The following is a 57,671-nucleotide window of genomic DNA, read 5'->3' on the forward strand; positions in this document are numbered from 1 at the left end:
CGCACCCGTACCGGCGAACTGACGATCTCGGCCGACCGCCTCGACCTGCTGGCGAAGGCGACCCGGCCGCTGCCCGAGAAGTGGCACGGCCTGGCCGACCGGGAAGAGCGTTACCGGCGCCGCTACCTCGACCTCCTGAACTCCTCCGAGTCGACGCGGCGCTTCGTCGTCCGCTCGCAGGCGATCGCCGCGCTCCGCGCCTGCCTGCTGGACGAGGGCTTTCTCGAGGTCGAAACACCGATGATGCAGGCGGTTCCCGGGGGCGCGACGGCCCGGCCATTCGTGACCCACCACAACGCCCTCGACCTCGACCTCTACCTGCGCATCGCGCCCGAGCTGTACCTCAAGCGCCTGCTGGTCGGCGGCCTGCACCGTGTGTTCGAAATCAACCGCAACTTCCGTAACGAGGGCATCTCCACCCAGCACAACCCCGAGTTCACGATGCTCGAGTTCTACTGGGCCTACTCCGACTACGAGCAGTTGATGACCTTCACCGAGAGGATGCTCGCCGCGGTCCTGGATGCCGTGCATGCCGAGGGCTCGACAACCTGCACCTGGCGCGGCCACGAGATCGACCTCCAGGCCCCCTGGCCGCGACTCAGCGTGCGCCAGTCCCTGCTGGAGATCGGCGGCCTGGACCCAACCGCGGTCGACGACGAAGCAGCCCTCACCGCCGAACTCACGCGCCTGGGCGAGGACCCGCCGAAGAGCGCCGGCTACGGCAACCTGCTGATGGCGCTCTTCGACCGCCTGGTCGAACCGAAACTGATTCAGCCCACCTTCATCCACGACTACCCGGTCGAGGTCTCACCCTTCGCCAAGCACAACGCCTGCGACCCCCGGTTCACCGAGCGATTCGAGCTATTCATCGGCGGCATGGAAATCGCGAACGCGTTCACCGAGCTGAACGACCCCGACGACCAGGCCGAGCGATTCCGCCAGCAGCTCCGCGCCCGCGAAGGCGGCGACGACGAAGCCCACCGCTTCGACCGGGACTACGTCGAAGCCCTCCAGTACGGCATGCCCCCCGCCGGCGGCCTGGGCCTCGGCATCGACCGGCTGGTCATGCTGTTGACCGACGCCCGGTCGATCCGGGACGTGATCCTGTTTCCCCTGCTCCGGCCACGGTAGGAACTGACAGGGCCAACGCCCGGTTGATGGACTCTTCGTCCAGGAAGTCGTCGAACCAGGTGCTGTGCTCAACGTCCGGGCCGATGCCGACGAAGTGCCAGCCCAACCGGCGGCTTGCTTCGCGGTCCCACGACCGGTTGCCGAAGTAGGTCTTCCGGTCGACGGCTCTACCAGAGAGTGCGCGTGTCTCCGCGACCTGCATGATCTCGACGCGGCTTTCGGCGTCCGAACCCGAGGCGAGGCTCAGGGAGTCCGGGTCGAGGCCGATGGCCCGCAGCTTCATCGCGGCGGTCTCCTTCCAGCCGCCGGTGGCGATGCCGATGGCGATGTCGGGTCGGGCGGCGAGCCGGCTCACGAAGGCGCGGGCGCCGGGGACTTCCGGCAGCCGGTCGCCGCGGACAGCCAGGTAACCCGAGACGAGGGTGATGAACTCGCTCCTGACGGAAACGTGAGCCAGGGAGCGGTCCCCTTCGCTTCCGTTGCGATCCAGAACCTCGTTCAGGATGCCGCCGTCCGTCTGGTGCCGATAGCCGGACCACTCCTCGTCGACATCGATCTTCAGCGTGTTCCTGATCGCCCTGGCGTAGAGGATGCCGTCGAAGTCCTCGGACTCGACCAGGGTTGCGTCCACGTCGAAGACGACCAGGTGCATCGGGCGTCAGTCTCCGGACCGCGCGGTCAGCCACCGCTCCACCGCCTGCTTCACGGGCTCCTCGAGCCACGGCAGAACGCCGAGGTTGCCTTCGCGGCCGGCCGCGTCGATGTCGACTTCATCGCGGTCGAGGAAGCGGGCGGCGCGGTAGTAGGCATCGCCCCCGGCGTCGGCGGCGTCGCCGCGTTCGATCAGGTGGCCCGCAAGTTCACGTGCGAGGCGTAGCCGGGGCGGCAGCGGCGGGGCCGGCAGCGGGCGCGGCAGGCGGGATTCCAGACCCGCGGCTTCGGCAACTCTCCGGAACGCCGACGCGTCCGGCGGCGACTCGTCGCCGTGGAAGATGGCGTCGAACGCCTCGGGCCATGTGGACTGGAGACATTCGGCGAGCACGCGCCGGTCAGCGGCACTGAGCTCCAGCGCGCGCGGCACGACACGCCGTACCCGCGCGGCCGCGAAACGGTCCATCGCCGCCTCCAGGACCCCGGGGCGATCGGTCCAGCCGGTCACGAGCGGCCAGACGAGGGTCGCGTCCTGAAGCGGCGCCGGCTCGAAGGGGAGGCCCGGCTGGCGGCCCTCCCTGAACCGCTCTCGCAGCGTGGCGGGCCGGCGGACCAGGCTGTCGAGCAAATCGATCACGACCGTGGCATTGGGCGGCGGGTCGGCCAGGCCTTTCCCAAACGCCTCGGCCTCGGTAAACCCACGAGCTGGCGGATTCCCCACGGTCTGGATCAACAGAGGCACGCCGGAAGTGGCCGCTGCTTCGACGATTCGTGTGCGGAGCGAGGCCTGATTCGCCGGGAGGGGCGGAACGTAGACCACATCCGTCGCGGAACGCACGAGTTCCGCCGCCACCAGGGCGTCGGACGCCGGCACCGCGGTCGGCGTCGCGAGGACGCCGGTGGCCAGGTCACACCAGAGCTTGTCGTCGTCAGCGGCCGGCCAGCGCGAGAAGCTGTGCCGAATCCAGAAGTTCGCGGGCTCGCCGACGTGCTCGCGAAGCGTGAGGGGCGTCACTTGACTAATCCGACTCAAGCGCGGCCGCAACGGCGGCCCTCACCGCCTTCTGGACGTACCGGGCCAGGACGTCCCCCTCGACGTTCACCCGGTCGCCCGGCTTCAGGCCGCCGAGGGTCGTCACTTCGAGCGTGTGCGGGATCAGCGCCACGTCGAACGTCCGGTCGTCAAGCGCCGCGACGGTCAGGCTGACGCCATCGATCGTGATACTGCCCTTGAGCACGACTCCCGTCTCCAACCCAGCCGGGACCTTGAACGTGACGACACGGTGGTCCCCCTGTTCCTCCACCCGCACTACCCCGGTCGTCGTGTCGACGTGCCCCTGTACCCAATGGCCGCCCAACGGGTCCCCGGCCGAGAGCGGCGGCTCGAGGTTCACCTCGTCGCCCTCGCTCAGCCCGCCGAGCGTCGTTCGGTTCAGCGTCTCCGGAGACAGATCGAACACGGATCGCGCGGCTCCATCCTCGTCGTTCTGCTCCACCACGGTCAGGCAAACGCCCGCTACGGCGATGCTGGCGCCCAGATCGAGCTTCGCCGCCAGCACCGCCGAGTGTCCGACGACCAGGCGCGCACCTCCCCGATCGGAGGCTCCTGGCGCCTCGACTACTCGCCCACGCTCCGTGATAATTCCGGTAAACATCCTTGCCTGTAGCCTACGAGAATCACGTCCGGCTCGCGCCTGCTGACCCGTAGCTCGTCGAGGCGCCAGGCGTCGGCGAGCTTCTCCGGGCCATCGCCGCCGAGAGGACCGGGCGCCGCCGCACCGCCGATCAGGACGGGCGCGCAGCAGACCGCGGCCCGGTCCCACAGTCCGGACGCCGAGAAGGCAGCGAGCACCTCCGCTCCACCCTCGACCAGCACGTTGGAGACGCCACGGTCGAAGAGATCCTCCAGGACGGCGGCTGGCCCCACAGCTGGAAGACCAACCACCTCGGCACCGGCGCGGCGAAGCCGATCACTGCGCGCTAACCAATCCCGCGCGGACGCGGACACCGAGGAGCCGATGTCCGGCGGCTCCTCCGTGTAGACAACGACGGGTCCCTCGATCTCGAACATCCGCGCACCAGGGGACAGCCGCAGCCGGCGATCGAGCACGACCCGCAGAATCGGCCCCTCGGCCCGACCCAACCGCCGGTTCAGCCGCGGGTCGTCGGCCAGCGCGGTGCCGCTGCCGACGACGATCGCCTGGTGCTCCTCCCGCAGATCGAGCGCCCACTTCCTGCCCTCTTCCGACGAGATCCACTGGCTGTCGCCGGTCGCTGTCGCGATCCGTCCGTCCAGACTCATCGCCCACTTGAGGGTCACCGCGGGCCGCCGGTGCACGACCCGGGTCAGGAACGGGACGTTCAGCTCCACCGCCTGGTCGGCAAGCAAGCCGCCCTCGACCCGAACGCCCATGGCGCGCAGCCTGTCCCCGCCGCCGCCCGTCACCTCCGGATTCGGATCGCGGTGGGCGAAGACCACGCGCTTGACGCCGGATTCGATAACCCGGTCGGCGCAGGGCGGCGTGCGCCCGTGATGGTTGCAGGGCTCGAGGGTCACGTAGAGCGTGCCGTCCAGCGCCGCGTTTCCAGCGACTCGCAGCGCCGCCGCCTCCGCGTGCTCTCCGCCCGCCCGGCGGTGCCAACCCTCGCCGACGATCTCGCCGCCGCTCGCGACGACCGCCCCAACCATCGGATTCGGCGCCGCGGTGTAGCGGCCTCGACGCGCCAGAGTCAGCGCGCGGGCCATCGCACGGCGATCGGCCGGACTGAACGCCGACTCGCCCCTCATCGGAGCTGAACTCATCCGAAGAGGGCGGCCGCGAACGACCGCGGATCGAAGTCGACCATGTCCTCGACGGCCTCGCCAACGCCCAGCCAGGCGACAGGCAGACGCAGATCGCGCGCGATCGCCACGGCCATGCCGCCCTTCGCCGTGCCGTCGATCTTGGCCAGGAAGACGGCGTCGAGCGGGGCGGCGGCGCCGAACTCCCGCGCCTGCACCAGGGCGTTGTGCCCGGTTCCCGCATCGACGACGAGCAGGTTCCTCACCCGCCAGGTGCGGCCCCCGGCTTCCGCCGCCGCCCGCCGCGCCACCCGGTGCACCTTCGCCAGCTCGTCCATCAGTTGGCCGCGGGTGTGGAGCCGGCCCGCGGTGTCGACGATCACGTGGTTCGCGCCGCGGGCTCCGGCCGCCTCCACGGCATCGAACACGAGCGCTGCCGGATCGCCTCCCGACGGACGGCGCACGACGTCAACACCGAGCCGCTCGCCCCAGACCTGGAGCTGTTCGGCCGCCGCAGCCCGGAAGGTGTCCGCCGCCGCGAACAGCACGTGCTCGCCGCGCGCCAGGGAAGCGTGGGCCAGCTTGGCGGCGGAAGTGGTCTTGCCCGAACCGTTGACGCCGACCATCAGGGTGATGCGCGGCGGCGGCGGCCACTCCGCCCGCGGCGCGTCGAGGAGCAGTACGGCCACCTCGTCGACCAGCAACTGACGGAGCCCGACCTCGTCGCCTCGCGCGACGGATCCGGAACGCACCGCCCCTCGGAGGCGCTCGACCAGCTCGAGCGACGTCTCCACACCAAGGTCCGCCTCAATCAGCGTCTCCTCGAGTTGCTCCAGAACGTCCTCGTCGAGCCGCTGCGCGTTTCCGAGCACGGTGCCGATCCGGCCGGAAAGCCCCTTCCGGGTACGACCGAGACCCCGGCGCAGCCGATTCCACAGCCCGCCCGATCGGAGTTCGTCCCCGGACCGTTGCAGGGCTACTCCGCCGCCGAGGTCAGCACTCACGGCGAACCCCCGCCCGCCGGAGCGCGCGACAGGTCGAGGAAGGCCTCGAGTTCGCTCCGCACCAGCGCCGGATCGAGTCCGGGGACGATCTCGCCCCGTCCCGGCGCCGCCGGCAGAATCCACACCAGACCGCTCTCGCGGGCCTTCTTGTCCCGGCCCATCGCCTCGATCAACCGGTCCACGTCGAGCCTCACCCCGAGATCCCGCTCGAAGTCCTCGAGCGCGGGCGGACCCAGCCGATCGATCAACCGCTCCAGCCGCGCCGCGAAGTCCGGATCGAGTCCGCGCCGCCGCGCCAGGCGGAGGGCGAACCTCATCCCGTGGCCGACGGCGTCGCCGTGGCGCAATCCGCGGTAGCCGAACTCCGACTCGATCGCGTGTCCCAGCGTGTGTCCGAAGTTGAGCAGACGGCGGCGGTCTCCTTCCTCCAGATCCGCCTCGACCACGTCCAGCTTGGCCTGGACAGAGGCCGCGACGACCGGAGTCAACACCTCGGCGTCCACGGCGAGCAGGCGATCCAGCGACTCCTCAACCACGGCCAGCAGATCGAGATCGAGCAGCGCCGCCATCTTGACCACTTCGAACAGGCCGGCTCGAAGCTCCGCCGCGGGCAGGCTCCGCAGGCAGTCGATGTCCGCGAGCACGAACCTCGGGTGGTGGAAAGCTCCGACCGTGTTCTTGCCGCCGGCCAGGTCGATCCCCGTCTTGCCGCCGACCGAGGCATCGACCTGTGCCAGCAGCGTCGTCGGGATCTGCATGTAGTCGATGCCGCGCAGGAAGCACGCCGCGGCGAAACCTCCGAGATCGCCGACGGCGCCGCCGCCGAGCGTGACGAGACGGCTGTCCCGCTTGCCCCCGCGATCGAGCATCCGCTGCCAGACCGACGCGGCGCAGTCAACCGTCTTCGCCGCCTCGCCGTCCGGAACATCAATCGTCTCGACCCTCGCCGCGGGCTCCAGCAGCTTCCTCGCCGCAGCGCCGCAGTGGCGGTCCGGCACCTCGCTCGTGACCAGGAAGACGACCCGGCCGCCGCACCAGGCCGCGACCTCGGCCAGCGCGCCGCCGCCCGCCGAAGCCAGGAGACCGGGCCCGACCAGGATGTCGCTCACGCCGCGCGGGTGCGCGAGGGTCAGGCGATACGGCGCGTCCGGAGCGTGGTGCTGCGTGCCCTCCACCGTGCCGACCTCCCCGGACCTAGCCGCCGCGCGGGCGGACGCGCAGCCCGAGTTCCAGCAACTGCTCCTGGTCCACCGTCGACGGCGCCTCCGTCATCAGACACACCGCCGAGGCCGTCTTCGGAAAGGCGATCACGTCGCGCAGCGAGGCGGCGCCGGCCATCAGCATGACGATCCGGTCGACGCCCAGCGCGATCCCGCCATGCGGTGGCGCACCGTAGCTCAGGGCCTCGAACAGGAAGCCGAATCGACGCTCGGCCTCGGCGGCGTCGATCCCGAGCACCGCCAGCACGCGCTTCTGCACGTCCCGGTCGTGGATCCGGATGGAACCGCCGCCGATCTCGTTGCCGTTCAGCACCACGTCGTAGGCGCGCGAGAGAACCGATCCCGGGTCGTTCTCCAGGCGGTCCAGGTCCTCCATCCGCGGCGAGGTGAATGGATGGTGGGTCGCGTTCCACCGCCCCTCGTCGCCGTTCCAGGCAACCAGCGGGAAGTCGTGTACCCAGAGGAACTCGTGCGCGTCCTCCCGCATGTGCCCGAAGCGCCGCCCGACCTCGACCCGCAGGGCGCCCAGCGCCGCCGCCGCGGTCGGCGCCGGCCCGGCAACCAGCAGGCCCAGGCCGCCTTCCTCGACGCCTAGCCGATCGGCCAGGGTCTCGACCTGCCCGTCCGTCAGCGCACCCTTGACCAGGAACGAGGGAACGCCGCCGTCCCGCTTGACCCAGAGGACGCCGGCGGCGCCGTGGCGGCGGGCGATGTCGGCGTACTCGTCCACCTGGCGACGGCTGGATGAAGCGGCTCCCGGAATGTGGACTCCGCGGATGACGCCGCCCGAGGCGACCGCCGCCTGGAAGGCGCGAAAGCCCGTCTCGCGCAGGCAGTCCGTCACGTCCTCGATCTCGAGGTCGACCCGCAGATCGGGACGGTCGTTGCCGTAACGGAGCATCGCCTCGCCGTAGGAGAGGCGCGGGTACGACGCGGGCGGCTCGATCCCGGCCAGCGGGAACACCCGCGCGAACAGCCCCTCGACCAGGCGGTAGACGTCCTCCTCGTCGACGAAGGACATCTCGACATCGATCTGGGTGAACTCCGGCTGGCGGTCGGCTCGCAGGTCCTCGTCGCGGAAGCAGCGGGCGAACTGCACGTAGCGCTCGAGCCCGCTGACCATCAGGATCTGCTTGAACAACTGGGGCGACTGCGGCAACGCGTAGAAGTTGCCGTGGTTCAGGCGGCTCGGGACGAGATAGTCGCGGGCGCCTTCCGGCGTGGACCGGGTGAGCATCGGCGTCTCGACGTTCACGAACCCCTGCTCGCGGAAGTAGGCGAGAGACTCGATCGTGAAGTCGGAGCGCAGCCGCAGGTTGCTCTGCAGCGCGTTCCGACGCAGGTCGAGGAAGCGGTACTTGAGCCTGGTCTCCTCACTGGCGTCCTGAGCGCCCTCCACGCCGAACGGCATCGGTTCCGAGCGGCCGAGCACGCGGCCGCTCGCGACCTGGATCTCGATCTCGCCGGTGGCCATCTTCGGGTTCACCTTGTCGGGGTCCCGGCGCACCACCTCGCCCTCGACCTCGACGACCCATTCGAGGCGCGCCGGCTGAAGAGCCTCGGCCGCTTCAGGCGTGGTTTCGGGGTGTACCACCGCCTGCACGACGCCGCTTCGATCGCGCACGTCGAGGAAGATGACGCCGCCGTGATCGCGCCGGTGATGGACCCATCCCTGGACCTTTGTCTGCCGGCCGACCTGTTCGGCGGTCAGGGTTCCTGCCTGCGTTCTCTTCACGTGCGTGTTCCTTGCCGAGCCGCTCCCGGCTCGAACCGCCGATCCTCGCACAAGTCAGGCGGAAATTCTCGCCTTGACCGTGGCGACGAACTCCTCACGCTGGATGGTCTCCTGGGTGCTGTTCTCGAAGTCCCGGAGGACGACGGTGCCGGCTGCCACTTCGTCCTCGCCGATGAGGACGACCCACCGGCAGCCCCGGCGGCTCGCCTGTCTCAATCCAACCTTGAGGGGTCTCAGGGCATCGAACTCGCAGATGGCCGTGATACCGGCCGCACGCAGTGCCTGGGACAACTCCAGACCCTGACGCCGGTAGGAGCCTCCCACTGGTACGACAAGAACCGGAGCCTGCGGGTTCGCGCCGGAAACGCGCCTATCCGGATACAGGTGGCGGAACAGCGAAACCAAACGATCTTCACCGATCGCGAAGCCGATACCCGGCACGCTCGGACCGCCTAAGTCGGCGATCAGGCCGTCATAGCGACCGCCACCCAGGATGGCGTCCTGCGCCCCAAGAGAGGCCGATGTGATCTCGAAAACGGTCCGGGTGTAGTAGTCGAGACCGCGCACCAGGCGATCGTCGATCTCGGGGTCGATGCCGAAGCGTTCAAGTTGATCGCAGACCGTCTGGAAGTGCGCCAGCGCCGCATCGCCCAGTACGTCACGCATTCGCGGCGCGCCCTCAACCAACTCCCGCTCCCTCGACACCTTCGTGTCCAGAATACGAAGCGGATTCGTCTCCAGGCGCCGCCGGCTATCTGCACCGAGTTCATCCCGGTAAGGCTCGAGGTATTCGCGAAGGCGCTGGGAGTAACGCCGCCTGCATTCCGGATCGCCAACCGAGTTCAGGCCCACTCTCAGATCCTGGAAGCCGACTTCTTCCAGGAACCGCAACAGCATGACCAGCAGCTCCACGTCACTGTAAGGCCCCGGATCGCCGATCAACTCGGCGCCGATCTGGTTGAACTGCCGGTAGCGACCTGCCTGCGGACGCTCGTAGCGAAAGTAGGGTCCCATGTAGAAGACCTTGACCGGCTGCGGCCAGGACGCCATGTCGTGTTGCAGGTAAGCCCGTGCTACCGGCGCCGTGCCTTCCGGGCGAAGCGACAGTTTGCGGCCCTTCTTGTCGTCGAAGCTGTACATCTGCTTGCCGACGAGCTCGCTGGCCTCGCCGACCCCCCGCACGAACAGCTCCGTGTCCTCCACCACTGGTGTACGCACCTCGTGGTAGCCGTAAAGCGAAAACACGCGCCTTGCCGCTTCCTCCACCTCTGCGAAGGCGGGAGCTTCGTCGACCAGGTCACGCATGCCCTTGACGGTCCGGAATCGCCGCTTCGCACTCATGGCGCGATGGTATCCACCCCGGAGACGATTCCCGGTGGTAGCGTCCCGGCAGGGACGAACCGCCCGTGCAGATCGAACTCTCCGAACGTCAACGCGCCACCGTAGCCGCCGCCGCGACGATCGCTGCGGCCGCTGTCATCCTGGCCGCGGTCGTCGCGCTGTTCTGGGCCATCGGCAGTTTCTTCGCCGCCTTCTCGAACATCTTCCTACCGCTCGCGGTGGCGGCCGTTCTGGCGTTCGTGCTCCGGCCCTACTACGAGCTGCTGAACGAGCGCCTGCGGTTTCCCAGGATCCTGGCGGTGGCCGCCGTGCTGCTGTCCCTGCTGCTGCCTGTGGCCGGCTTCGCCTGGTTCTTCGGCGCCCTGGCCGCCTCACAGATGACGGGATTGATCGACGCATTGCCCGACGCATCCGATCGCGTGGTGGATTGGCTAGCCGAGACCTTGCCGGCGGTCAACGAGTTCATGGAGACCAATCCGCTCGGGAGCCGGGTCCGCGACGCGGTAGAGGACATGGACCTGACCAGTCTTCTACCCGGCTTCGGCGTCGTCGGCGACACCACCCTGGATGTCCTCCAGGGCATCGGCGCCGGCCTCGCCTCCCTGTTTGCCTGGGCCGTCCTGCCGGTCTACCTCTGCTTCTTCCTGATCATCGACCCGGACCGCTTCCGCAAGCTGGACCACCTCTTCCCCTTCCTCAAGCCGAGGACCCGCGAGGACGTCGTCTACCTGATTCAGGAGTTCATCGACATCCTGGTGGCGTTCTTCCGCGGCCAGCTCGTCGTCGCCTTCCTCCAGGGAGCGCTCTTCGCCATCGGCTTCTCCATCGCCGGGCTGCGCTATGGACTGGTCCTCGGTCTGGCGCTGGGCTTCCTGAACATCATCCCCTACCTCGGGAGCATCGTCGGCCTCGCTGTGGCGCTGCCGATCGGCTACTGGCAGGAGGGCGGCGGGCTCAACCTCGTCATCTGGGTGCTCGTCGTTTTCGCGCTCGTCCAGTTGATCGAGGCCTACGTGCTGACGCCGCGGATCATGGGCGACCGCACCGGGCTCCACCCGATGGCGATCATCGTCGCCGTCTTCTTCTGGGGCTCGGCGCTCAACGGCATCGCCGGCATGATCCTCGCGATTCCGCTGACCGCCTTCCTCGTCGTCTTCTGGAGGCTGGCGCGTGAGCGCTACATCGGCGAGGTCGTGTGATCAGTCAAGCGCATGAAGCCGTTTGAAGACGAGGACGTCGCCGAGAAGTTCGAGGCGTACCCGCCCGCCATCCGCGGCAGGCTCCTGGTTCTGCGCTCTCTCATCCTCGAGACGGCCAAGAACACGGACGGCGTAGGGCCGATCGAAGAAACCCTCAAGTGGGGCGAGCCGGCCTACGTCACTTCGCAGAGCAAGAGCGGAACCACCGTGCGGGTCGGTTGGAAGAAAGCGCAACCGTCCCGGTACGCGATGTACTTCCACTGCCGGACCAGCCTGATCGAGACCTTCCGCGGTCTCTTTCCGGACGATCTGCGATTCGAGGGCAATCGGGCCATCGTGTTCGACGAGAAGGACGACCTGCCGGAAGACCCTCTTCGATTCTGCATCGCTGCGGCACTCACGTACCACCGGGACAAGCGAGCCAATCGCTAGCGAGCTATCGCTGGACCTAGAGCAACACCAGACGGCCCGAAGCCGGGCTGCCGGTCAACTGCTCCAGCGCAAAGCAGTACCAGCGGACCTGCCGGCGGTAGCGCTCACCGCGGGAGACGCCGTTGCCGCCGGTAGCCCCGGCGGGGGCGTCGAGATCGCCGAGATCGGTCTTCCAGTCAACGACGATCCAACCGCCCTCATCGTCGACGTGGGCGAGGTCGATCGCGCCCTCGACGATCCGGTGCTCCGCCTCGCCGTCCAGGGGCAGGAGAAAAGGTGTCTCGCGCAGCACTCGTTGCGACGTCCGGGCGGCTTCAGCGGCCGGGCTGGCAAGCGCCGCCGTCACCACAGCCTCCGCCGCCGTCACCTCGGCGGCCGTCGAGCCGAGCAGAGCGCCGTGAAGCCGTGCCAGATCCCCGATCCGCTCCGCTTTGCCTGACAGCGGGACGTCGCGCAGCACGGTGTGAACGAGACTGCCGAAGCGCTTCCCGCCGGGCCGGTCGCCTGACCGCGGCAGTTCCTCGATCACGATGTCGACAGGGTCACCCGGCGGTTCGAAGTCGAGCTCGGTGACCGCTACGGGCGACACGCTCGGCTCCGAGCCACGGGCAACCAGCTCCTCACCCCGGCGCTGCCAGCCTTCGAACCGTTCGCGGTTCGCGTCGTCGCCGCCTTCGACCAGCAGATCCTCGCCCAGCAGACCGTAGCTCGCCGGCGGTTTCCCGTCGAGCAACTCGGCGTCCCACCAGACGACGTCGTAGCCCGTGTCACCGGCCTCGCCCGCGACGCCCGGGAAACTGTGGCGGCCCGGCCGGACCGACGTCTCGGGCTGATTCTCGTAGTCGTGTGGACGCCTGGCGACAGTGCGCTCGCCGAACGCCGGACAGCCCTCCGCCGGCTCGGACTGCCGCCACTGCTCCGCCGGCGGGTAGACCGCATCGTTCAGACACTGGACCCAGCCCTTCCGTTGCGCGTCGCCGACCGCCGGCACGACGAGCAGGTCGCGGGCGCGAGTCGCCGCCACGTAGGCGACCCGCACGCCCTCCGCCTCCTCTCGCCGGTCCTCGATCTCCTTCGCGTCCAGCAGCTCCTGAGGCGAAAGGCCGAGAAGCCTCATCGCGCACAGGCCGTCCTCCGGCCGCACGGTCCGTTCAGCGCCGCGAGACAGGCCGGCCGTCATATCGGCGAGGATGACGACCGGGAACTCCAGCCCCTTCGCCGTGTGGACCGTCATGATCCGCACTCCCTCCGCGTCTTCCTCGACCACCGGCGCCTGCGTGCTGGCCGGCCGCTCGGCCTCCTCGTCCAGTTGCTCGACGAAGCCGCGGAAGGAGCGGCCGCCCGCGAGCTCGTAGCGGCGGGCGAGATCGCACACCCGCTGCGCGTTGCCCAGCACCTGGTTGCCTGCGGGCCGGAGCGCCATCGACGCCTGGGCACGGGGCCTGGCCAGTACTTCCTGCACGGTGCGCACGATCGGCCGATAGTTCCGCCGGCGGTGGAGCTCGGCGAGGAAGTCCAGCACCTCGACCAGGGAGCGGAACTCTTCGGGCGGCTCGCCGTTCTCCCGCGCCCGCCGCGGCGCACGGAACGGATGCCAGCCGCCATAGCGGGCCTTGAAGCGAAGCAGGAGCTCGTCGTCGAACGCGAACAGGCCGCCACGCAGCGTCGCGTAGACCGAGAGATCGTCGTCCGGCCACTCCACCGCCTTGAGCGCCGACCGCAGCGCCTCCACCTCTTCCCGCTCGTGGAAGGAGCGGGCGCCGAGCAGGAGATGGGGAATGCCCACGGCCTCCAGTCCCCGCACATACTCGCGGGAGGTGTCCCTGTTCCAGCTCAGGAACCGGCGGAAGAGGAGGCAGACGTCCCGGGGCCGGATCCGCGACCGCATGCGCTGTCCGGGCCGGTCCGGGTCCGGAACCTCGACCTCGAACCCGCTGTCTTCGATCAGCCAGCGCACGAACTCGACCGTGGCATACGGCTGGCACGCCTCGATCTCCCGATTGCTCAGGTTGCGGGAGCCGTACGGTCTGGGTGCCGGCAAGGCGATCACGGCGGGCTGGCCGGCGATCGATTCGCGGTGCTCGCCGAGGGCGATGTAGTCCGCGCTGCCGGCTTGATGGTCGCCGGTCATCAGCGGCGCGAAAGCGGCGTTCACGGCTCGCTGGATCGGCCCGACCGACCGGAAGCTGGTCGTCAGGTGGAGGACCTCGACGCCGCGGCCGGCGAGCATCTCCTTGACGTCGTGGTAAAGCACCACGTCGGCGCGGCGGAAGCGATAGATCGACTGCTTCGGATCGCCGACGACGAAGAGCTTGCCTGCTGCCGGCCGCACCTCCCTCCAGTCGCACGGTTCGGGACTGTCGGCGGCCAGCAGAAGCAGGATCTCCGCCTGAAGCGGATCCGTGTCCTGGAACTCGTCGATGAACAGATGGCTGTAGCGCCGCTGAAGGTGGGCTCGGACCGTGCCGTCAGAACGCAGCAGGTCCCGAGCCTTGATCAGGAGGTCATGGAAGTCCAGCTTGCCGAGAGAGTTCTTTGCCTCTTCGTAACGCTCGACCGCACCGGCCAGCTCGTCGCGGAGCAACGCCGCGAGATCCGCGTCGGCCGCCTCCACGAACTGCTCCAGCCGCTCCGCCAGCCGCCGCCAGAGCTCCCACACCTGGTCCCGCGCGACACCCTCCGCGAAGCCGCCGCGACCCTTGCGGGGAGCGCCATAGCCGCTCAGACGACGCCGCAGCTCGACGAGCCGTGCCTCCAGCTGATCCTGAACCGCCTCGCCGCCGTCCGCTTCCACGCCACCGCCGTCCGGCTTCGAGGCGCCCAGCTCCCGCGCCCGGGCGATCCAGGCCGCCAGCTCGACGACCCGGTCGAGGCCGCGCCGCAGGATGTCGCCGCGCCGCCCGTGCCGCACGAGGTCGGCGAGACGCTCCACGCGCGTCGCAAGATCCCCGAGTTGCGCTTCGCGGTCGAAGTCCGGCCGCCGCCAACTCGACGGGAAATCGCGCCATTCGACCAGGCGAAGAGCAGTGTCGCGCAACCGGTCCAGCGGCGGCTGCCGCGGTGACCACGGCCCGGCCGTGAGCCGCGCCAGTTCCCGGCGCAGACCGGGCGGCATCGATTCGAGTTGCTCCTCGATCCAGCTCCGGAAGGCGCGGTTGAAGAGACGCGGCGCCTCGTCCTCGGCCAGTTCGCCGAAGCCCGGATCGACGCCGGCTTCGACCGGCCGTTCCCGGAGGATCTCGGCGCAAAGCGAGTGGATCGTACCGATCGACGCCTCCTCCAGGCGCGAGATCGCCGCCTCCAGGTTCTGGGTGCGCCCGTCGGCAACGCCGGCGGCGCGCAGCTCGACCAGCCTCCTGTCCAGTTCCTCGCGCAGGCGTAGCTTCAGTTCGCCAGCGGCCTTGCGCGTGAAGGTGACGGCCGCCAGCCCGTCGACGGTGCCCAGGCCCTGCTCCAGAAGGGCCACCAGCCGCTCGACGAGCACGGTCGTCTTGCCGGTGCCGGCGGCCGCCTCGACGAGTTGGCTCTCACCCAGCGCCTCCCGGATCCGCCGGCGGGCGGTTTCGTCCGCGAGTGGCCGCGCCGCCTGGCCGGTCATGGTTCGAGCCTCAAGTCGTTGAGCGCTCCGAGCCGACTCTTCTGCTTGCGGGCGACGCGCAGGTCCTCGTACGGGCCGCACACCGGGCGGTAGTCGCAGTACCGGCACTCGTCCTTGCCGGGCGCCGCGGGCAGAAAGCCCTCCTCGAGCGCGCCGTCGACGGTGGCCAGCATCCTGCGGACCGCGCCGCGGCTTCGCTCGTCGAGCGGGACGGAGACAAGGCTGTAACCGCCGCGCTGCGTGCAGTAGAAGAGCCGGCCCGAGACGACGTCCCGGCCGAGCACGGCCTCGGCCGCCAGGCTGTAGAGGACCGGCTGCAGCACTTTGCCGCCGCCGATCACGAGAGACGTGCCCGCGTGGCGCGCGCCGCCGGTCTTGTGGTCCGTCACCCGCAGGCGACCGGCGCTGTCCGCTTCGACCAGGTCGATCGACCCTCGGAGCCGCGCAACCTCCAGGACCGGGGCGGCTTCCCGAACGCTCCGCGGGTCCCGATCGCGCGACCGCGCCAGGCCGAACCCGAGTTCGGCGTGGACCGGCGTCCACAGGCCGCCCTCGTCCGCCACCTGGCGCAGCCAACCGCGAAGGTCCCCGCGAAGGCCTTCGAACTCGGCCTGCCATACGCGCTCGATCGGCGGCGCCAGCTGGTCCCGGAAGTCGCGTTCGGCTTCCTCCAGCACAGCGTCCAGCACGCTGAACGCTTCCTCGAGCCTTGCGGATGTCACCGGCAAGAACTCCGCCTCGCGGAGGGCGCCGAACAGCCGGAACTGGATCTCGTGAAAGATGCTGCCGCGGGTCAGGGGATCCAACTGCTCCAGTTGCACGAGTTCGTCGCGCGGGTACAGGCGTAGCACCGCTCCAAGGAAGAACCGGTAGGGACAGGCGGCGAAGTTCTGCAGCGCCGTCGGCGAGTAGGAGCGGGCCCCGACGCGATGGCGGGACAGGACCTCCCGGGCCTCGTCACCCACGTCCACCAGGCCGTCGACCGGAAACCAGCCCTTGCGCCAGCGTCTGGCCCGGGCCCGTAGCGCCCGCGCAAGGTGCTCGTTCGAGGACAGCAGGAACCGCGCCCTGCCCCGGCGTTCAGCGTCCGACAGTCCACCGCCGAGCAGCGGCTGGAGCATGGCGAGGTCGAACTCCGCTTCGTCGATCGCCTCGTCCGGGTTGGCGGGCGCCGGCCAGCCGACGATCGCGGCGCCGGCGGCCGCGGCCCGCCGGCCGAGGGTGTCGAGGTCGGGCAACCGACCCTCGGCCGCCCGCAGCAGGTCGAGGGCGTACAGCGACGGCACTCGGGCCCGGCCCTGCACGAGATCGACTCGTGGGTACGAGGCAACCAGCGTATGAGCCGCCGCGCCGGCGGCCAGGCGGAGCAGGAGTTGTTCCCGGCGGGTGCGGTCGACGTCGACCGCCAGGCGGTAGCCCGCTCCGCTCAGGGCTCGCCGCCGATCATCGAGCAGCAGGGCGTCCTCGCCGGACCGCCGCGGGAAGACTCCCTCGGCCAGGCCCGGCACGAACACAAGATCGAAGGAACGTCCGGCCGCCTCCTCCGCCACGCCCACGAAGACGCGCCCATAGCGACGCTTCGGCGGTTCGCGCCACCTGAACCTGAGGCGCTCGGCGAGTACGCGCTCGACCTCGGGGAGGCCGACTTCGTCGACCTCCGAGAGCGGCCGCAGTTCCGCCAGGACTTCAAGCACGGACTGCGGGCGCCGCAGCGCCATCGTCGCCAGCTCGCCGAGGCGGTCGAGCCACACACCCCAATCGGCACTCTCCGGCAGACCGTCCAGAAACCCCACCAGGGGCAGTGCGAAGCTCTGGAGCGTGCCGAGACGCGCGATCTGACGCTCGAGGTAGCCCCTGTGGCCCTCGTTCTCCTCCTCGACTTCGCGCAGCCGCAGCCGGAACTCGGCGTCGAGTCCCTCCAGTCGCTTCCGCCAGCGCCCGGCGCCACCCACCACGGCGGCGTCCACCAGAAGCCGTTCCCACCGCGCAGGGGCCCGGAGAGCGCCGGCGGGCGCCGCGTCTTCGTCGGATTCGCCGGCATCGTCCGCGTCGACAACCGTGAACTCCGGATTCGTCGCCTCCGGTGACTTCAGCACGAGCTGCTCACCGGCTGGTTCCACCCAGGGCACCTCGTCGACCTTCGGCGGCGCACCGTCCGCCGCCGGCTTCGGCGTCTGGCCGAGCGACAGATACTCCGCGAACCGGCTCGCCGAGAGCCGTTCACCGGCGCAGGCGAGCAGGGCCAGGAAAGCGCGGCCGGCCGGGTTGGGGCGAAGCGAGCCTCGCGTGACGTAGGCCGGAACGCTGGCCCGGCCAAGTGCATCTTCGATGAGGGGCAGGTAGGCCGTGGGCTGCCGCACGAGGATCGCGATGCGGTCGAAGGCGAGCCCGTCGGCCGCGGCACGACGGATGCGGCGCGCGATCTCCACGCACTCCTGGCCCTCTCCGGCGGCCGAGAACAGGTCGACGGACGGCGGCCCTCCACCTGGCGGTGGCGGCTCCGCCGGAGGCGTCCCCTCCACGTCCACGCCCGTCTCGAACACGAAACATTGTACGCGGCCAAGCACTGTCCCCGCCTCGCCGTCCGTATCCTGGTCGACCTTCGCTACGGCCTCGGCGCCCAGCGCCGAGGTCAGCCACTCAAGCGACTCGCCGTCACCCGCGGCGACGGTCGCCACGACCTCCCGGCTACGCCCGGCAAGTGCCCTCAACAGGTCGGCCTGGGCGCGGCTGCGCACCGAGAGGTCCAGCCAGATCGAGCGCGGCGGCACGATCGCCCGCCCCTCCCCGAGCGCCGCCGCGGCCAGCTTGAGGACGGCGGACCGGTCGGCAAGCCCGAATCGCTTCATCTCGTCGGCAAAGCGCTCGAGCAGGCGGCCCAGGTCCCGCGTGCCGTCATCCCCGGCCAGGGTCGACGGCGAAACGCCGGCCGACCGCAGTTCGTCGAGCGTCGCCGCCAGCGAACGGGCGAAGCCCGGCATGCCGGCGACCGGCGACAGGCGCTCCAGTTTCCCCTCGGCGGCAGCCAACCGCGCCGCGCGGGCCGCTATGGCCTCGGTTCCGAGCGGTGTGATGGGGCGAAGATCGCGGGCGGCCAGGTCGAGCGCGGCGGCCTGGAGCGCCCACTGGTGGAACGACATCGCGTGAACGCCCAGGAGACCGTCGCCGGTGCCTGTCAAGCCTCGCAACAGGTCGTCCGCGGCGCCGCGGGACGGTGCCAGGAGCAGAACCTCGTCGCCGGTTTCCAGACACTCGCGGAGTCTCTTTCCCGCCTCCGCCAAGCGAGCCCGGGCGGAGCTCGAAGCCAGGATCGACGCCGGTGGCAGATCCGTCACGGGGCTGGCGGCGGGATGAGTTCCAGCGCGGCCAGCCGGCTTCGGCCACGCACGTAGAGCACGCCGTGGGACAGCACCGGCGCCGCCCAGGCCGGGTAGCGCAGCAGATCGACGGTGCGGCCGTCCACGTCGGCACGCAGGCGAATGTGCGCGACCTGCTGGTAAATGTCCGGTGTCGCGCGGACGAGCAGCAGGTCGCCGACCTCGCTGTGGACGACGAAGTGGCCATCGACGTAGAGCAACTGGGTGCGGGCCAGGCGCGGCTGGCTCCAGTGGACCTCGCCGGTCGCCCAGTCGACGGCCCGCAGCTCCGCGTTCGGCGACTTCTCACCGCTCGAGACGTAGACGACCCCCTCGTGGTGAACGGGCGTGTTCCAGTGGGCGGCGATCGCCTGGTTGCGCGGGCCGTCCTGCCAGATCGACCGGAAGGCGTCCGAGTCGCCCTCGGAGGCGGTGTTGTACTCCAGCAGGACCGCGCCCTTCTCGTAGGACTCCGTGAGGAGCACCTGGTTGCCGACGACGACCGGGTTTGCCGCGTTCACGCTGGTCAAGCGGCGGGCCCGCCAGTCGAAGCGGTCCACCTCCCGGCCCGCCTTCGGATCGAAGACGATCAGACCGGAGCGCGCAAAGTGGAAACCGAGGCGCCTGCCGTCGAAGTCGATCACCACGGGGCTCGCGTAGCTGGCCAGGTCGTCGCCAACGCGGTAGCGCTCCTCGCCCGTTCGCTTGTCGAAGGCGACCAGGGCCGTGCCGTTCGGCTCGACCGCACCGCTGTGGATGTTCGGGGCGCCGGCCGGACTGCCGCCTACCGCCACGATCAGCAGATCGTCCTCGATCCAGGGCGAACTCGCGACGCCGAAGAAGTTCTGCTGCACGCCGTACTCCGCGTGCGTGTCGCGCTCCCACAGCACGGCCCCGTCGACGATCCGGTTGCAGCGCAGGAAGCCGTCAGCCCCCACCGAGTAGACCCGCGGTCCGTCGATGAGCGGCGCCGTGCGCGGCCCGCCGTCGTAACCGTAGTAGTCCTCGTAGTCCGTTGGGTACTCCGAGCGCCAGAGTTCCTCGCCGTTGTCCGCTCGAACGGCAACCAGACGCGCCCGGTCGCCGAAACGGGTGAAGTAGAAGAGCCGGCCGCGGGCGACCGACGGCGCCGCGTAGCCCTCGCCCAACTCCAGGTGCCAAAGCAACGGCGGCGGCTCGCCAATCCAGTCCGTTCGGATGCCGATCTCGAGCGACTTCGAATCGCGGTTCGGACCGAGGAAGCCAGGCCAGTCGATGCCGTCCGTGCGCGTGCGGAGGTCCGGCGGCAGCGTCTCGCCTTCGGCCGCCACCGCCAGATCGACAGGCTCGGTCGCCAGGGACGCCGCCAGCAAGAGTCCCGCCGCGCGGAGCACGGCCGGGGGACGGCGGCGCGGCTTCACTCTCAGCCGACCAGGTCGATCCGGTCCGGCCGGTTCGGCACCAGGCAGAGGAACTCGAACGGCGCCTCGATCACTTCGTAGGAATGCGGCAGGCCCGCGGGAATGAGCAGCACGTCGTCGGCGCCGACCTCGACCGTCTCGTCGCCCAGCACGAGCCGGGCGCGGCCCCGAAGCACGTACTGCTCGTGCTCCACCTGGTTCGTGTGCAGCGGCATCCCGCCGCCGTCCTCCATGCGGAACCGCCGCATCGCGAAGTGCGGCGTGTCGTCGGCGGCACCCAGCAGGACCTGCGTGGTCGTTGCCGTACCCAGCTCGACCTGGTTCGCCGGCGCGTCGTCGGCGCGCCGGACGACGGCGGGACGTCGGTACGAAGGCGTCTGGCTCATGGACCTGACTCTACCGCCGCCGCCCGCTCGTCCGCGGGCGCCGCGGCGCCCGCGGACATCCGAACTTGGCTGCACGCACGGAACGGTGTATCTTACTTTCGCCTTACCCGCATGGAGGAGGAATCCACCGATGCTCACGCCCGAACCACTGACCACGAAACTGTCGACCAAGGGGCAGGTGATCCTGCCCAAGGCGATTCGCCGGGAGCTGCGCTGGGCAGCCGGAACGCGCCTCGTCGTGGAGAACACGCCCGACGGTGTCCTGCTCAAGCCCGAGCCCGTGCTTCCCGAGACCCGGCCCGAGGACGTGTTCGGCAGCGTGGCCTACGACGGCCCACCGAAGTCCCCCCAGGAGATGCGGGAAGGCGTCCTGGCCGAGGCCAGGCGACGGCATGCGGGCGATTGACACCAACGTCGTCGTTCGCTACCTGACCGGCGACGATCCGGAACAAGCCGACAGGGCGAGAAACGTAGTCGAGACGGGGAACGTCTTCGTGAGCACGACCGTCCTCCTTGAGTGCGAGTGGGTCCTGCGCAGCGTTTACGGCCTTGCCGCCGAGGATGCCGCCTCGGCCTTGCGGGCCTTCTCGGGACTGCCGGGTGTCACGGTGGAGAGCCCGAACCTGCTAGTCGAGGCGCTCGACCGGGCGGCGAAGGGCATGGACTTCGCGGATGCCCTGCATCTTGGCGTCGCCGCTCACTGCGAGACGATGCTCACATTCGATCGCGACTTCATTCGCACGGCACGGGACGAGTCACCAGAGGTCGCAGAGCCCTGATCCTCACCGTCCGCGGTAACGGCGACGCTCGGGTCCGTCCGGCGTCTTCGAGAACATCTTGAGCAGCAGGCCGGCCCCCAGGGCGATGTCGTAGATCACACCGAGGACCAGGACGGCAACGAGGAAGGCGACCAGCAGCACGGCGAAGTGGCGTCAAGGTGAAGGAGCGATACTCGAGCCCGCCCTGATGCCCCAGTGGCCGTCCTTCTCGGTCACCAGATAGATCGTGTCGAAGCTATGGATGAGGGTGCCGCCGGCACCGTAGCGGGTGATCCTGACCGCAACGTTGACGCCCCTGGCGCCCACCTGGATCGCCTCCATGGAGTCGGCCTCGGAGTGCTCCCAACCGAGACGTTCGGCGAACCCGTCGAAGTCGAACCCGTCCCTGTACTCCGCGGCGGATCTCCAGGTCCTCACTCCTCCTCTTCCCACCCGAACGTGGGGGAACCGCATGGTGTCCGTCATCGCCTCCTCGTCACGGGCGTTGAAGGCTGCGAGGTAGCTCTCGACCGCGGCAACGGCGGCTGCCGCATTCGCTCGGCGATCCGACTCGGACAGGTCGTCCAGGCCCGCCGCGAGCCTCGCCTGGATTCCGGTCGAGCCGTCCATCTCCGTCACGACGTAGGTGATCTGGTTGCTCCAGATAGCCGAGCCGTCGGCGCGCAGCCGCGTGTATCGCCCGGCGACATGGGCCTGCCCTTCTCCGGCCTGGACGACGGTTGCGGAATCGAGCCGGGTTCGATCCCAGCCCGTCGCCAGCACCTGGTCGAAGTCGATGGCCGCAGCGTACGTCGCGGCGTCGGCAAAGACGCGGCCCTCGAAGTCCGCGGTCGGCCGCACGTGCGGATACTGGAGAGTCGCTGCGAAAGCGGCCGGCTCGCGCGTGTTCCAGGCTTCGATGAAGCGGCGGACGGCTTGGGTGGCCTGCTCCCCGGCCAACGCTGCCACGGGGCCGGTGGAGACAAGGGTGAGAACCAGCAGTCCGAACAGGTAGTGACCGACCGCACGCACAATAAGGCCAATCTATACCGCCAGACCGAACCGATTCGCCGGTTGCCCTTCGGCAGCCTGGCCCACGACGGCTGCCTGTTCCCGCTCCTGGCTAGCAGACCTTGACGTAGTAGTGGAGCTGACGGCCACGGAGATTCATTCCCCGCAGGTCGGGCAGGCGAACGTCATTCTGACCGCGGGCAACGAGTTGCGCATAGTCGGTCCGGCGCGGCGCAAAGTCGCCGTTGGCGAGACGCCAGATCTTGTCTCGGCCGCCGCTCAGGAAGACATCCGGTGGCATTTCCGAAGGGAGAATCGTCCCGGCAGGCAGCAGGTGAACAGAGTTCCGCTGGTCCCGTCCGCACAGTGCCTCCGGCCGGCTCTGCACCGCATCGATCGAGGCACTCCCGTTGCTAGCCCGAATCTGCCGCTGGGCTTGCTGGAGCGCCTCGACGTCAGCCCGCACCCCCTTCAATGCCGCCTCGATCTCCTCTTCGATTCGGCCCTCGAGCTCGCGTTGGACCGAAGCAGTCACCTCAGCCTTCATGTCCTTGAGGGACTCCGGACTGAGGAGCCTCTTCAGGACCCCGACCTCACCCCTGAGAACACTGACCTCGCTGGCCACGTGCCAAACTGCAGCCACAATCCCGATTGCCACCGGTGCGAGGCCTATCAGATTCCGTAGCTTTCGTCGGCCTCTCTCACGTTTCTTGCGGATCCCCACGACACCTCCATTTCGAACGAGGCTTTCAACTGGATTCTCGGATCTGCCCGCATGGCTCTCCTCCTCGTTCGGCCACGGCCGATGTTGTGGATTGGTCTTCTTCGCAAGACAAACGCTAGCAGCCGGAGCTCGTGACGTGAAGGACCGTACTTGCCCTGTTCCGGACAAATCCTGCCCCGTACCGGCCACTTGGTTTCCTTCGCTTCCGCCTCAGGGAACCCCGCTCCCCGGGAACACAGGCTCAATCGCAGCGGCAGCGGAAGTCGAGGCAACCGCGGCCGTTAGTCCGCAGGCGGCTCGCTTGGAAGGTGCCTTCTCCTGAACTCGGAAGGACTGCAGCCCGTGTGACGCCTGAAAGCGCGTCGAAACGTCCTCGCGACGGGGAAGCCCACGTCCCTACCCACCTCTTCAATCGTCTCATTGCTCGCGAGCAGGAACGTCTGCGCGCGCTCGATTCGGCGGCGGCCCAGCCATGTGCTGAAGTTGGTCCCGACATGCTTCCTGAAGTAACGACTGAAGCTTGTCTCCTCCATGGCGGCGATCTCGGCCAACGCGCCGAGCGTCAATCTCTTGTCCATGTGCTCGTCAACGTGCTCCCAGACACGCCTCAGTTGCCGTTCATAAGCGAAAGGATCGAAGGCCTTTTGAACGCGATCGTGCGATGCCGATGGCGCGAGGCGCCGCTCTCGTCCAGTAGGGTCGACTATTCCGGAAGGCGTTGGCCGACGGGGCCTGTAAGCTAAGCCGTAGTCTCTGATCAGTGCCTCCCGGCTCCCCCCAACTAGGTACCTCCAGCCTGGCGCCGAATCAACGAAGGTGCGGAACTCTCCGTTGCATCCGGCGGGGCATACACGCGGTGGCAGGCCGGCCACGAAGCCCGCGTCGAAACGCTGACCCGCTTGACCGGCACCGAGGATGCCCGTATCGACCGCGTAGACCCACGCCGTCACGCCCGCTCTCAATACCACCTCTACATGCTCTCCCGGATCCCGTCCGCGAAGGGGAAACTCCGGCACCAGCCCCGCCCTGGCAATGTGCGCTAGCGGTTGAACGTGGTCGGCACTGGGCGCGAACTCTCCGAAGGCAACGGACTCGGCGCCCATCGAGAGAAGGTCGTCCATCGCCTCTTCGTACCTTCTTGAGGGGTCCGTCGAGTCAACGCCGATCGAAAGAGCGGTCAGGCCCACGGCGCCTACCTGCGCCGTCAGCCAGTGCAACGGCAGGCCGTGGGGAACCTGCCGCCCGTTCTGCAGGTCAAACGCCACGACCAAGCCCAACACTTCCCAGTTAGGATCCTCCCGGAGCATGTGAAGCGACCAGGCTGAGTTCGTGTCACCCGTCCACCACTGCCAGACGCGTCGCGCACGCGATGAGGCTTGTCGCGAGATCATCCTTGGCGATGCTACACGGCTACCCTTGGGCTCTGAGTCGATCGACGATGACGATAGTCGGGCCGCTAGGATGACTCCTGACATCTTGACCTATCGACTCACCGGCCCGTTGTCAGCTCACGCGTTGTCCCGTGCTCTCGTCGCAGCCCTGGTTTTCGTCACGGTAACCTGGTCTCCCGCCACGGCTCAGCACGACGCTCCGAACGTCCTGTTCGCGATCGCCGACGACTGGGGCTGGCCGCACACTTCCGCCTACGGCGACCCGGTCGTCAAGACGCCGTCATTCGATCGCATCGCGAGCGAGGGCGCCCTGGCACACCACGCCTACGTCTCCTCGCCCTCCTGCACGCCGTCGCGCGGGGCGATCCTCACCGGGCAGTGGCACTGGCGGCTCGAAGGCGCCGCGAACCTCTGGAGCGTCTTCCCCGATCGATTCGAGACATACCAGGAGTTGCTCAGGGCGGCCGGCTACCGGACGGGCATGACGGGGAAGGGTTGGGGGCCCGGGCGGACCGAAACGGAGGACCGGGAACTCGTCGGACGGCGCTTCGAGAGCCTCGAGCAGTTTCTGGCCGGGCTGGGAGAGGCGCAACCGTTCGCCTTCTGGCTGGGCACGTCCGATCCGCACCGTCCTTTCCGGCCCGGGTCGGGTGAAGAGAGCGGCATGGACCTCGACGCGATCCAGCTTCCCGCCGCCTTTCCCGATCACCGGGACACCCGCGGCGACGTGGCCGATTACCACTGGGAAGTGCAGCGCTTCGACGCTCTGGTCGGCGACGCGCTGCGGCTGCTCGACGAACAGGGTCTCGCGGAGACGACGATCGTCGTCATGACCAGCGACCACGGCATGCCCTTCCCGCGCTGCAAGAGCAACCTCTACGACTGCGGGTCGCGGGTGCCGCTGGCGATCCGCTGGCCCGAACGGCTCGCGGACGGTGTCGAGATCGACGCCTTCGTCAGCCTGACCGACCTGGCGCCGACGTTCCTGGAAGCCGCGGGCCTTCCGCGCCCGGCGGCCATGACCGGACGCAGTCTGATGGCGCTGCTCGAAGCCGGCGACGACGAGGCCGCGGTCGAAGCGGTGGTCGCGGCCGACGGACGCGACTTCGCGCTGACCGGCAAGGAGCGGCACGTACCGGCGCAGGAGGCGCCCGACGTGGGCGGCTATCCCGGCCGGGCGATCCGCACGCACGACTTCCTCTACATCCGCAACTTCCGGCCCGATCGCTGGCCCAACGGCACGCCGAACCACGAGCGGGCCGCGTATCCGGGCGCCTGGTACGCCGACACGGACAACGGGCCGACCAAGACCTACATGATCGAGCAGCGGGAGCGGGACGCCGAGCATCGCCGGCTGTACGAACTCGCGTTCGGCAAGCGGCCGGCGGTCGAACTCTACGACCTGCGGACCGACCCGGATCAGCAGGTCAACGTCGCCGACGATCCGGACTACGAGGCGACTCGGGACGAGCTCGGCGAGCGGCTGATGGAGCGGCTGCGCGCGACCGGCGACCCACGGGCCACAGACGGCGGCGACATCTTCGACGAGTACCCGTACCTGGGCGGCGCGCCGCGCCACCCGAGCCTGCCGCGCCTGCGCCCGGGCGCCCTCCGCCCGCCGGCGGATCAGCCCTGAGCGAGCGGAGGCCCGGCCCGGCAACCCGCATGCGGCAGGAGCGGCTGATCGGGATCGTCGGCGGCCTGGGGCCGTTCGCCCACATCGACTTCGAGCGGAAGCTCCTGGACGCGGCGAGCCGGCTGGTCGGCGCCCGGCGCGACCAGGATTTCCCGCAGTGGGTGCTCTCGAGTATTCCGCAGACGCCGGACCGGACGGAGGCCTACTTCGGGGAGGCGGAGGATCCGACGCCGTCGCTGAGTCGGAGCCTGGAGAGGCTGCGAGGCGCCGGCGCCGAGTTCGCGGTCGTCGCCTGCAACACGGCGCACCTGTTCCTGGAGCGGCTGCGGGACGAGAGCCCCCTGCCGATCATCAGCCTGATCGAGACGACGGCGGACGAGGCGGCGCGCATCGCGCCGGGAGGCTCGGTTGGGCTGCTTGCCACGTCCGGGACGCTCCGCTCGCGGCTGTATCACGATCCACTGGAAGCTCGCGGACTGCGGGCGGTGAGCCCGCTTGACCTCGCCGACGGCGAGGCCTTACAGCTTCGTTGCGTCATGGAGCCGATCTACGGACCCTGGGTCGACGGCCGGCACCAGGGCGGCGGGATCAAGACGGATGGCGGGTCACCCCGGGCGCGGACGCTGTTGGAGGAAGCAGCGCGGCGGCTGGTCGCGGAGGGCGGCGCCGACGTTCTGGTGGCGGGGTGTACCGAGATTCCGCTGGCGCTCGAAGGCGAGGAGGTTGCGGGGCGGCCGTTGCTGGATCCGGCGGCGTTGCTGGCTGCAGCGGCGGTGCGCTACGCGTACGGGACCTAACCGCTCAACGCGGAACCGCCGGCGGCCTTGCGGCGCGCCGGCGGTTCGCCTGAGCGGACTGGCGGAGAGGCCTACTCGCCGCCGCCGGCTCCGACAGCGGGAGAGGCCTCGGCTTCACGCTGCTCTGCCATCTGCTTGAGGAAGGCGTTGGCGGCCTTCGCCTCCTCCATGTCGACGGCGCCGTCCTTGTTCTGGTCCATCATCTCGAAGTACTGCTTGACCCCGCCAGGAGCCTCTTCGAGCTGCATCTTGCCGTCGCGGCTGTCGTCGGAGAAGGCAACGACCGCGGTCAGGTCGAGGCCATCGCCACCCTGGAAGGCGCCCCGGCCCTTGTTCTCCTCGTTGATGTAGGACACGAAGCCGAAGCTCATCTCGTCCGTCGTCGGCTCGCCCCAGCGGACCGTCGCGGTCGGGTCCGGGTTGGCCGCGTTGTTCTCCGAGTTGTCGAAGACCGTGGTCAGAACCAGCTTGGTGCCGGCCGGCATCTTCTTGCGGTCCTTGTACTTGTACGTGGTCTGCCAGTTGAAGTCGTAGTTCGGCACGTCGAGCAGGACTTCGTGGCTGCCGTCCGGGTAGTAGGCCTCGTACTTGGCCGCCTTGCCGCGCAGATGCATGTGCGGCAGGTAACCGACGATCTCGGAGTCCGAAGGGAACGTCCACTCGGTCTGGATCGTGTAGTCCGAGGCGCCCGGCGGCACGGCGAAGTCGTACTTGCCCATGTCGGCGTTGAAGACCTCGTACTTCACGTCCTCGTCCTTGTCGTAGAACTTGAGCGCCACCGAGGACTGATCCCACACGCCGGTGCCCTCGCCGGGCTCCTTGTGGTAGTGCATCTGCCACTGCAGATCGCGGCCCGCCTTCAGCACGTCGGCCATGCCGTCCGTGTGGATCACCGGGTCGTTGCCCGGGGCGATGCCACCCAGGCCGGGGACGATGATGTGGTGAACCGCCGAACTGCCGGGCCGGAACTCGATCGCCTTGACGTAGCGGTCTTCCGGGATCATCTCGTCGGTCACCGTCGTCTTGAAGTAGATGTAGAGATCATCGACGTCGTCCTCGACGAAGTAGGGCTCGTCGAACTGGAGGACCAGGTCGGGCTCCCCAATCAGCCAGCCGTCGCTGCTCGGCCAATCGATCGGCGCCGGAGCGTCCGCGGGATCGCCAGCGGGAGCGCCGGATTCGGCCCAGCGGACGAGGAGATCGATCTGCTCCTGGGTCAGCGTGCGCTCGTTGGCGAAGACGCCGTTGTGCTGGGGCGCGGCATCCCACGGAGGCATCGCGCGCGCAGCGACCTGGCGGGCGATCGAGCGGGCCCAGGGCCGCGTCTCTTCGAAAGTGGTCAGCGCCATCGGCGCGACCATGCCGCCGAGGTTGGCGCCATTGGGCCGATGGCAGACCTGGCATTCCTGCTGCAGCACGGCCGCCACGTCGCCGTAGAAGGTGATCGGTTCGGGGTCGACCGCAGCCGCCGAGGCGGCGCCCGCAAGCGCCAGTGAGGCGATGGCGCCGAGGGCGATCAGTCGGGTCACGGACGAGGTCTGGGGACGGGTCATTTCGAGGTCTCCGTGAGATGGTGTCCAACAATGTTGACGGGCGCAGCGCTCCCGCTCTGCGCGACATACTATACGACTACTCAGTTTACGCGGGTGAGCGCGATCGGGTTTCGCCGAACCGGCAACCGATACCGTAGGCGTTGCGCGACAACCGGCTGGCACGAGTAAACCAAGCCTCGCCGACAACCGTATAGACACCCGAGGAGGAGAGCATCGTGAGCACGACTGTTGACGTGCAGGGTCTTCGGCATGTCTACAAGGGCGGCACGGTCGCCCTCGACGGGGTTGATCTGACGATCGGAGCCGGGCTGTTCGGCTTGCTGGGGCCCAACGGCGCCGGCAAGAGCACGCTGATGCGGATCGTCTGCACCCTGCTCAAGCCGAGCGCCGGTTCCGTGACGGTCTTCGGGCACGACGCGGTCCAGCAACGCCGCGCCGTCCGCGCCCACCTGGGCTACCTGCCGCAGGAGTTCGGCGCCTGGCGCCTGCACCGGGTGGAAGAGGTACTCGACACCCTGGCCGATCTCTCCGGCCTCGACGATCGCGCCACGCGCCGGGATCGCGTCGACACCGTGCTCGACAATGTCGGCCTCGGCGACGTCGCCCATCGCAAGGTCAAGAAGCTCTCCGGCGGCATGAGGCGCCGCCTGGGCATCGCGCAGGCCCTGATTCACCAGCCCCGCCTGCTCGTGGTCGACGAACCGACCGTTGGCCTGGACCCCGAGGAGCGCATCCGGTTCCGCCAACTGATGGCGACCCTGGGGCGCGAGCGGACGATCATCCTCTCGACCCACATCGTCGCCGACCTGGGAACCGGCTGCAACGACCTCGCCCTTCTCGACGCCGGCAGGATCGTCTTCCGCGGCTCGCCGACACAGTTGCTCGAACGGGCCGCGGGCCAGGTCTTCGAACTCGCCCTGCCACTGTCCGCGCCGCAGCCCGAGGGAGACTTCGAGATCGTCTCGCGTACCGACAGCCTGAACGAGGCCACGTACCGCGCCGTCGCCGCGCCGGGCGGCGTTCCGGACGGCGCCCGGATCGCCGCCTCGCCGACGCTGGAGGAGGGCTACCTCGCCTTCATGGTCGCGCGCGGTCGTGCTGACGCCATCGTGAGCGACGAGCACTTCGGAGACCACGACGAGATCGACCTCGCCGAACTCCCGGCCGCGACGGACGCCACCGGAGAGGAGGCACGACCTTGATCTCGTTTTCCAACGTCTGGTCGCTCGCCCGGGCGGAGATGCGCACGATCCGCCGGCTGTTCCGCTTCTGGCTGTTCGCGGTCATTGCGCTCTTCTTCTGCCTGTTCCAGTACGGCTACTTCTGGGTCATCCACGGCCTGTTCTCCGGTTTCTCGGCCTCAGCCGGCTCCTTCAGCCCCAAGTTCCTGCTCAGCCAGACCGCCCTGTGGCAGACCCTGGTCCTCGGCGTCGGCGTCGTTTTCCTCGCCTTCGACCTGCGCGCCCGCGACCGGCGCGACCGCGTGATCGAAGTACTCGACAGCCGGCCCTACACGAACGCCGAGCTTGTGTTCGGGCGCTTCTTCGGCGCCCTGTTCATGGTCTGGAGCGTGGCGATCGTCGCCATGATCATCATCCAGGGCATCGGACACGCGGGTGTCGCTTTCGGCTGGTGGGTCGGCGAACCGGCGATCTGGGGTTCCGTGTGGGCCTACCTCCTGATCGAGGCGCTGCCCGCCCTGGCCGTCTACGTCGCCTTCGTACAGGTCGTCTCCCTGGTCACCAACAACCGCCTGATTGCCGCCCTGGCGGGCGTCGGTCTGGCCGTGGGAACCACTTACCTGAGTTTCCAGGTTCCCGTCTACGTCCTGCCGTCGCTGGCGCTCGGCGGCGGCTTCGTCAGCAGCATCTCCGACCTGGCGCCCCAGATCTGGACCGGCATCAGCCTGCTGAACCGGGGCAGCTTCGCCCTGCTCGGCGCGGGCCTGCTGGCGACCGCGGTCGCCGTCCATCCGCGTCTCGACGACACGAAGCGGCGAACCTGGGGGATGGCCGGCGGCGCGGGGTTGCTGGCCGGCGCCGCTCTCATCCTCACGACGGTCACGTGGAGCACGAGCCAGCTCGCCGAGCGCGACGCGTGGCGCGCGGCCCATGAGCAACGCCGTGCCGAGGCCGTCGTCGACCTTCAGGCGATCCGCGGCTCCGTGGACGTCGAACGCGGCGGCCGTCTGACCCTGGACCTCGAAGTCCACTTCCTTCCCGGCGATGCCTCGGCCCGCATGTTCAGCCTGAATCCGGGCCTCGAGGTGGACGGCGTCTGGGACGCGAGCGGCGCGGCCCTGGACTTCAGCCACGACAACGGCCTGCTCGACATCGACCCCGTGTCGACGACGCCGCCCGGGCAGGCCACGGGCGTCCGGATACGCGCCGAGGGGCGTCCCGACCTCCGTTTCGCCTACCTCGACGCGGCGGTCGACTCCAACACGATCGAGTGGCAGGACGCCCAGATCGTCATTCTGGGCAACCTGAACGGTTTCACCGAACGCAACTTCGTCGCGCTCCCCGCCTCTCTCGCGTGGCTCCCGCAGCCCGGAGCAGCGGTCGGCGTCGACGATCCCCGGCAGCGCCCCCGCGACTTCTTCGAACTCGACCTCGAGGTCCGAACCCCCTCCGGCTGGACGGTCGCGGGGCCGGGCAAGGCAGAACCGAGCGGCGACGGCCAACGCTTCGCGCCGGCGGGCTCGGTGCCCGAGGTCATGCTCGTCGCCGGCAGATTCGACCGCCGGACAACCGAGATCGAAGGCACGGAGGTCGAACTCCTGTTCCACCCCGGCCATCTGCGGAACGTCGACTTCTTCGCCGACGCCCGGGCGGAGATCGAAGCCGTGGCCGCCGAGCGCTTCGCCGCCGCGCGCGAAATCGGGCTGCCCTACCCCTACCGTCAACTGACGCTGGTCGAAGTGCCCTGGACGCTGCGCGCCTATGGCGGCGGCTGGCGCATGGACACCGAGCGGGCACCGCCCGGCATGCTGCTGCTCAGCGAAAGCGGTCTGCCGACCTCCCGCTTCGAGTTCCGGTTCCGCAACCCGGAACGGTACGAGGACCAGGAGGGCGGACTGGCGCGGGCAAAGACCTACGGGTTGCAGCAGTTCTTCCGCACCGACTTCACCGGCGGCAACGTGGAGGTCGGCGGCGTTCGCAACCTCTTCCTCTACCAGACCGGCGCCCGCGGCCCCGAGGCCCTGGCGCTTGAGGCGCTCTGCCACAATCTCGTGAACCGGCTCATCAACGGCGGCGAGTCGTACTTCTCGGCCCATCTGTTCGACCGGGAGTTCGGCTGGACGATCGCCAGCGTGATGCAGGGAGGGTTCTCCGGTCAGTTCGCGAGCGGCGGCGGCACGATGGCCAGCGGCATCGTCCAGGCCATCACGGACCGCCCCGGCGTCTGGGACGCGGTGCTCGGCAGCTCCCTCACCGATCTGGAAACAGAGGAAGATCCGAAGCGCGCCGTGAACGCCCTCTACCTCAAGACCTCCGCCCTGGCCACCGCGATTCTCGACGGCGCCGGGCGCGAGCGCGCCGCCGCCATGATGGCCAACCTCCTCCGCGACCATCGGGGTTCGACGTTCACCGCGGCCGATCTCGACCGCGCCGCCCAGGAGGCGGGCGTGGATCTGGCCGGCCTGGTGGGCGATTTCCTGCACCAGACCGATCTGCCCGGTTTCATCGTCTCTCCGGCCGAACTCGAACGGCTGCCCGACGACGACCAGGGTGCGCCGCAGTACCAGACGCGCCTGTTCGTCCGCAACGGCGAGGAGGCGCCAGGCCTGTTCCGGCTCCGCTATGCCGTGCGCGCCCCGGGCGGCGCCCGCTGGGATTCGAGCGAACCGGTCCTCATCCCCGGGCATACCAGCGTAGAGTTCGGTCTCGTTACCTCCCGGCCGCCGGGAACGATGCTCGCGTCGCCGTACCTCTCCCTGAACCGGCGAGAGTTCCCAGTCGAACTGCCACGGGTCGACAACGAAACGATCACGGAAGGCGAACCGCTGCGCGGCACCAGGCCGGCCGGCTGGATGCCGGCGTTCCTCGACACCGGTACGGACACGATCGTCGTCGACGACCTGGACCCCGGTTTCTCGGTGGCGACGGACGAGGCCGAAGCCGGGGGCTTCAGACTTCAGGGCGGCCTTGCCGGCTTCTTCGCACCGGCGGTCGAAACCGACCAGGGGCTGCCGGTCTACAACATCTTCGCCGGCATTCCAGCCACCTGGTCGCGATACGAACAGCCGCTGAGCTGGGGACGGTACCGCCGGACCACCGCGCTCGTCCCCAAGGGTGACGGAAGCCGCCGCGTCACCTACACCGCGGAACTGCCCGAAGCCGGACGCTGGCGGGTCGAGCTCCATGTACCGTCCCTGTCGCCCGTCCCAGGCGGCGGCGAGATCCGCCGCGAAGTACGGATCGGAGGCGGAGACGGCGGTCCGTCCCCCGCCGAAGCTCGCGGCGCCCGGGTCAACGTCTCGTTCGGCCTGAACCTGGGCACGTACGATCTGGAGCTGCGCAATGCCGGAAACTCCCATCCCATCGACTTCGACGCCGAAGGGGCCGGCATCGGCTGGGCGGTACTGGGCGACTTCGATCTCGCCCGGGGAACGGTGGAACTCGAACTGAGCGACGACACGACCGGCAACGTCGTGGCCGCCGACGCGGTGCGCTTCGTGCGCCTCGACAACGGCGCCGGGGCCGACGCGGCCGCCGGCGGTGGTGCACCGTGAGCGCCCTTCGACCATCGGGGCTGCGACTGCTCGCCGCGGCCGCGAGCTGTGCCGCGATCCTCGGCTGCCAGGCCGCGGGCACGACGGACACGGTCGATTTCCTGGTTCCGGTGAGCGCCACGGAGGTGGCGACCGGCAACGTCGAGGACCTGATCGTCGCCACCGGCACGCTGCGGACCGCGGAGAGCATCGTGCTGCAGGTGGAGACGCCCGGCCGGTTGCAGATCGGCCGTAACAGGGACGGCAGCCGCCTGGCTGAAGGCGACGCGGTGGTCCCCGACCAGATGATCGCCGAAGTCACCGGCGAGGACGCCCGGCTCGCGGCGCGGGTCGAAGCCACCCACCAGGCCTACCAGGGCGCGCTCGCCGAGCGTGACGCCCGCGCCAGGCTGTTCGAACAGGAACTGATCGCCGCCGAGGAACTGCGCCGGGCGGAAACCGCGCTCGAAGACGCCAAGGCGACCTGGGAGCAGAGCCTGCTGACGGAGGACCGCGCCAGGATGCTGACTCCGATCGGCGGCGTGCTGATGGAGCTGGCCCGCGACACGAGAGGCATGCCGATCGCCGACGGACAGCTCGTTTCACAGGGCTTCCAGGTCGCACGGATCGCTCCCGTCGACTCCCTGGTCGCCGACATCGATCTGGTGGGGCCGGAGCTGGCGCGCGTCCACCCCGGCCAGAAGGGGCGGCTCCGCCACTTCGCCTGGGAAGACATCACCTTCGAGGGCGCCGTCGTCCGCCTCTCCCCCGAAGTCGACCCAACGACCCACACCTTCCGCGCCGAGGTCGCGATCAACAACCCCGGGGGCCTGCTCCGGCCCGGCATGTTCGTCGAGGTCACCCTGGTCGTCGAACAACGCAGCGACGTGCCGGTGATTCCCCGCGAGGCGGTCACCGAGCGCGGCGGCCGGCGGGTGGTCTTCGTCCTCGACGGCCAGCGCGCCGTGCGCCGCGAGGTCATCCTCGGCCTCGGCGACGACGAGATCGCCGAGGTCCGCCAGGGGCTCGAGGTCGGCGAGCGGATCGTCGTCCGCGGGCTCGAAACCCTGACCGACGGCACCCGCGTCCGCGTCTCCGGGTAGCCACCCACTACGAGGTCGGGCAGCCGTGATGACTACCGGTGAAGGCTCCGGCCCGGCGCGACTCGCCGCCCGGCGACCCGTAGCCGTCACGGTCACCGCCCTGGCATGCGCCCTGGTGGGCTGGATGTCATGGCGCGAACTGCCGATCGACCTCCTCCCCGACCTGCGCTCGCCGACGATCGTCGTCGCCGTGCGCTCCGGCGACCGGCCGCCGACGGAGATGGAGCGGCTCTACGGCGAGCAGGTCGAGCAGCGTCTGTTCACGGTGCGCGGCATCCGCGAGGTCCAGCAGGTCGCCCGCACGGGCCGCCTGATCGCGACCGTCCGCTTCGACTGGGAAGCCGACATGGACCTGGCCCTGATCGAGGTCCAGAAAGCGATCAATCCGGTCGCGGCCGACCCGGAGGTCGACGAGGTCCTCGTCCGCCAGCTGGACCCAAGGCAATCGCCGGTCATGACCCTGGGGCTGGCCGCTGAGCCGGACGGTCCCGATCTCGCCGAACTCCGGCGACTGGCCCGCCGGCAGGTCGCACCCGCCATGGAGCAGCTCGCCGATGTCGCCGAAGTGCGGGTGCTGGGCGGGCGTGAACTGGAAGTGCGCGTACGGGTCGACCGCTACCGCATGCAGGCCTTCGGCGTCACCCTGAGTCAACTTGAGCAGCGGCTGGTGGCCGAGAACGTCGACATCGACGCCGGCACCCTGGAGGACCGGGGACAGGTCTTCCTGGTTCGCGGGATCTCGCGCTTCCGCAATCCGCGCGACGTGGAGCGCGTCGTCATCCGATACCGGACCCAGGCGGGCGCCGCGGGCCAGGAGACCCGCCAGCCGATCCGGGTATCCGATGTCGCCGAGGTCGAAGTCGCCGACGCCGAGATCGACCACCTGGTGCGCGTGAACGGCCGGGAGGGCGTCGGCCTGCAGGTGTTCAAGGAGGCCGGCGCGAACACGGTCGAGGTCTCGCGCACCGTCAGGGCCGCGCTCGAGAACCTGGAACTCGACCTGCCGCGAGTCGAGGTGTCGATGGTGAACGACGACGCCGCCCTGGTCGAGGACGCGATGGCGGACCTGCAGAACGCCGCCCTGGTCGGCATCGCGCTCGCGATCGTCGTGCTGGTCCTGTTCCTGCGCTCCTTCGGTCCGACCGTCGTCGTCGCTTCCGCTGTGCCCGTGTCCCTCTTCGTCGCCCTGTTCGCGATGCGCCTCTGGGACCACTCCCTCAACATCATCACGCTGGCCGGGCTGGCCCTCGGCGCCGGCATGCTGGTGGACAACGCGATCGTCGTCGTCGAGAGCATCCACCGGCGCCACCGGCCCGGCGTGCCGGCGGCCGAGAGCGCCGCCCGCGGAACCGGCGAGGTCGCGGGCGCGATCGCCGCCTCGACCCTGACCACCTGCGTCGTCTTCCTGCCCGTCCTCTTCGTGCAGGGGCTGGCCGCGCGGCTGATCGAGGGCATCGCCTTCACCGTCACCGCGTCGCTGGCCGCTTCGCTCGCCGTCGCGTTGATGCTGATTCCGGCCCTGTCGCGCTGGTTCCTGCCGCGCGCGAAACCCGTGAACGCTGCCGGTGAAGGCGAAGCGGCGGCCGAAGCCGCCGACGCAGGTTCGATCGAACCGGACGACGCGGAGGAGCGTCCTCTCGGCTGGGCCTTCGGAGCATTGGAGCGGCTCGTGCTCTTCCTGCTGCGCCTGCGCTGGGTCGTCGTCGGCGCGGCCGTACTCGCCGCCGCGGCCGCGGTGAACGTGCTGCTCGGCCTCGGCAGCGAACTGCTGCCGCCGGCAGACCCGCGGCAGTTCTCGGTGCGCATGGTCGGACCGCCGGGCCAGCGCGTCGAAGCGACGGCGGCCGCCGTGTCCACCCTCGAGGAAGCGGTGCGCCAGGCCGCCGGCGAGCACCTGGAGGCGATTCAGGCGGAAGTGGGCCGGTTGCCCGAGGACGACCGCCTCGTGACGACCGAGCTCACCGAGGAGAACACGGCCCGACTCCTGGTGCGGATGTCGGCCGAGGGTCCCACGGGAAGCCAGATCGTCGGCGCCCTGTCTCCGAACTTCACCGACCTGCCGGGCACGGAGATCGAATGGGAGGTCGGCACCTCCGCGCTGGCCGAGGCGCTGGGTTCGTCGGGCCCGCCGATCGTGGTCGAGATCGCCGGCCAGTCGCTGCCCGACCTGCGCGCCGCGGCGACCAGCCTCCGGGACGCTCTCGCCGCCAGCGAGGAACTCTGGAACGTCCGCTCGTCCTTCGAGGGAGGTCCGCCCGAGCTGCGGATCGAACTCGACCGCGCGATGGCCGACGGTCTGGGCGTCGATCTGGAGACGATCGCCCGCGTGCTCCAGTCGGCTCTCGACGGACGCAGGGTCACGCTGCTCTCGGTCGGCGACGAGGAGCGCCACGTCGTCCTCTCGCTGCCCCAGCCCCGGCCCGAGGAACTCGCCGGGCTGCGCTTCACGAGCAGCGACGGTGCAGACCTCGTCCTCGGCCAGGTCGCCCGTTTCGTGCCCACCGAAGGGGCGCGGGAGGTCTTCCGCCGCGACCAGCGCCGCGTGGCGCAGGTGACCGCCCGGATCACCGATGGCAGCGACTACCCCAAGGCGATCGCCGCCGCGAACGACGCCATCTCGTCCACCGAACTGCCCCCGGGATTGATCGTGCGGCTCGCCGGGGAGGAAGAAGAGCGGGAGCGCGCCACCTCGGAACTGCGCCTGGCCGGTCTGCTGGCGATCGTCCTCGTGCTGATGGTCCTGGCCGGGACGTTCGAGTCCCTGCTGCAACCGCTCACCGTGCTGTTCGCCATCCCGCTCGCCCTGGTCGGCGTCGCCTGCACGCTGGGACCGCTCGGGCGGCCGGTCGGGGTCATGGCCCTGCTCGGCCTGATCGTGCTCGCCGGCGTCGCGGTCAACGACGCCGTCCTGCTGATCGCCGCCGCGCGGCGGCTGATGGTCGCCGGCCTCGAGCGCCGGGCGGCACTGGCCCGCGCCGCCGCGATCCGGCTGCGGCCGATCCTGATGACGACGCTCACCACGGTGCTGGTTCTCGTACCGCTCGCCGCCGGCGCCGGCGAGGCGGCCGAACTGCGGAGCCCGATGGCCTACACGATCATCGGCGGCATCGTGACCTCCACGCTCGGCTCGCTGCTCGTGCTGCCCTGCCTGTACCTCATCCTGGCCGGCCGCGGAGGCGGCAAGCGACGCTCGGAAGCCGCCGCCTGACCGGGAACACGCCGTGAAAGCAGGTCTCGACACGCTCGCCATCCGCCGTCCGGTCGCGGTGACGATGTTCTTCGTCGGCCTCGTCATGCTGGGGGGCTTCGCGTGGCAACGGCTCCCAGTGGAGCTCCTCCCGGCGCTGACCGGCGATTCGCTCTACGTCAGCTTCTTCCGCCCGGGCAGCGAACCGGAGACGGTCGAACGCGAGATCCTGATGCCGCTCGAAGCCAGGGTGCGAACGCTGCCCCGGGTGGCCGAGACCTGGGGCGAGGTCACCGGCTCCTCCGGCAGCTTCACCGTCCGCTTCGAACGGGGCGTCGATCTCAAGGTGCGGGAGCTCGAGATGCGCCGCATCGCCGCGGATCTGGCCCGCACTCAGCCGCGCGACGCCTTCCTTGACGTGCAGTCCGACGACACCAGTGTGTTCTCGAGCTTCGCCATGATCCTGCAGGCGACGGGTACGGACGACGAGGACGCGCTGCACGACCTGGTCGAGGAGATGATCACGCCGCGGCTCGCGGCGGTACCCGGGGTCAGCCAGGCGACTGTGATGGGCGGCTCGGCTCGCCAGTTGACGGTCTGGGTCGACCCGAACCGCTGCGCGGCGCTCGGCGTAACGACGGAGGAGGTGACCGCGGCGGTACGCGGCGCGGCCGGACGCCTTCGCTACCTCGGCAGCCTGGAGGACGAGGCCGGCCGAACGGCGGTCATGCTCGACGGCCGTCCCGCCGGCACCGTGTCGATGGGCGAGGTCCGCGTGGTCCCCGACCGGGCAGTGCTGGTCCGGCACGTCGCCGACGTCGAGATCGGTTCCGGCCGGCGCCAGATGCTGTACCGCGTGAACGGCGAGCCGTCCGTCGGCCTCCTCGTGTTCCAGGAGGAAGGCGCGAACCTGGTCCGCCTCGGCCGCGACCTGCGCCGCCGTATCGAGGAGATCAACGAGGAGTTCACGCCGCTCGGGATTCGCCTGCTCGCCAGCTTCGACGCCGCCGAACTGGTCGAAACGCAGATCGAGCGACTGCGGAACCTCGGCCTGTCGGGTTTCGCGATCGCTCTCCTCGTTCTCTTCCTCTTCCTTCGCCAGTGGCGCGCGGTGGCCGTGGTCGCGGTCGCCGTGCCGGTCAGCCTGGCCGTCGCCCTTTCCTTCCTCTACGTGGCCGGACTGTCGCTCAACCTGTTCACTCTGTTCGGTCTTGCAGTCGGCATCGGACTCATCGTGGACAACAGCGTCGTCGTCTTCGAGTCCGTCCAGCGGCGCCTGGAACGCGGCAGGAATCCCGACGACGCCGCGGCGGGTGGAATTCGCCGTACCGGCCGCGCCATCGTCGCCGCTTCCGTGACGACCGCGATCGTCTTCCTGCCCGCCGTCATCGTCGACTTCGAGTCGTCGCTGGTCCAGAACATGATCGCACTCCTGGCGTTCGCCATCCTGCTGCCCCTGTTCGGCTCCCTGCTGGTGGCGATCGGCCTGGTGCCCCTGCTGGCGCGCCACCTCGCCGCGCCGGCGGCGATCCGCCGGCTGGCCAGGCTGCGCCAGCGTCGCGAGCGCTTCGGCGGCAAGGCGCCGCCGGACCCCACCCGGATCCTGTTCGCGGGCGTGCTCGCGTCCGCGCTGCGCCGGCCGGCGAGCTGGATCACCGGAGTGGTCGCCGCCGTCGTCCTGAGCGTCATCGCCGCCCTGTCCCTCGTCGCTGCCAGCGGTCCGGGCCAGGCGCCGGTCGCCGACCAGGTCCAGCTCTCCGTTCGCCTGCCGGAGGGCCGCGGGAGCCTCGAGTCGGCGGTCCGGGCCTTCGAACGGCTCGAGACGATCCAGGAGGTGGAAGGGGTCGACCGCGTGGAGAGCGTGATCCGGGAAGAAGGGGGATCACTCACCGTCCACCTCGTGGACGAAGAGGAGCGGCCCGAGGATCTGACGGCGGCCTTCGTTCGTCGACTCCTGCGGCCGCCGGCTCGCCGCGCCGGTGTCGAGCTGATGAATCCGGGCGAGGGAGACGGGCCGGGCGGCCGCGGCGGCGGCGGAGGCGGTGGCGCCCAGGAACTCCTCGGCGGCGGCCCTTCCCGCGTCGTGCTCTCCGGCAACGACAACGAACAGTTGACAGACCTCGCAGCCCAGGTCACGGAGCGTCTGCGGGAGATCGAGGGCATCGCGAACGCCTATCCGGCGGTGCGCCCGGGCCCCGATGAACTCCACGTGAGCCCGAACCGCCGCGCCTTCGACACCTTCGGGGTGCTGCTGGACGAAGTGCTGCCGATGCTGAACCTGGCCGGCCGGGAGGGCACGACGATCGCAACCGGCTTTCCGCTGGCCAGCGGACGGGAGCTCCCGATCATCGTGCAACGGCAGGAAAGCCGGCGCGACGAAGCCCAGTTGATGGACGGCAGCCGCTTCGACCGCGACGTGTCGCTCAGCGGCCTGCAGCAACTCCGCGTCTCGACCGGGATCGGCGTGCTGCCGGTCGCCGCCCTGGCCCAGGTGCGGCAGGCGCCTCCCTCGCCGGTCATCACCCACCACAACGGCGTCCGCGAACGCGAGGTTCTGTACACCCTGTCGCAGGACGTGCCGCGGCGGGGTCCGGCCCGCGACGCGTTCGACCGAAACCTGGACGAGGCGATCGCCAGCATTCACCGGCCGGCGGGCACGACGATCGCACTCGACCGCTCCGAGGAGAACACGAACTGGTTCCGGCGCATCGCGGTGCCGGTCGTTCTTCTCGTTTTCCTCGTGCTGGCCGTGACGTTCGAGTCGATGACCCTGCCGATCCTCGTCCTCATCGCGCTTCCGCTCGCCCTGCTCGGTTCCGTGTGGGCGCTGGTCGTGACCGGCATGGGGTTCGAGGCGATGGCTCTCCTGGGCGCACTGGTCCTGCTGGGACTTGCGATCAACCCGGCCGTCCTGCTCGTCGACCGCATGCAGCAGCACACCCTCGGCGCCGGCTGGAGCGCTGGCGCGGCCGCCCTCGCCGCGGTCCGCGAGCGGGCCCGTCCCGTGTTGATGACGTCCGCCACGACGATCGCCGCCCTGGCGCCGCTGTCCATCTCCACCGGCCGCGAGAACGAACTCTGGCCGCCCTTCGCCACGCTCGTGATCGGCGGCCTTCTGACCGCGACAGTGCTGACGTTGCTCGTCATCCCCGTCGGCTTCGTCTTCCTCCGCCGGCTCGACGAACTGTTCAGTCGCGTAGGCCCGTGGGTGGTGCTCACCTGGCTCGGCGCCGTCATCGCGATCACGGCGCCCCTGTTCGCCTTCGGCGTGATCGAATCGTTGTTCTGGCAGGTCACCACGACGGTGCTCATCGCCAGCGCGCTGCTGGGCCTCACCGTCTGGCTGCTGCCGAAACCGGCGACGCCGGAACCGGAAGCGGTCGCCGGTCCGCCCAGGCTCGTCGTTCGCCACCTGCGCAAGACGTACGGTTTTCCTGGACCCGTGCGCCGGGCGCTGCGGGCTTCCACGGAGTTCGCCAGGCGCGTCGCTTCCGCCGGCGGCCAGGCGTTCCATCCGGCCGACGCACGCGACCGGCTCCTGCCCCTGTTGCTGCTGCTGGCCGGCGCGATCACCCTGGCCGTGCGAATCCGTACCGGCCTGGTCATCCTCGGCATCTGGATCGCGATCCTGCTCCTCGGCTCCAGCCTGCTGCGCGAGATCCGGCGGGCCCGCGGCCACGCCGACGCCCTGGGTCGCGTGAAGCCGGGCGGCATCGAGGGCGTGCTGACGGCCCTGCTGCCCTGGGGGATCCTCGCGTGGCTGGTCGGCCCGGAGATGGTCGCCGACCCGGAGATCGCCGGCTTCGTCGCCCTGGCCATCGTCTCCACCATCATCCTGCTGATCCAGCTCGGACGCCGCACGGCGCGCGTGGAGACGATGCGCCGCGAACGGAAGACAGCCCGGCGTCGGCGAGCCCGGGGCCTGCGCGGCCAGATCCTCCGTCTCTGGCGCGCAGCGGCAACCAAGCTCTTCGGCCTCGACCTGCCGATCGACACCGTGAAGGCCCTGGCCGCGGTGAGCTTCGAGGTCGAACGGGGCATGGTCGGCGTGCTCGGCCCGAACGGCGCCGGCAAGACGACCCTGCTGCGGCAGTTGACCGGCATCCTGGACTCGACCCGGGGCCGCATCACGCTGGGCGGGGTACCGCTGCTCAGCGTCCGCAAGCGCCTCGCCCGCTACGTCGGCTACCTGCCCCAGGACGCCGGCCTGCCCCCTCGTCTGACCGCCCGCCAGTACCTCGAGTACTACGCCGCCCTCTACCAGATCGACGCTTCCGAGCGGGCCGACCGCATCTCGACCCTGCTGCGGGAGGTCGGTCTCGACGAGCGGGCCGACGAGCAGATCGGCGGCTACTCGGGCGGCATGCGGCAACGCGTCGCGGTGGCGCGCACCCTGCTTCGGCTGCCTCCGATCATCGTCGTCGACGAGCCCACGGTCGGCCTCGATCCCCGGGAGCGGGTCCGCTTCCGCAACCTGCTCTCCCGCTTGGCCAAGGACCGGATCGTCCTTTTCTCCACCCACGTCGTCGAGGACGTCGCCGTGGCGTGCGAACGGGTCCTCGTGCTGACGCGCGGCCGCATGGTCTTCGACGGCCATCCGGCGGCGTTGTCGCGGGAAGCGGAGGGCCGGGTGTGGTCGTGGAGGACGGCGGACGACGGCGAGGCGCCGGAGCTGCCGGAAGGCGCGGTGCTGGCTGACCAGAAGCCGGAAGCCGACGGCACCAGCAGCCTGCGCGTGCTCGCCGCGGACCGTCCCGACGAACGGGCCGAGCCGGTCGAGCCGACCCTCGAGGACGGCTACCTGTGGCTCGCCCGGTCGGTGCGTCAAGAGGCGCCGGCATGATCACCGTGCTGCGGACTTCCGCGGTTCTGCTCGCCGGACGCAGGTACTGGCTGCTGCCGTTCCTGCCCCTGGTGTGGGTGGGGATACAGGCCGTCATGCTGGTGGCCGGGATGCGGCCCAGCGTGGAGCCCGTGGCCGCGCAGAACGGCCTGATCGGCGTGCCGGTGGCGGTCCTCGCCATCTTCCTGGGCGGGCGCACGATCACCGGCGAGCTTGACCAGCACAGCCTGGAGATCGCCTACACCGTGCCCGGAGGCGCCCACCGCGTCTGGCTCGGCAAGCTCGCCGCCGCGATCCTGATGCTGCTCACCAGCCTGGTGCTCCTGGCCGCCGTCACCTATGCCTTCTTCACCGACTTCCCGGTCCTGTCGAGCCTGTACGGCGCCACCCAGGGAGTCGTCTTCTATCTCGCCGCTGCGATGGGCTTCGGAACGCTGTTCCGCAGCGAGGTCGCCGGGTCCCTGGCCACCGTCGGCCTCCTCGGCCTGAACAGCCTGCTCAGTGCCCTCCGCATCTCACCGTTCTGGAATCCGCTCACCGTGGAAGAAGCCGACGCGGCGCAGATGCTCGCGCTGAACGTCCAGAACCGCGTCGGCGTCGCGCTCGCGATCGCGGCCATCGTCGCACTCACCTTCAGCCGCGCGGAACGTCGCGAAAAGATGCTCGGCGGCTGAGCTCGCCGACGGCCGCATCCACGAATCGGCTGTCCGTCTTGCGCCCTCGCGCGACAGGAGGACCCGACCGCGTCCTTCCGAGAAAGGCGGCCGAGACGAAGACAGCCGCGCCGTTTCCGTCTCGGTCAATAGGCGGGAGGAGAGCCGCTCCTCTTCCGCGGCGCCTTCCCGCCCGCAAGTCCGCAGCCCCCGAAATGGGATCGGCTGCAACGTGAATCTATGGAACGAAAGGAATCAATCATGCTGAAGAAGGTCCTTCCCCTCGCAGTGGCGGCGCTGGCGCTGAGTGCCGGCGGCGCCTTCGCGGAACCGCCGATGGCGTTCACCGAGGCAAACGTGCCTGGCGTCGACGACAGTCGACTTGAACCGCTCACGGACACCGAGATGGTCTCGGTGACTGGACGAGGGGCCTGCACTCAGGCAGTCAAGGGCGCAGGTATTCTCGTGTACCGAGTCGCGACGGTGCTTGGTGACCCGTTCGGTCAAGGCATCGGCCTCGGCCTCTTCGGCGCCGCCGGTGCGATCTGCTCGTAGCCAACGCCGCTACTGGCGCTACCCTGCGGCTTCCAGTCGGCGGCGCCAGTGACGCGCTCTTTCCCTGAGAGCGCGTGGAGCTGCCCCTTGGGCGCCGCCCCGTGACAGGTGGGGCGGCCATAGCTTGATCACCGTCCTCCGGCACTCCGCCGTGCTGATCGGGGGTCGACGCTACTGGCTGCTCCTCCTGTCTCCGCTGCTCTGGCTCGCCGGTCAGGCCCTCCTGCTGATCGCAGGCCGATTGCCGACCTTCGAACCTGCCTCTGCACAGAACACGCTGATCGGCGTACCGGTAGCGATTCTCGGAGCCTTCCTCGGCGGCCGGATCATCGCCGGCGAACTGGATCAGCGCACGCTGGAGATCGCCTACACGGTACCGGGCGGCGCACATCGCGTCTGGCTCGGAAAACTCGCCGCCGCGCTCCTCATGCTGCTTGTCAGCCTGAGCCTGACGGCGGCGTTCACGTTCACGTTCTTCACTGGCTTTCCCGTCGTCCAGACCCTCTACGGCGCCGCGCAGGCGGCCACCTTCTACGTGGTGGCCGCAATGGGCCTCGGCAACCTCTTCCGCAGCGAGACTGCCGGCGCCGTGGGAACTACGGCGGTACTCGGTCTGGAGGGCTTCCTCGTCAGCCGACTCGGGGCTGCACCGCTCGTCTCGCCCTTCTGGAATCCGCTGTACGTCGAGGAAGCCGACGCCGATCGGCTGCTCGCGATGGCCGTCCAGAACCGCATCGGCATCGCCCTCGCCATCGCCGCCATCGTCGCCTTGACCTTCGCCCGCGCCGAGCGTCGCGAGAAGATGCTCAGCGGCTGAAACCGCTGACGGCCGTTCTCCGCCAACGGCTATGGCCGATCGCTGAAGCGGGCACCATTCAGCAGATGGTAGTCGTGCGAGCCCTCTACGGAGCCCAGGCCGGGGTTCTTCTGCAAGAGGTCCCACGGAGTCTCGCCCGCGGCGTTCCGCGCCACCGGATCCGCGTCGGCCTCCAGCAAGAGCCCGACCACACCCGATTCCACAGGCTCTTCGAAATCCCAGGACGCCCAGGAGTGCAGGGGCGTGTCCTGGTCCGTTGTCAGCTGCCTGCCATGGAGCTCTCACCATGGTAGAGTGCGTCCTCCATGGCGCACGATACGCACAAGACCGTTGAGTCGGCTTCCACCGTCGTGGACGCATCCGGCCGGCTTGTGGTGCCGGCGGCGTTCCGTGCGGCGCTCGGTTTCCAGCCACGGCAGGAGGTCGTCCTGACGCTCGAGGGCGCCTCGATCAAGATCACCACGACGGAGGCAGCCCTGGACGCCGCCGTGGCGCAGATCCAGGCCTTGGCCAGGAAGTACGGCGGCGGCAAGGGCGGCAATGTGGACGCCTTCATCGCGGAGCGCCGGGCCGAGGCTCGGAAGGAGTTCGGTGGCTAGCTCTTTGCTCGACGCATCGGCGCTGCTGGCGCTGATTCAGAACGAGCCAGGGGCGGAAGTGGTGTTCAGCGCCCTGTCGGACGGCGCGGCGATGTCCGCCGTCAATGTCGAAGAGGTTGCCGCTCGGCTCGCCCATATGGGATGGTCGGAGCCCGCCGTGGCCTACTCTCTCGCCACGCTCGGAGTCGACATCCTGCCCTTCGAGTCGGACATGGCGCTCCACAGCGGAGCGCTTCGGCCCGCAACAGCTTTGGCGGGCCTTGGACTCGGTGACCGCGCGTGTCTCGCCACCGCAGCCGCCCACGGTCTTCCCGCGCTCACGGCTGACCGGGCCTGGCTGAAGCTGGAGTTGCCTGGGGTCGAGATTCGCGCTATTCGCTGAAGCTGGGCCTGATGCCGTCGTCTAGCCTGGTGAGGCCCACAACCCCGCACTAGAAGTCGCAGGCCAGTCCGGGGTAGCGGAACACGACGCCCGGATCGAGCTGCTTCGGCTTGTTGGCCGCCTCTTCGGCGCGGGCGCCGGCGAGCATTCCCTCCATCCCGTAGTTGCCCTCGTGACAGGCGTACTCGTAGATCGCGTCCTCGGTGCGCTTGAGGGGAATCGACGCCGTCCAGGGCTTCGTCCAGGTCCCCGGATCGTTCACGGTGACCTCCCATTCCAGGGTCTCCGGGTCCGTGAGGGTGAACCGCTCGGTGATCGTGAGCTGCTCGGAGGAGCCCATGAAGTCGTTCTTCTCGGAGTAGTTCGAGGTTTCGACGACCAGCGTGTCGCCGTCCCAGTGGCCGCGGGAGTCGCCGTTCCAGAGACGCACGTCGTCGGCGAGAACGGACTCGTCGCCCAACCGGATGACGCGGGCGTCGTGGATCATCTCCTGGTGGATCACCACGTTGTCGGGCGTCTGAAAGATCTGGTGGTAGCCGTTGTAGCCGGGGAAGATGAAGGGGGCGCCGTAGCTGATGCAGCGCTCGGGAATCGGCCGGTCGAGCCAGGAGTCGGCCGGATGCTCCATCAGGTGCTTCACCCGCTTGCAGAGACGCTTCTTCGCCGGTTCGGTGAAGGGCGGGATCAGACCGTCCGGCGGATCGACGACAAGCGATGTGCGCTTCGTGAAGTACCGGTCGGCGATCCAGAACTGGTTGTAGTTGCCGGTCGTCGGGTCGTATGAGGTCGCCTTGGTGCGCTCGATCGCCGCCAGGACGAGCTGGTCGCCGAACAGGGCGTCAGCGCCCGGGTTGGTCGCCTCGGCGACAGCCGCCATCAGCTCCTGGAACTCCTCGTCCGTCAGGCGCTCCTTGCCGGCCCAGGCGGCGGGGCGCTGCAACGGGGTGCCGTTGTTGTTGGCCCAGACGCCCTGGAGGTCGGGATGGCCGTAGGCGGTGCGGGGGATCTTCCAGTCCGCGTCCTTCGCGTTGTTGTTCGCTGCCGGAACCGCGCCGGCGGCCAGCCCGAGCAACAGCGCCAGCGCGCCAATCGTCGCCACGGCTCTCAACCGTTCGTTCTTCCTCATCCGACTACCCTCCCAAGACGGGTGAACATCGCGTCCTTCGATCATAGCCGCCGCTTCACGGCGACCCGCGTCACGTCCAGCCCCAGGCCTTCGCTTCTTCGTCCCACAGCGCCAGGCACTCGGTCGCCAGACCGGCGTCGAGAACCCAGTGAGGCATGTCGGTCATGGGCCGCCCTGTGGGCCCCTGCCAGACGCTGATCGCACGACCGTTCGCGGTCCAGGCAGACAGTACGTGACCCAGCACCTGCGCCCCCTCGCCTGGCCCCGTCTCCACCTCGAGCGAGTCGATCCGCACCCGCCACTCGACGTTCTCGCCGGAACCGTCAGGGCGAACGAAACGAAGCTCGTCGCTAACGACTTCGAAGTCCGCCACCAGGTCGATCGACTCGATCTGTTCGATGAAGGACGCGCGCAGCGTGTCCACGTCCGGCTGAGGTTCCGACGGACCGCAGGCCGCGATCGCTCCGACCAGGGCCAGGGGCAACAGAACGTCGCCGAAAAGCCGGCCGCCAGCGCGAGGACGGGCTGCGGATCGACCTGACTGCCGTGTTTCGACGATGTGGAGCATGGCGTCAACTCTAACGCCTGACCCACGTACTACTCTCGCGACGCTCCAGTACCTCGCCGGGATTCCGGGCCCGGGGACGGCGATTTCGCGCTCTCTTCCGCGGCAACCCCACCGGCGGAGCCGGTCCACACCATGACCACGTCTCATCCCAACGAGCAGCCCCGCCGTCAGGCCGGCGTCGGCTTCATCTTCGCCGTGATCCTGCTCGACATGCTGGGCGTCGGCCTGATCATCCCCGTCTTCCCCGAACTCGTCGAGCAGTTCCGGGGCGGCGACACGTCTTCCGCCGCCGTCGCCGTGGGCGCGATCGCCGCCTGCTACGCGGTGGCGCAGTTCCTGTGCGCCCCGATCCTCGGCGCGCTTTCCGATCGCTTCGGCCGCCGCCGCATCCTCCTGCTTTCCATGTTCGGCCTGGGCATGGACTACCTTGTCATGGGCTTCGCGCCATCGCTCGGCTGGCTCTTCGTCGGCCGGATCGTCGCCGGCGTGATGGGGGCCAGCATCACGACGGCGAACGCCTACATCGCCGACATCTCGACGCCGGAAACCCGGGCCCGGAACTACGGGCTGGTCAACGTCGCCTTCGGCGTCGGTTTCATCCTCGGACCGGTCTTCGGCGGCCTGCTCGGCGGCATCGACCTGCGGCTGCCCTTCTTCGTAGCGGCCGGCCTGTGCCTCCTGAACTCGCTCTACGGCTTCCTCGTGCTGCCGGAGTCGCTGGCGCCGGAGAACCGGAGCGCCTCTTCACTCCGCAAGGCGAATCCCGTGTCGAGCATCGTGCACCTCCGGACCTACCCCCTGGTCGCCAGTCTGGCCGTCGCCTTCCTGCTGCTGGCGCTCGCGCAACGCGGCCTGGAGACGTCCTGGGTCCTCTACACCAGCCACCGCTATGGCTGGAACGAGTTCCAGAACGGTCTCGCGCTGGCGGCCGTCGGCGTTGCGGCGGCCCTGGTCCAGGGATTCCTGGTGCGACCCGCGGTCACCTGGCTGGGCGAGCGCCGGGCGGTGCTGGTCGGCTTTGGCATCGGGACGCTGGCCTTCGCCGGCTACGGCCTCGCGCCGAACGGCCTGGTCCTCGTGACGGTGATCTTCGCGGGATCGCTGGGCGGCATCGCCGGCCCAGCGGTCCAGGCGATCATCGCGGGCACGGTGGCGCCCACCGAGCAGGGGAAGATCCAGGGGGCGCTCACGTCGCTGATGAGCCTGTCGGCGATCGCGGCGCCGCTCGTCTTCACCAGCGGCGTGTTCAGCTACTTCACCTCCGACGCCGCCCCGTTCGAGCTTCCCGGCGCTCCCCTCCTGGGCGGATCGCTCCTGATGGCCGTGGCCATGCTGCTGCTGGTCCGAGCGTTCCGGCGACACTGACGCCTCAGGCACCCGCGAACCAGCCGCCGCGGGTAGAATCGACCCCAAGGAGGTCCACGATGCCGTTCGACAACTCGTCGCTCCCGATACGACTCTTCACCGCTTCCCACGAGCGTGCCTGGAACCCCGCCGACATCGACTTCTCGCAGGAGCGCTCCGACTGGCTGTCGTTCTCGGACGACGAGCGGAACCTGCTGATCCGCCTCGTCTCCGGTTTCCGGGTCGGCGAGCGCGGCGTGACCCACGAACTCGCGCCGCTTCAGTTCCGCTTCCGTCAGGATGGCCGGCTGGAAGACGAGATGTACGTCACCGCGCAGATGTACGAGGAGGCCCGCCACGTCCAGTTCTTCGAGACCTGGTTGATCGAGGCGCTGCCGGGCCGGTTCGGGGTCGACATCCCCTACCCCAACCTGCACGGCGACATGTTCTCGACGCGGCTGCCGGCGACGATGCGCGCGCTGTTCGAGGACGACAGCCCCGAGGCGTTGCTGAACGCCATCATGCTGTACCACTTCTACGTCGAGGGCGTGGGCGCGGAAGCCAGCTATCCGATCTACTACAAGATCTTCGAGCGCACGGGCAAGTTGCCCGCGCTCAACCGCGGGATTCGCCTGATTCAGCGCGACGAGGCCCGCCACATCGGTTTCGGCGTGTACATCCTGCAGCGCCTGCTCGCCGATCATCCGCACCTGGTCGATCAGTTCGAGGCGCAGGTCGAGGCGATGCGGCCGTTTGCGGAGGACGGTCCCAACCAGACGTTCGCCGGCTTCGAGCGCGGTCAGGCCCCGTTCGACCTCGACTACGACGAGTATCGACAGCTCTACCTCGACAAGCTGGAAGAGATGCGACAGAGCATCTACGACGGCCGGCTCGCGGCTGCGGTCTAGGAGCTTACGTTCCGGGGAGGCGACATCGTGAAAGCAGCGAGACTGCTCACCCCAGTCGTGGCACTGGTGCTGACCGCGGCGCCTCTCGTCGCGCAGCCACGAGCCGATCACGTCGTGCTCGTCTCGGTCGACGGCCTGCGGCCGGACTTCTACCTCCCCGGTTCGTCCTGGCCAGCGCCGAACATGCAGCAAATGGCGCGTGACGGAGCCCTTGCCGAGGGCGTGCGCGGAGTGTTCCCCACGGTCACCTATCCGTCGCACACGACGATCGTCACCGGCGCGCTGCCGGCACGTCACGGCGTCTACTACAACCGGCCGTTCGAACCGGAGGGACAGACCGGCGAGTGGTACTGGTTCGAGTCCTCGATTCAGGTCGACACGCTCTGGGACGCGGTGCGCGCCGCGGGCAAGCAGACCGCCGCGATCTCGTGGCCTGTCACCGTCGGCGCTCCGATCGACCGCTTCGTGCCCGAGACGTACTCGCTCGACCCGAACAGCGACCGGCTGGCCCCAATGCGTGACGGCACGACTCCCGGCCTGTGGCAGGAACTCGAGCGGGAGACCACGGGCCGTCTCAGCCTGCGCAACTACGGCTCCGCCCACATCACCCGCGACGACACGACGGGCGCCATGGCCGCGTACGTCCTGGAGACCCACCGGCCGGCTCTGATCGCGCTCCACCTGATCACGACCGATTCCGCCCAGCACGCCCATGGCCGCGAGTCGGATCGCGCCCGGCGCGCTGTCGCGGCCGCCGACCGCGCGATCGGCGCCGTCCGCGACGCCGCGGCAAGGGCCGGCATCCTCGACCGTACCGCCTTCGTCATCGTCGGCGACCACGGCTTCGTCGACCTCCACACCCAGATCATGCCCAACGTCTGGCTGGCCGAAGCCGGGCTGCACGGTACCGAGCCCGGTCGCGGCGAGTGGCGGGCCACCTTCCACCCGACGGGTGGTGCGGCTTTCATGCACCTGCGCGACGAGGCCGACGCCGAAGCTCTGAGCGCGGTACGGGGGATCCTGGTTGAACTGCCCGAGACGGTGCGCCGCCTGTTCCGCGTCGTCGAACGCGACGCACTCGATCAGGCCGGCGCCGCCCCCGAGGCCCGCCTCGCCCTCGCCGGAAACCTCGGCGTCAGCTTCGGGTCAGACGCCTCCGGAGACGCCATCCGCCCCACCGACGGCGGAGCGCACGGCCACTTCCCCACGGACTTCCCGGAGATCCTCACCGGCTTCGTCGGCTGGGGCGCCGGCTTCGAAGCCGGCCGCACCGTCCACCGGATGGAGCTGACCGACATCGCCGACCTCATCGCCATGCTGCTCGACGTCGAGTTCGAGAGCCCGGACGGAGCGCCACCGCTGGGCGTGCTCTCCCGCTGATTTACGCCGTCAGCCCGCGATACACCTTCGGCAACTGGCTCGGCAGGGCGGCGATCTCGTCGATGACGAGGTAACGGCGTTCGGGGCACATCTCGCGCAGGTAGTCGTGGCCGGCGGGGTCGACGGTGATGCAGAACGTGGAGACGCCCTGGCGTTCCGTCTCCCGGAGGGCGACCATCGTGTCGCGGATGCCGTACACGCGGGAGGCGCGGTCGCTGCCGTAGTCGAAGTCCTGAGGGTAGCCGTCCGAGAGGATGAGCAGCACCTTGACCTTCGCCTCGCGCTCGGCGAGCTTGGCGGCCGCGTGCCGGATGGCAGGCCCCATTCGGGTGCTGCGCTTCGGTTCCATCGCCGCGATCCGGTCCTCGGCCTCTCGGTCGAGGCCATCGTCGAACTCCTTGGCGACGAAGAACTCGACCTCCTTGCGGCCGAAACCGGAGAAACCGTAGATCGCGTAGTCGTCGCCCAGGGTCTCGAGCGCGTCGGCCATCAGGACCAGGGACTCCTTCTCGATGTCGATCACCCGGCGGCCCGGCGGCAGGGGCTGAGGGTTGTCGGGCCAGTCGAAGTCGTCGAACACGCCGACGTACTCGGGTTCCGGCGTCTTGCCCGCGGGCGCCTCGGGCTCCTCCACGGGCGCCTCCGCGTCGGTCGAAGCGCTCATGTCGAGCAGGAAGGCGGCCGCCACGTCCCGGTGCTGGCGGCGGCGGCTCATGTACACGGCGCCGTCCGGCGGCCGGCCGGCGCGGCGGTCGACGTGGGTTTCGACCACCCGGTCGAGGTCGAGCTCCTCGCCCTCGATCAGGCGCCGCATCCGCCGGAACTCCTCCGGCTTGAGCAGCTCGAACTGCTTCCTGACCCGTCGCAACAGGTCGGCGTGGACGCGCCGCGTCGCGTCGACGAACCGGTCCGGTGGAGCCGCACCGCCGTTCGCGGCCGTTCCGGGAGGTTCGATCGCCTTCTCGCGCAAGTGGCACCAGCGCCGGCGGTAGCCGGCCAGTTCGTGGTCCCACTCGTCGTAGTAGTAGACCTGCTCCCGGTCGAGCCCGGCCTCGGCCAGCTCCCGCTCCAGTCGCTTCGACAGCTCCTCGAGGCGGGCCGCCAACTCCTCGGGATCGAGTTCGATCAACTCGGCATGGTCGTCGCCCCCTTCGGCCTCGATCGCACCCGTGACGTCGAGGTCGGTGAGCGGCAGACCGGCCGTGCCCGAGAGGTCGCCGTCCTGCAGGCTGAGCACGCCCAGTTCGTCGACCTGCAACTGCTCCATCAGGCCGGCGGCGAAGGGACCCGGTTCCACGTCGTCTCGCAGTTCGACTTCGGATGCGAGTTCCTGCCACTCCCGGCGCAGCTCGACGCGCTCCGGTGCGGGGTCGCCGTGATGTGCGAGGGCCGGCGCGTCGAGGGTTTGGGCTTCTCCCTCGGCGTCCGAACCGGCGCTGCCATCCCGCGGTCGGCCGTCGTCGCCGGCGAGAACGGGCTCGGACGAGGAGGGAGACGAGCGCAGGGCGGCGAGCGCGGGATAAAGCGCTTTGACGGTGCGCAGGGTGTGATCGACGGTGGCGCCAGGGTTCAGCAGCACCGCAGCTCCTTCGAATCGCGAGGAATCGGATCTACTCCCGCTCGCCAGCAGTTGGGACCGCTGCTCCAGCAGGAGTTCGCACGCCAGGTCGAACAGGGCCGCTTTCCGCGGTTGCCGGCGCCCCGCCGGCCGCGACTCAGGACTCAACGACGAATCGAGTGCATCGTCGATCAGCCGCAGCAGATCGCGGCGCACTCCCCGGAAGGCGCGCGCGAGAGCCGCGTCGATGCGCGCACCCTCGAGCCGTGCGAACAGCGCCCGGGCAAGGGCCGGCTCGTCGAAACCGGCGAAGAAGTCGGCGAACCGGACCGGACCGCGGCGATACGTCCCAAACAGCACGCCGCCCAACTGGTGCAGTACCGCCATCCGGTAGACCATGAAGTTCCCGTGACTGTCCGATAACCGGTCGATCCGCTCCGGCAGATAGAAGGCCGCGCCATCCGTCGTCGGCCGGCCCGCGGCCGCCGCACCTTCCAGTTCGAGATGCCCCACGCGCGACCTGTCTCCACCTTCGAGATCGGCGAGCGGCCGGACCTCGGCCGGGCGCGCCAACATCGCCTCGACGTAGATCTCGAGGACGCGGGCGACGTCGTCGAGGGCGACCGCGGTCAAGGCAGCAGCGTCGAGGCCACCTCGGTCACCGCGCGTTGCACCTCGTCGTCGTCGGTGATCGCCCGGCAAATCGCGGCGACGCAGGCTTCGCGCACGCCGATGCCGCCGGCGATCAACTGCGCCGTGTAGATGAGCAGGCGGGTGCTGACGCCCTCGTCGAAGCCGCGGTGGTGCAGGTTGCGGATGCGCTTGCCGAGTTCGGCCAGGTCGCGGCCGAGCGCCACGTCGATGTTCGCCTCGTGAGCGATGATCTCGGCTTCGATCTCCGGCGGCGGATAGTCGAACTCGAGCGCCACGAAGCGCTGGCGCGTGCTCGGTTTCAGGTCCTTGGCCACGCTCTGGTAGCCCGGGTTGTACGACAGGACGAGCAGGAAGTCCGGATGCGCCGGCAGGATCTCGCCGCGCTTCTCGATCGGCAGGATGCGGCGGTGGTCCGTCAGCGCGTGAATCAGGACCGTCGTGTCCTTGCGCGCCTCGACGATCTCGTCCAGGTAGCAGATCGATCCGTCACGCACGGCACGGGTCAGCGGACCGTCCATCCACACGGTGTCGTCGCCCTCGAGGAGGTAGCGGCCGACGAGGTCGGTCGCGGTCAGATCCTCGTGGCAGGCGACGGTGACGAGCGGTGTCTCGATGCCCGCGCGCGTGCCTGCGCCGCCTCCACGGTAGAGGCGGTGCGTCATGTGCTCCAGGAACCGGGTCTTGCCGCAGCCCGTCGGCCCCTTGAGTAGCACCGGCATGCGCGCCCGGTGGGCGGCGAGGAAGAGGTCCACCTCGTTGCCGACCGGCTGATAGTAGGGCGCCTCGGGAACAGACCGCGGCGGCGCCGCCTGTAAGGGCTGAGTCATGGGCTGGTCCTTGCTCGAATCAGCAATGGTCGATCGCCCGTGCGAGTGCGAAGTCCTTCTCCGTCACGCCGCCAGCCGAGTGAGTGCTGAGCGTGAGTCGGACCCGGTTGTATCGGATGTCGATATCCGGATGGTGGTCGGCCGCCTCGGCGAGTTCCGCCACGAAGTCGACGAAGCGCACCGCCGCCGGGAAGGTCGGAAACTGGTACTCCCTCGAAATGGACGGGGCTTCCAAATCAGCTTCCCAGCCCTTCAACTCCTCGCACGCGCTCCGAATCTCGTCCGCCGTCATCGCCGCCATTGCCCAGTACCTCCGCCGCGCGACCCTAGCAGCCGCCGGCCGGAAGGCCGGCCCACCGGCACTCTCCGCAGTGGTACTGTCGGCGGCCTATGAAATTCGGCATCTTCTACGAGCATCAGCTACCGAAGCCGTGGGGGCCGGACTCGGAGCACCGGTTGCTTCAGAACTCGCTGGAGCAGATCGAACTCGCGGACCGGCTCGGGTACGACTACGCCTGGGAAGTGGAGCACCACTTCCTGGAGGAGTACTCGCACAGTTCGGCGCCCGAAGTGTTCCTGGCGGCGGCGTCGCAGCGGACGAAGAACATCCGCCTCGGCCACGGCATCGTCCAGTTGACGACGAATCACCCTGCCAGGGTCGCCGAGCGCGTTTCGACGCTCGACCTGGTTTCAAACGGCCGGGTCGAGCTCGGCCTCGGCGAAGGCTCAAGCGTCACCGAGCTCCATCCCTTCGGCCGCAGCTTCCGCGACAAGCGAATCGTCTGGGAGGAGGCGGTCCAGGCCTGCCTGCCGATGTTCTGGAACGAAGGCTGGGAGTACCACGGCCACTACTTCGACTTCCCGCTCCGCAACGTGATCCCGAAGCCGCTGCAGCGGCCTCATCCGCCGCTCTGGGTCGCCTGTTCGCAACTCGACACGATCCGCTACGCCGCGCACCGCGGCATGGGCGCTCTGTGCTTCAAGTTCGCCGACCTCGACTCCGCCCGGGCCTGGGTCAACGCGTACTACAACACGTTCACGCAGGACCAGCGCAAGCTCTGCGACTACCAGACGAACCCGAACCTCGCCACGGTCAGCGGCTTCATGTGCGCGCCGACCGACGAAGAGGCGCAACAGAAGGCAGACGGCTGGACCTTCTTCCAGTTCGCTCTTCAGCTCTACAACAAGGAGGGGCCGTTCGAGCCCAAGTCGAACAACTTCTGGGAGCGCTACCAGGAGTGGAAGCAGACACCCGAGGGCCGGCGCCGCTCCGACAGCGAGCTGATCGGCTCGCCGGAGACGATCCGCGAGCGCCTGCGGGAACTCGAACGGGCCCACGTCGACCAGGTCATCCTGCTCAACCAGGCCGGCAAGAACACGCACGAGGACATCATGAGCAGCCTGGAGCTGTTCGCCCGCGAGGTGATGCCCGAGTTCCAGGAGCGCGAAGACCGGCAGCAGGAATGGAAGCGGGCGGTTCTCGCCGGCGAGCAGAGACTCGACGAGATCGACACGGAACCGTTCAACGTCACCGCGCGCCTGAAGCCGACCCTGCCGCCGTCCGAGGAGGCGCTGGCTGCGGCCCGCAAGTGGGCCAGCTAGGAGCCTGCGACAGGTTTGGCGGCTCCAGCTCACCGACCGGCGACCGCAACCGAATCACCGCTTCTGCGTAGTCAAGTGCGACAGCACACAACCCAATACAGGAGACTCTTCATGTCCCTTCCCGTCCAGCGCCGTCGGCCTGTCTCGCTAGCCGGCTGCATCCTGCTCCTGGGAGCCGCGCTCTCCGCCGAGCCCCTCCTCGCCGACGACCAAGAACTGCCGTCGCCCGAGGAGATCGTTGCCCGCTACATCGAGGCCCTGGGCGGCGAGGAAGCGATCCGCGCACACAGCTCGAGGACCGTCAAAGGCGGCGTCGAGATTCCGGCGATGGGCATCACCGGCCAGACGACGGCCTACTTCATCGCGCCCGACAAGATGATCATCAAGGGCGAGATGCCAGGCATGGGCGAGAACATCCAGGCCTACAACGGAGAGATCGGCTGGATCGAAGACCCGATGCAGGGCACACAGATCCTGGAAGGCGAGATGCTGGCCCAGATGAAGCGCCAGGCTCGGTTCTACGCCGACCTGGAGCGCGCCGACCTCTTCCCGCAACAGACGACCGCCGGGGAAACCGAGTGGAACGGTCAGGCTGCGTACCAACTCGACGTCGTCGATCTGGACGGCAACGAACAGTCCCAGTACTTCGCGAAGGAGACCGGGCTCTTGATCGGCGCGAAGGGAACGCAAACGAGCCCGATGGGCGAGATGGAGATGGAGATCACCATCGGCAACTACCAGGAGTTCGGCGGAGTGTTGGTCGCCACGTCGACCTCCACCAACCTCGTTTCGATGGCCATGGAGTTCAACACGACCGTTGAGTCGGTGACCTACGGCGATGTCGACCCGAGCGTCTTCGAGCCCTCCGACGCGATCAAGGCGCTGCTGCCGGAGTAGACCGTGCCGCGAACCCGCACACACAAAGAACCCAGGAGATCATCCATGACCATCGACACCACCAGCCGCAACGCTCTGCTCGTACTCGCCTGCTGCGGCCTGCTTCTCGGCGCCTGCGCCGCCTACGAAGCCGGAGACGCTCCGGCCGCGGCCGCGCCGGAGCCTCCCCCGCCGCCAGAGCTGACCGAGGAACAGAAGATCATCGCGCGTCACGTCGAAGCGATCGGCGGCGAGGGCGCCATCCGCGCGCACAGCTCGATGACGATCAAGGGCGCCTTCGAGATGCCGGCGATGGGAATGTCCGGCGAGGCGACGATCTACCTGGCGGCACCCGACAAGGGCATCGTCGAGATCTCGATTCCCGGCTTTGGCGACAACGTCCAGGGGTTCAACGGCGAGATCGGATGGTCCGAGGATCCGATGCAGGGTCCGCGCCTGCTCGAGGGCGGCGAGTTGAGCGCCCTGAAGAACCAGACCCGCATCCACGGAGACCTGGAGTACGACGAGCTCTACTCCGAGCAGACCGCGATCGGCGAGACCGAGTGGAACGGCCAAGCCGCCTACCAGATCGATCTCGTCGACGTTGACGGCAACGAGTCCTCGCGCTACTTCGCGGTGGAAACCGGCCTGCTGATCGGCGAGGAAGCGACCACCACGACCGAGATGGGCACCATGGAGACCAGCACTACCCTTGGTGAGTACGAGGAGTTCGGCGGTCTGATGTTCGCGACATCCACGACGACGAGTATCCCGTCCTTCGGCATGGAGATCACCCAGACCATCGACTCCGTGACCTTCGACGACGTCGACCAGAGCGTCTTCGAGCCTTCCGACGCGATCAAGGCGTTGCTGGAGTAGAGGCTCGACCCGTTCGAGACAGATCTATCCCCGGTGCGGCCGCTTCGGCGCGGTCGCGCCGGCGCTCTTCGTCGCCGCGACCCTGCTCCCCGCCGCGACACCGGCCGAGGCCCAGGGAAGCCGCCGGCCGCAGGCTCGTCTGACGGACTTCTACGATCAGTGGCTCGCCGAAGTGGAGCCGCTGCTCGCCGACGCAGAACGTCGGGCTTTCGAGCGCCTGGAAGGCCCGGGCGCCCGCGAACGCTTCCTCCGCGGCTTCTGGGCGGCACGGCCTGAGCGCCTGCTCGAGCGCTGGCAGGAGAACCGCGAGGCCCGCGACCAGTTGAGGGAGCGGTCTCCCGCGATGGCACGCGCCGTGCTTCTGGCCGGAAAACCCGGATTCCGGCAGCCGGTCGAACCCTGCGAGTCGGAGCTGCGGCGGATCGAGATCTGGATCTACGACGGCTGGCGGCTCGAACACCAGTTCGGTCGACCGCCGCCGCCAGGCGAAGACGAAATCGTCCTGGCGTTCGTGCAGCAGGTGAACTTCGACCCGCGGTCCATGCGGCTGTGGTCGCCGGACTCGGGCGTTGATCTGACCTTCGACCGGGAACGGCCGGAGAGCGCGAACGACGATGCCGCGACACAACCGGCCGGCGCTCTCCGCGTGCTGGACCAGGCGGAACGCCGACGCTGCCTGACCCCGACCGAGCGAGGCCGCCTGGAGCGGCGGCTCGGCCGCGCCGTGAGTTGGAGAGAGTTCATCGAGCGGCTCGGCTGGGCCGCCGCGACGTCCGACGCCGGCTGGGTCGACCGTTTCCTTCGCGTCGAAGCAGTGCTCGACGCGCACACCATGGCCCTGCCGGGCGTCGCGCTCGACTTCGAACCCCTCGGCAGCGAGAACCGGCGCACGGCGATGCGCGGTCGGCTGCGGCTGCCTCCCGACCACCTTGCCGCGATCGGCGCCGGCCAGATCCTCGATCGCGTGACGATCACCGGCGACGTCTTCCTG

Annotated in this window: 46 protein-coding genes (2 of these 46 cut by a window edge); 24 read left to right on the plus strand and 22 right to left on the minus strand. The window is 69.2% G+C overall.

Annotated features, from left to right (window positions below; genetic code table 11):
* Nucleotides 1-1,131, plus strand: the 3' portion of a protein-coding gene (gene lysS, locus OXI49_10785) for a lysine--tRNA ligase (GenBank protein MDE2690988.1). The gene continues 357 nt to the left of window position 1, outside the view; the window shows 1,131 of its 1,488 coding nt (coding positions 358-1,488); its start codon lies beyond the left edge, outside the window; the stop codon is at nucleotides 1,129-1,131.
* On the opposite strand, the gene OXI49_10790 is transcribed toward lysS, so the two are convergent.
* From OXI49_10790 to hisS, 8 genes are read right to left on the minus strand one after another with little or no spacing between them, the layout of a single operon-like run.
* Complete coding sequence (locus tag OXI49_10790; protein MDE2690989.1) at nucleotides 1,064-1,783, minus strand: HAD family hydrolase; 720 nt, start codon at nucleotides 1,781-1,783, stop codon at nucleotides 1,064-1,066. The genes lysS and OXI49_10790 overlap by 68 nt on opposite strands.
* A 6-nt stretch (nucleotides 1,784-1,789) precedes the next feature.
* Entirely contained in the window at nucleotides 1,790-2,797 is a 1,008-nt protein-coding gene (locus OXI49_10795) for a hypothetical protein (GenBank protein ID MDE2690990.1), read from the minus strand.
* A gap of 4 nt (nucleotides 2,798-2,801) precedes the next feature.
* Complete coding sequence (locus OXI49_10800; protein ID MDE2690991.1) at nucleotides 2,802-3,437, minus strand: riboflavin synthase; 636 nt, start codon at nucleotides 3,435-3,437, stop codon at nucleotides 2,802-2,804.
* Entirely contained in the window at nucleotides 3,401-4,570 is a 1,170-nt protein-coding gene (gene ribD / locus OXI49_10805; protein ID MDE2690992.1) for a bifunctional diaminohydroxyphosphoribosylaminopyrimidine deaminase/5-amino-6-(5-phosphoribosylamino)uracil reductase RibD, read from the minus strand. Before ribD ends, OXI49_10800 begins: the two co-directional genes overlap by 37 nt.
* Before the next feature lie 11 nt (nucleotides 4,571-4,581).
* Nucleotides 4,582-5,568 (minus strand): signal recognition particle-docking protein FtsY, encoded by a 987-nt coding sequence (gene ftsY / locus OXI49_10810; protein MDE2690993.1) that lies wholly within the window; start codon nucleotides 5,566-5,568, stop codon nucleotides 4,582-4,584.
* The gene (gene aroB / locus OXI49_10815) at nucleotides 5,565-6,743 is read right to left on the minus strand and encodes a 3-dehydroquinate synthase (GenBank protein ID MDE2690994.1); all 1,179 of its coding nucleotides are present in this window, start codon (nucleotides 6,741-6,743) and stop codon (nucleotides 5,565-5,567) included. Before aroB ends, ftsY begins: the two co-directional genes overlap by 4 nt.
* Nucleotides 6,744-6,762: 19 nt before the next feature.
* Nucleotides 6,763-8,523 (minus strand): aspartate--tRNA ligase, encoded by a 1,761-nt coding sequence (gene aspS, locus OXI49_10820; GenBank protein MDE2690995.1) that lies wholly within the window; start codon nucleotides 8,521-8,523, stop codon nucleotides 6,763-6,765.
* Nucleotides 8,524-8,577: 54 nt separating this feature from the next.
* Nucleotides 8,578-9,864: a histidine--tRNA ligase gene (hisS, locus tag OXI49_10825; protein ID MDE2690996.1), complete on the minus strand. Its 1,287-nt coding sequence runs from the start codon at nucleotides 9,862-9,864 to the stop codon at nucleotides 8,578-8,580.
* A gap of 65 nt (nucleotides 9,865-9,929) precedes the next feature.
* On the opposite strand from hisS, the gene OXI49_10830 reads away from it, so the two are divergent.
* Nucleotides 9,930-11,063 (plus strand): AI-2E family transporter, encoded by a 1,134-nt coding sequence (locus tag OXI49_10830; GenBank protein MDE2690997.1) that lies wholly within the window; start codon nucleotides 9,930-9,932, stop codon nucleotides 11,061-11,063.
* A gap of 12 nt (nucleotides 11,064-11,075) precedes the next feature.
* Nucleotides 11,076-11,495: a DUF1801 domain-containing protein gene (locus OXI49_10835; protein MDE2690998.1), complete on the plus strand. Its 420-nt coding sequence runs from the start codon at nucleotides 11,076-11,078 to the stop codon at nucleotides 11,493-11,495.
* 16 nt (nucleotides 11,496-11,511) lie between these two features.
* Here the strand turns inward: OXI49_10835 and OXI49_10840 are convergent, their stop codons facing one another.
* Genes OXI49_10840 through OXI49_10855 form a run of 4 tightly spaced genes read right to left on the minus strand, consistent with a single transcriptional unit; the run spans nucleotide 11,512 to nucleotide 20,235 of the window.
* Nucleotides 11,512-15,093 (minus strand): UvrD-helicase domain-containing protein, encoded by a 3,582-nt coding sequence (locus tag OXI49_10840; protein ID MDE2690999.1) that lies wholly within the window; start codon nucleotides 15,091-15,093, stop codon nucleotides 11,512-11,514.
* A complete protein-coding gene (locus OXI49_10845; protein MDE2691000.1) occupies nucleotides 15,090-18,428 on the minus strand; it encodes a PD-(D/E)XK nuclease family protein in 3,339 nt (1,112 codons plus the stop codon). The genes OXI49_10840 and OXI49_10845 overlap by 4 nt, the downstream gene beginning before the upstream one ends.
* Entirely contained in the window at nucleotides 18,425-19,849 is a 1,425-nt protein-coding gene (locus tag OXI49_10850) for a PQQ-binding-like beta-propeller repeat protein (protein ID MDE2691001.1), read from the minus strand. The genes OXI49_10845 and OXI49_10850 overlap by 4 nt, the downstream gene beginning before the upstream one ends.
* A 2-nt stretch (nucleotides 19,850-19,851) precedes the next feature.
* The gene (locus OXI49_10855) at nucleotides 19,852-20,235 is read right to left on the minus strand and encodes a cupin domain-containing protein (protein MDE2691002.1); all 384 of its coding nucleotides are present in this window, start codon (nucleotides 20,233-20,235) and stop codon (nucleotides 19,852-19,854) included.
* A 130-nt stretch (nucleotides 20,236-20,365) separates the two neighbouring features.
* Here OXI49_10855 and OXI49_10860 point away from each other — a divergent pair, with 130 nt between their 5' ends.
* Entirely contained in the window at nucleotides 20,366-20,641 is a 276-nt protein-coding gene (locus tag OXI49_10860; GenBank protein MDE2691003.1) for an AbrB/MazE/SpoVT family DNA-binding domain-containing protein, read from the plus strand.
* Nucleotides 20,628-21,014, plus strand: coding sequence for a type II toxin-antitoxin system VapC family toxin (locus tag OXI49_10865; protein MDE2691004.1), 387 nt, complete (start codon nucleotides 20,628-20,630; stop codon nucleotides 21,012-21,014). Before OXI49_10860 ends, OXI49_10865 begins: the two co-directional genes overlap by 14 nt.
* 3 nt (nucleotides 21,015-21,017) lie before the next feature.
* Here OXI49_10865 and OXI49_10870 read toward each other — a convergent pair whose 3' ends face one another.
* The 4 genes from OXI49_10870 to OXI49_10885 all read right to left on the minus strand — a co-directional run bounded on the left by OXI49_10870 (nucleotide 21,018) and on the right by OXI49_10885 (nucleotide 24,119).
* Complete coding sequence (locus OXI49_10870; protein ID MDE2691005.1) at nucleotides 21,018-21,155, minus strand: hypothetical protein; 138 nt, start codon at nucleotides 21,153-21,155, stop codon at nucleotides 21,018-21,020.
* A 12-nt stretch (nucleotides 21,156-21,167) separates the two neighbouring features.
* Nucleotides 21,168-22,025 carry a hypothetical protein gene (locus OXI49_10875; GenBank protein MDE2691006.1) on the minus strand — a complete coding sequence of 286 codons (858 nt, stop codon included), beginning with the start codon at nucleotides 22,023-22,025 and terminating at the stop codon, nucleotides 21,168-21,170.
* 91 nt (nucleotides 22,026-22,116) lie between these two features.
* The gene (locus tag OXI49_10880; GenBank protein ID MDE2691007.1) at nucleotides 22,117-22,662 is read right to left on the minus strand and encodes a hypothetical protein; all 546 of its coding nucleotides are present in this window, start codon (nucleotides 22,660-22,662) and stop codon (nucleotides 22,117-22,119) included.
* A 347-nt stretch (nucleotides 22,663-23,009) separates the two neighbouring features.
* On the minus strand, nucleotides 23,010-24,119 hold the full coding sequence (locus OXI49_10885; GenBank protein MDE2691008.1) for a helix-turn-helix domain-containing protein: 1,110 nt from the start codon (nucleotides 24,117-24,119) through the stop codon (nucleotides 23,010-23,012).
* Nucleotides 24,120-24,243: 124 nt separating this feature from the next.
* On the opposite strand from OXI49_10885, the gene OXI49_10890 reads away from it, so the two are divergent.
* Both OXI49_10890 and OXI49_10895 read left to right on the plus strand, forming a co-directional pair.
* Nucleotides 24,244-25,755 (plus strand): sulfatase, encoded by a 1,512-nt coding sequence (locus OXI49_10890; GenBank protein ID MDE2691009.1) that lies wholly within the window; start codon nucleotides 24,244-24,246, stop codon nucleotides 25,753-25,755.
* Between the two features lie 29 nt (nucleotides 25,756-25,784).
* Entirely contained in the window at nucleotides 25,785-26,552 is a 768-nt protein-coding gene (locus OXI49_10895; GenBank protein MDE2691010.1) for an amino acid racemase, read from the plus strand.
* A 71-nt stretch (nucleotides 26,553-26,623) separates the two neighbouring features.
* Here the strand turns inward: OXI49_10895 and OXI49_10900 are convergent, their stop codons facing one another.
* Entirely contained in the window at nucleotides 26,624-28,105 is a 1,482-nt protein-coding gene (locus tag OXI49_10900) for an alkyl hydroperoxide reductase (GenBank protein ID MDE2691011.1), read from the minus strand.
* 215 nt (nucleotides 28,106-28,320) lie between these two features.
* On the opposite strand from OXI49_10900, the gene OXI49_10905 reads away from it, so the two are divergent.
* The 10 genes from OXI49_10905 to OXI49_10950 all read left to right on the plus strand — a co-directional run bounded on the left by OXI49_10905 (nucleotide 28,321) and on the right by OXI49_10950 (nucleotide 44,958).
* Nucleotides 28,321-29,307 (plus strand): ATP-binding cassette domain-containing protein, encoded by a 987-nt coding sequence (locus OXI49_10905; protein ID MDE2691012.1) that lies wholly within the window; start codon nucleotides 28,321-28,323, stop codon nucleotides 29,305-29,307.
* The gene (locus tag OXI49_10910) at nucleotides 29,304-32,840 is read left to right on the plus strand and encodes a hypothetical protein (GenBank protein MDE2691013.1); all 3,537 of its coding nucleotides are present in this window, start codon (nucleotides 29,304-29,306) and stop codon (nucleotides 32,838-32,840) included. Before OXI49_10905 ends, OXI49_10910 begins: the two co-directional genes overlap by 4 nt.
* Nucleotides 32,837-33,922 carry an efflux RND transporter periplasmic adaptor subunit gene (locus tag OXI49_10915; protein ID MDE2691014.1) on the plus strand — a complete coding sequence of 362 codons (1,086 nt, stop codon included), beginning with the start codon at nucleotides 32,837-32,839 and terminating at the stop codon, nucleotides 33,920-33,922. Before OXI49_10910 ends, OXI49_10915 begins: the two co-directional genes overlap by 4 nt.
* 28 nt (nucleotides 33,923-33,950) lie before the next feature.
* Nucleotides 33,951-37,130, plus strand: coding sequence for an efflux RND transporter permease subunit (locus OXI49_10920; GenBank protein MDE2691015.1), 3,180 nt, complete (start codon nucleotides 33,951-33,953; stop codon nucleotides 37,128-37,130).
* 13 nt (nucleotides 37,131-37,143) lie between these two features.
* On the plus strand, nucleotides 37,144-41,952 hold the full coding sequence (locus OXI49_10925; GenBank protein MDE2691016.1) for an efflux RND transporter permease subunit: 4,809 nt from the start codon (nucleotides 37,144-37,146) through the stop codon (nucleotides 41,950-41,952).
* Complete coding sequence (locus OXI49_10930) at nucleotides 41,949-42,626, plus strand: hypothetical protein (protein MDE2691017.1); 678 nt, start codon at nucleotides 41,949-41,951, stop codon at nucleotides 42,624-42,626. Before OXI49_10925 ends, OXI49_10930 begins: the two co-directional genes overlap by 4 nt.
* A 240-nt stretch (nucleotides 42,627-42,866) precedes the next feature.
* Complete coding sequence (locus OXI49_10935) at nucleotides 42,867-43,160, plus strand: hypothetical protein (GenBank protein ID MDE2691018.1); 294 nt, start codon at nucleotides 42,867-42,869, stop codon at nucleotides 43,158-43,160.
* Nucleotides 43,161-43,284: 124 nt separating this feature from the next.
* Nucleotides 43,285-43,977 (plus strand): hypothetical protein, encoded by a 693-nt coding sequence (locus OXI49_10940; protein MDE2691019.1) that lies wholly within the window; start codon nucleotides 43,285-43,287, stop codon nucleotides 43,975-43,977.
* Nucleotides 43,978-44,327: 350 nt separating this feature from the next.
* Nucleotides 44,328-44,576 (plus strand): MraZ N-terminal domain containing protein, encoded by a 249-nt coding sequence (locus OXI49_10945; GenBank protein ID MDE2691020.1) that lies wholly within the window; start codon nucleotides 44,328-44,330, stop codon nucleotides 44,574-44,576.
* Nucleotides 44,569-44,958 (plus strand): type II toxin-antitoxin system VapC family toxin, encoded by a 390-nt coding sequence (locus OXI49_10950; protein ID MDE2691021.1) that lies wholly within the window; start codon nucleotides 44,569-44,571, stop codon nucleotides 44,956-44,958. Before OXI49_10945 ends, OXI49_10950 begins: the two co-directional genes overlap by 8 nt.
* A 49-nt stretch (nucleotides 44,959-45,007) precedes the next feature.
* On the opposite strand, the gene OXI49_10955 is transcribed toward OXI49_10950, so the two are convergent.
* Nucleotides 45,008-46,084 carry a hypothetical protein gene (locus OXI49_10955; GenBank protein MDE2691022.1) on the minus strand — a complete coding sequence of 359 codons (1,077 nt, stop codon included), beginning with the start codon at nucleotides 46,082-46,084 and terminating at the stop codon, nucleotides 45,008-45,010.
* 70 nt (nucleotides 46,085-46,154) lie between these two features.
* Nucleotides 46,155-46,652 (minus strand): hypothetical protein, encoded by a 498-nt coding sequence (locus OXI49_10960; GenBank protein ID MDE2691023.1) that lies wholly within the window; start codon nucleotides 46,650-46,652, stop codon nucleotides 46,155-46,157.
* A gap of 132 nt (nucleotides 46,653-46,784) precedes the next feature.
* Here OXI49_10960 and OXI49_10965 point away from each other — a divergent pair, with 132 nt between their 5' ends.
* Genes OXI49_10965 through OXI49_10975 form a run of 3 tightly spaced genes read left to right on the plus strand, consistent with a single transcriptional unit; the run spans nucleotide 46,785 to nucleotide 50,284 of the window.
* Nucleotides 46,785-48,017: a TCR/Tet family MFS transporter gene (locus OXI49_10965; protein ID MDE2691024.1), complete on the plus strand. Its 1,233-nt coding sequence runs from the start codon at nucleotides 46,785-46,787 to the stop codon at nucleotides 48,015-48,017.
* A 59-nt stretch (nucleotides 48,018-48,076) separates the two neighbouring features.
* Entirely contained in the window at nucleotides 48,077-48,904 is an 828-nt protein-coding gene (locus tag OXI49_10970; GenBank protein ID MDE2691025.1) for a ribonucleotide-diphosphate reductase subunit beta, read from the plus strand.
* A 27-nt stretch (nucleotides 48,905-48,931) separates the two neighbouring features.
* On the plus strand, nucleotides 48,932-50,284 hold the full coding sequence (locus OXI49_10975) for an ectonucleotide pyrophosphatase/phosphodiesterase (protein ID MDE2691026.1): 1,353 nt from the start codon (nucleotides 48,932-48,934) through the stop codon (nucleotides 50,282-50,284).
* Nucleotide 50,285: 1 nt separating this feature from the next.
* On the opposite strand, the gene OXI49_10980 is transcribed toward OXI49_10975, so the two are convergent.
* Genes OXI49_10980 through OXI49_10990 form a run of 3 tightly spaced genes read right to left on the minus strand, consistent with a single transcriptional unit; the run spans nucleotide 50,286 to nucleotide 53,624 of the window.
* Nucleotides 50,286-52,475 carry a hypothetical protein gene (locus OXI49_10980; GenBank protein MDE2691027.1) on the minus strand — a complete coding sequence of 730 codons (2,190 nt, stop codon included), beginning with the start codon at nucleotides 52,473-52,475 and terminating at the stop codon, nucleotides 50,286-50,288.
* On the minus strand, nucleotides 52,472-53,323 hold the full coding sequence (locus OXI49_10985) for a CbbQ/NirQ/NorQ/GpvN family protein (protein MDE2691028.1): 852 nt from the start codon (nucleotides 53,321-53,323) through the stop codon (nucleotides 52,472-52,474). Before OXI49_10985 ends, OXI49_10980 begins: the two co-directional genes overlap by 4 nt.
* A gap of 19 nt (nucleotides 53,324-53,342) precedes the next feature.
* Nucleotides 53,343-53,624, minus strand: coding sequence for a 4a-hydroxytetrahydrobiopterin dehydratase (locus OXI49_10990; protein MDE2691029.1), 282 nt, complete (start codon nucleotides 53,622-53,624; stop codon nucleotides 53,343-53,345).
* Between the two features lie 89 nt (nucleotides 53,625-53,713).
* Here OXI49_10990 and OXI49_10995 point away from each other — a divergent pair, with 89 nt between their 5' ends.
* The 4 genes from OXI49_10995 to OXI49_11010 all read left to right on the plus strand — a co-directional run.
* Nucleotides 53,714-54,925, plus strand: coding sequence for an LLM class flavin-dependent oxidoreductase (locus OXI49_10995; protein MDE2691030.1), 1,212 nt, complete (start codon nucleotides 53,714-53,716; stop codon nucleotides 54,923-54,925).
* A 111-nt stretch (nucleotides 54,926-55,036) separates the two neighbouring features.
* The gene (locus OXI49_11000; GenBank protein MDE2691031.1) at nucleotides 55,037-55,822 is read left to right on the plus strand and encodes a hypothetical protein; all 786 of its coding nucleotides are present in this window, start codon (nucleotides 55,037-55,039) and stop codon (nucleotides 55,820-55,822) included.
* 45 nt (nucleotides 55,823-55,867) lie between these two features.
* Entirely contained in the window at nucleotides 55,868-56,680 is an 813-nt protein-coding gene (locus tag OXI49_11005) for a hypothetical protein (GenBank protein ID MDE2691032.1), read from the plus strand.
* A 172-nt stretch (nucleotides 56,681-56,852) separates the two neighbouring features.
* A protein-coding gene (locus tag OXI49_11010; GenBank protein MDE2691033.1) for a VWA domain-containing protein crosses the window boundary here: on the plus strand, nucleotides 56,853-57,671 show its 5' portion. The gene runs 1,569 nt beyond the window's last position; the window shows 819 of its 2,388 coding nt (coding positions 1-819); it begins with the start codon at nucleotides 56,853-56,855; its stop codon lies off the right edge, out of view.

Source organism: Acidobacteriota bacterium (assembly GCA_028875725.1).
Classification (GTDB): Bacteria; Acidobacteriota; Thermoanaerobaculia; order Multivoradales; family Multivoraceae; genus Multivorans.

Bases quoted from the DNA above. Each gene is read 5' to 3' on its own strand.
- OXI49_10855 (MDE2691002.1), bottom strand. From the start codon at position 20,235: ATGAGCCAGACGCCTTCGTACCGACGTCCCGCCGTCGTCCGGCGCGCC.
- OXI49_10900 (MDE2691011.1), bottom strand. From the start codon at position 28,105: ATGACCCGTCCCCAGACCTCGTCCGTGACCCGACTGATCGCCCTCGGC.
- OXI49_10995 (MDE2691030.1), top strand. From the start codon at position 53,714: ATGAAATTCGGCATCTTCTACGAGCATCAGCTACCGAAGCCGTGGGGG.
- OXI49_10840 (MDE2690999.1), bottom strand. From the start codon at position 15,093: ATGACCGGCCAGGCGGCGCGGCCACTCGCGGACGAAACCGCCCGCCGG.
- OXI49_10790 (MDE2690989.1), bottom strand. From the start codon at position 1,783: ATGCACCTGGTCGTCTTCGACGTGGACGCAACCCTGGTCGAGTCCGAG.
- ribD (MDE2690992.1), bottom strand. From the start codon at position 4,570: ATGAGGGGCGAGTCGGCGTTCAGTCCGGCCGATCGCCGTGCGATGGCC.
- OXI49_10835 (MDE2690998.1), top strand. From the start codon at position 11,076: ATGAAGCCGTTTGAAGACGAGGACGTCGCCGAGAAGTTCGAGGCGTAC.
- OXI49_10965 (MDE2691024.1), top strand. From the start codon at position 46,785: ATGACCACGTCTCATCCCAACGAGCAGCCCCGCCGTCAGGCCGGCGTC.
- hisS (MDE2690996.1), bottom strand. From the start codon at position 9,864: ATGAGTGCGAAGCGGCGATTCCGGACCGTCAAGGGCATGCGTGACCTG.
- OXI49_11000 (MDE2691031.1), top strand. From the start codon at position 55,037: ATGTCCCTTCCCGTCCAGCGCCGTCGGCCTGTCTCGCTAGCCGGCTGC.
- OXI49_10860 (MDE2691003.1), top strand. From the start codon at position 20,366: ATGCTCACGCCCGAACCACTGACCACGAAACTGTCGACCAAGGGGCAG.
- OXI49_10895 (MDE2691010.1), top strand. From the start codon at position 25,785: ATGCGGCAGGAGCGGCTGATCGGGATCGTCGGCGGCCTGGGGCCGTTC.
- OXI49_10885 (MDE2691008.1), bottom strand. From the start codon at position 24,119: ATGATCTCGCGACAAGCCTCATCGCGTGCGCGACGCGTCTGGCAGTGG.
- OXI49_10955 (MDE2691022.1), bottom strand. From the start codon at position 46,084: ATGAGGAAGAACGAACGGTTGAGAGCCGTGGCGACGATTGGCGCGCTG.
- OXI49_10800 (MDE2690991.1), bottom strand. From the start codon at position 3,437: ATGTTTACCGGAATTATCACGGAGCGTGGGCGAGTAGTCGAGGCGCCA.
- OXI49_10990 (MDE2691029.1), bottom strand. From the start codon at position 53,624: ATGGCGGCGATGACGGCGGACGAGATTCGGAGCGCGTGCGAGGAGTTG.
- OXI49_10865 (MDE2691004.1), top strand. From the start codon at position 20,628: ATGCGGGCGATTGACACCAACGTCGTCGTTCGCTACCTGACCGGCGAC.
- OXI49_10985 (MDE2691028.1), bottom strand. From the start codon at position 53,323: ATGACTCAGCCCTTACAGGCGGCGCCGCCGCGGTCTGTTCCCGAGGCG.
- OXI49_10960 (MDE2691023.1), bottom strand. From the start codon at position 46,652: ATGCTCCACATCGTCGAAACACGGCAGTCAGGTCGATCCGCAGCCCGT.
- OXI49_10970 (MDE2691025.1), top strand. From the start codon at position 48,077: ATGCCGTTCGACAACTCGTCGCTCCCGATACGACTCTTCACCGCTTCC.
- OXI49_10935 (MDE2691018.1), top strand. From the start codon at position 42,867: ATGCTGAAGAAGGTCCTTCCCCTCGCAGTGGCGGCGCTGGCGCTGAGT.
- OXI49_10920 (MDE2691015.1), top strand. From the start codon at position 33,951: ATGACTACCGGTGAAGGCTCCGGCCCGGCGCGACTCGCCGCCCGGCGA.
- OXI49_10930 (MDE2691017.1), top strand. From the start codon at position 41,949: ATGATCACCGTGCTGCGGACTTCCGCGGTTCTGCTCGCCGGACGCAGG.
- OXI49_11005 (MDE2691032.1), top strand. From the start codon at position 55,868: ATGACCATCGACACCACCAGCCGCAACGCTCTGCTCGTACTCGCCTGC.